Annotated in this window: 51 protein-coding genes (1 of these 51 running past the window's edge); 31 read left to right on the plus strand and 20 right to left on the minus strand. The window is 70.2% G+C overall.

From position 1 onward, the window contains the following. Positions 1-107: 107 nt before the first annotated feature. Positions 108-920 carry a 2-cyclohexenylcarbonyl CoA isomerase gene (gene chcB / locus ABT115_RS16505; protein WP_351789601.1) on the minus strand — a complete coding sequence of 271 codons (813 nt, stop codon included), beginning with the start codon at positions 918-920 and terminating at the stop codon, positions 108-110. Positions 921-1,232: 312 nt separating this feature from the next. Between chcB and ABT115_RS16510 the strand changes: the two genes are divergently transcribed. Continuing rightward, positions 1,233-1,400 carry a DUF3117 domain-containing protein gene (locus ABT115_RS16510; protein ID WP_351789604.1) on the plus strand — a complete coding sequence of 56 codons (168 nt, stop codon included), beginning with the start codon at positions 1,233-1,235 and terminating at the stop codon, positions 1,398-1,400. Positions 1,401-1,554: 154 nt separating this feature from the next. Here ABT115_RS16510 and ABT115_RS16515 read toward each other — a convergent pair whose 3' ends face one another. Continuing rightward, on the minus strand, positions 1,555-2,220 hold the full coding sequence (locus ABT115_RS16515) for an O-methyltransferase (RefSeq protein ID WP_351789606.1): 666 nt from the start codon (positions 2,218-2,220) through the stop codon (positions 1,555-1,557). Between the two features lie 182 nt (positions 2,221-2,402). On the opposite strand from ABT115_RS16515, the gene sigE reads away from it, so the two are divergent. The 5 genes from sigE to ABT115_RS16540 all read left to right on the plus strand — a co-directional run bounded on the left by sigE (position 2,403) and on the right by ABT115_RS16540 (position 7,286). Continuing rightward, on the plus strand, positions 2,403-3,164 hold the full coding sequence (gene sigE / locus ABT115_RS16520; RefSeq protein WP_351789609.1) for an RNA polymerase sigma factor SigE: 762 nt from the start codon (positions 2,403-2,405) through the stop codon (positions 3,162-3,164). Then, a complete protein-coding gene (locus tag ABT115_RS16525; RefSeq protein WP_351789612.1) occupies positions 3,161-4,162 on the plus strand; it encodes an anti-sigma factor family protein in 1,002 nt (333 codons plus the stop codon). Before sigE ends, ABT115_RS16525 begins: the two co-directional genes overlap by 4 nt. A 101-nt stretch (positions 4,163-4,263) precedes the next feature. Beyond that, on the plus strand, positions 4,264-5,925 hold the full coding sequence (locus ABT115_RS16530) for a S1C family serine protease (RefSeq protein WP_351789615.1): 1,662 nt from the start codon (positions 4,264-4,266) through the stop codon (positions 5,923-5,925). A gap of 98 nt (positions 5,926-6,023) precedes the next feature. Then, the gene (locus tag ABT115_RS16535) at positions 6,024-6,509 is read left to right on the plus strand and encodes a sec-independent translocase (RefSeq protein ID WP_351789618.1); all 486 of its coding nucleotides are present in this window, start codon (positions 6,024-6,026) and stop codon (positions 6,507-6,509) included. A gap of 117 nt (positions 6,510-6,626) precedes the next feature. Continuing rightward, positions 6,627-7,286, plus strand: coding sequence for a hypothetical protein (locus tag ABT115_RS16540; protein WP_351789620.1), 660 nt, complete (start codon positions 6,627-6,629; stop codon positions 7,284-7,286). Positions 7,287-7,424: 138 nt separating this feature from the next. Here the strand turns inward: ABT115_RS16540 and ABT115_RS16545 are convergent, their stop codons facing one another. From ABT115_RS16545 to ABT115_RS16555, 3 genes are all read right to left on the minus strand, one after another. Continuing rightward, a complete protein-coding gene (locus ABT115_RS16545; RefSeq protein ID WP_351789623.1) occupies positions 7,425-8,558 on the minus strand; it encodes an Mrp/NBP35 family ATP-binding protein in 1,134 nt (377 codons plus the stop codon). A gap of 75 nt (positions 8,559-8,633) precedes the next feature. Continuing rightward, on the minus strand, positions 8,634-9,188 hold the full coding sequence (locus ABT115_RS16550) for a DUF1003 domain-containing protein (RefSeq protein WP_351789626.1): 555 nt from the start codon (positions 9,186-9,188) through the stop codon (positions 8,634-8,636). Continuing rightward, positions 9,178-10,500: a magnesium transporter MgtE N-terminal domain-containing protein gene (locus tag ABT115_RS16555; protein WP_351789628.1), complete on the minus strand. Its 1,323-nt coding sequence runs from the start codon at positions 10,498-10,500 to the stop codon at positions 9,178-9,180. Before ABT115_RS16555 ends, ABT115_RS16550 begins: the two co-directional genes overlap by 11 nt. A gap of 202 nt (positions 10,501-10,702) precedes the next feature. On the opposite strand from ABT115_RS16555, the gene ABT115_RS16560 reads away from it, so the two are divergent. Continuing rightward, the gene (locus tag ABT115_RS16560) at positions 10,703-11,470 is read left to right on the plus strand and encodes a hypothetical protein (RefSeq protein ID WP_351789631.1); all 768 of its coding nucleotides are present in this window, start codon (positions 10,703-10,705) and stop codon (positions 11,468-11,470) included. A 142-nt stretch (positions 11,471-11,612) separates the two neighbouring features. On the opposite strand, the gene ABT115_RS16565 is transcribed toward ABT115_RS16560, so the two are convergent. Further along, positions 11,613-12,134 carry a hypothetical protein gene (locus ABT115_RS16565; protein ID WP_351789633.1) on the minus strand — a complete coding sequence of 174 codons (522 nt, stop codon included), beginning with the start codon at positions 12,132-12,134 and terminating at the stop codon, positions 11,613-11,615. 38 nt (positions 12,135-12,172) lie between these two features. Beyond that, positions 12,173-13,288: a magnesium and cobalt transport protein CorA gene (locus tag ABT115_RS16570; protein ID WP_351789635.1), complete on the minus strand. Its 1,116-nt coding sequence runs from the start codon at positions 13,286-13,288 to the stop codon at positions 12,173-12,175. Positions 13,289-13,697: 409 nt separating this feature from the next. Between ABT115_RS16570 and ABT115_RS16575 the strand changes: the two genes are divergently transcribed. Beyond that, positions 13,698-14,333 carry a suppressor of fused domain protein gene (locus ABT115_RS16575; protein ID WP_351789638.1) on the plus strand — a complete coding sequence of 212 codons (636 nt, stop codon included), beginning with the start codon at positions 13,698-13,700 and terminating at the stop codon, positions 14,331-14,333. A 92-nt stretch (positions 14,334-14,425) separates the two neighbouring features. On the opposite strand, the gene ABT115_RS16580 is transcribed toward ABT115_RS16575, so the two are convergent. Next, positions 14,426-15,661 (minus strand): MFS transporter, encoded by a 1,236-nt coding sequence (locus ABT115_RS16580; protein WP_351789640.1) that lies wholly within the window; start codon positions 15,659-15,661, stop codon positions 14,426-14,428. Positions 15,662-15,813: 152 nt separating this feature from the next. Here ABT115_RS16580 and ABT115_RS16585 point away from each other — a divergent pair, with 152 nt between their 5' ends. The 3 genes from ABT115_RS16585 to ABT115_RS16595 all read left to right on the plus strand — a co-directional run bounded on the left by ABT115_RS16585 (position 15,814) and on the right by ABT115_RS16595 (position 18,264). After that, entirely contained in the window at positions 15,814-16,452 is a 639-nt protein-coding gene (locus ABT115_RS16585; RefSeq protein ID WP_351789643.1) for a DUF6758 family protein, read from the plus strand. A gap of 157 nt (positions 16,453-16,609) precedes the next feature. Next, a complete protein-coding gene (locus tag ABT115_RS16590) occupies positions 16,610-17,476 on the plus strand; it encodes a PHP domain-containing protein (protein WP_351789646.1) in 867 nt (288 codons plus the stop codon). Between the two features lie 182 nt (positions 17,477-17,658). After that, positions 17,659-18,264: a MarC family protein gene (locus ABT115_RS16595; protein WP_351789649.1), complete on the plus strand. Its 606-nt coding sequence runs from the start codon at positions 17,659-17,661 to the stop codon at positions 18,262-18,264. Positions 18,265-18,335: 71 nt separating this feature from the next. On the opposite strand, the gene ABT115_RS16600 is transcribed toward ABT115_RS16595, so the two are convergent. Continuing rightward, the gene (locus ABT115_RS16600) at positions 18,336-18,488 is read right to left on the minus strand and encodes a DUF8834 family protein (protein WP_198676864.1); all 153 of its coding nucleotides are present in this window, start codon (positions 18,486-18,488) and stop codon (positions 18,336-18,338) included. Between the two features lie 219 nt (positions 18,489-18,707). Here ABT115_RS16600 and ABT115_RS16605 point away from each other — a divergent pair, with 219 nt between their 5' ends. Further along, positions 18,708-19,595: an NYN domain-containing protein gene (locus tag ABT115_RS16605; protein WP_351789652.1), complete on the plus strand. Its 888-nt coding sequence runs from the start codon at positions 18,708-18,710 to the stop codon at positions 19,593-19,595. A 15-nt stretch (positions 19,596-19,610) separates the two neighbouring features. Here ABT115_RS16605 and ABT115_RS16610 read toward each other — a convergent pair whose 3' ends face one another. Next, complete coding sequence (locus tag ABT115_RS16610; RefSeq protein WP_351789655.1) at positions 19,611-20,459, minus strand: alpha/beta fold hydrolase; 849 nt, start codon at positions 20,457-20,459, stop codon at positions 19,611-19,613. Between the two features lie 148 nt (positions 20,460-20,607). Then, entirely contained in the window at positions 20,608-22,452 is a 1,845-nt protein-coding gene (locus ABT115_RS16615; protein WP_351789656.1) for a DEAD/DEAH box helicase, read from the minus strand. Between the two features lie 584 nt (positions 22,453-23,036). On the opposite strand from ABT115_RS16615, the gene ABT115_RS16620 reads away from it, so the two are divergent. Continuing rightward, on the plus strand, positions 23,037-23,774 hold the full coding sequence (locus ABT115_RS16620) for a ferritin-like fold-containing protein (RefSeq protein WP_502969109.1): 738 nt from the start codon (positions 23,037-23,039) through the stop codon (positions 23,772-23,774). A 48-nt stretch (positions 23,775-23,822) separates the two neighbouring features. On the opposite strand, the gene ABT115_RS16625 is transcribed toward ABT115_RS16620, so the two are convergent. The 4 genes from ABT115_RS16625 to ABT115_RS16640 all read right to left on the minus strand — a co-directional run bounded on the left by ABT115_RS16625 (position 23,823) and on the right by ABT115_RS16640 (position 25,687). Further along, a complete protein-coding gene (locus ABT115_RS16625) occupies positions 23,823-24,092 on the minus strand; it encodes a hypothetical protein (RefSeq protein WP_351789662.1) in 270 nt (89 codons plus the stop codon). Positions 24,093-24,291: 199 nt separating this feature from the next. Beyond that, the gene (locus tag ABT115_RS16630) at positions 24,292-24,519 is read right to left on the minus strand and encodes a DUF3107 domain-containing protein (RefSeq protein ID WP_351201915.1); all 228 of its coding nucleotides are present in this window, start codon (positions 24,517-24,519) and stop codon (positions 24,292-24,294) included. A gap of 142 nt (positions 24,520-24,661) precedes the next feature. Continuing rightward, the gene (locus ABT115_RS16635; RefSeq protein WP_351789665.1) at positions 24,662-25,303 is read right to left on the minus strand and encodes a TetR/AcrR family transcriptional regulator; all 642 of its coding nucleotides are present in this window, start codon (positions 25,301-25,303) and stop codon (positions 24,662-24,664) included. Between the two features lie 168 nt (positions 25,304-25,471). Continuing rightward, entirely contained in the window at positions 25,472-25,687 is a 216-nt protein-coding gene (locus tag ABT115_RS16640; protein WP_351789667.1) for an Rv3202a family protein, read from the minus strand. 114 nt (positions 25,688-25,801) lie between these two features. Between ABT115_RS16640 and ABT115_RS16645 the strand changes: the two genes are divergently transcribed. The 7 genes from ABT115_RS16645 (at position 25,802) to moeZ (ending at position 34,737) form a co-directional block, all read left to right on the plus strand. After that, complete coding sequence (locus tag ABT115_RS16645) at positions 25,802-26,764, plus strand: alpha/beta fold hydrolase (protein ID WP_351789670.1); 963 nt, start codon at positions 25,802-25,804, stop codon at positions 26,762-26,764. Between the two features lie 8 nt (positions 26,765-26,772). Beyond that, positions 26,773-28,023: a DUF3152 domain-containing protein gene (locus ABT115_RS16650; protein ID WP_502969106.1), complete on the plus strand. Its 1,251-nt coding sequence runs from the start codon at positions 26,773-26,775 to the stop codon at positions 28,021-28,023. A 242-nt stretch (positions 28,024-28,265) separates the two neighbouring features. Next, positions 28,266-30,116 carry a DUF3492 domain-containing protein gene (locus ABT115_RS16655; protein ID WP_351789676.1) on the plus strand — a complete coding sequence of 617 codons (1,851 nt, stop codon included), beginning with the start codon at positions 28,266-28,268 and terminating at the stop codon, positions 30,114-30,116. Beyond that, entirely contained in the window at positions 30,109-31,509 is a 1,401-nt protein-coding gene (locus ABT115_RS16660; protein WP_351789679.1) for a hypothetical protein, read from the plus strand. The genes ABT115_RS16655 and ABT115_RS16660 overlap by 8 nt, the downstream gene beginning before the upstream one ends. Positions 31,510-31,677: 168 nt before the next feature. Further along, on the plus strand, positions 31,678-32,643 hold the full coding sequence (locus tag ABT115_RS16665) for an NAD-dependent epimerase/dehydratase family protein (RefSeq protein WP_351789682.1): 966 nt from the start codon (positions 31,678-31,680) through the stop codon (positions 32,641-32,643). Next, complete coding sequence (locus tag ABT115_RS16670) at positions 32,631-33,473, plus strand: spherulation-specific family 4 protein (RefSeq protein ID WP_351789684.1); 843 nt, start codon at positions 32,631-32,633, stop codon at positions 33,471-33,473. The genes ABT115_RS16665 and ABT115_RS16670 overlap by 13 nt, the downstream gene beginning before the upstream one ends. Positions 33,474-33,558: 85 nt before the next feature. Continuing rightward, the gene (gene moeZ, locus ABT115_RS16675; protein WP_351789687.1) at positions 33,559-34,737 is read left to right on the plus strand and encodes an adenylyltransferase/sulfurtransferase MoeZ; all 1,179 of its coding nucleotides are present in this window, start codon (positions 33,559-33,561) and stop codon (positions 34,735-34,737) included. A gap of 132 nt (positions 34,738-34,869) precedes the next feature. Here moeZ and ABT115_RS16680 read toward each other — a convergent pair whose 3' ends face one another. Both ABT115_RS16680 and ABT115_RS16685 read right to left on the minus strand, forming a co-directional pair. Next, a complete protein-coding gene (locus ABT115_RS16680; RefSeq protein ID WP_351789690.1) occupies positions 34,870-36,474 on the minus strand; it encodes an alpha/beta hydrolase in 1,605 nt (534 codons plus the stop codon). Between the two features lie 121 nt (positions 36,475-36,595). Beyond that, the gene (locus ABT115_RS16685) at positions 36,596-39,445 is read right to left on the minus strand and encodes a lysylphosphatidylglycerol synthase domain-containing protein (RefSeq protein ID WP_502969107.1); all 2,850 of its coding nucleotides are present in this window, start codon (positions 39,443-39,445) and stop codon (positions 36,596-36,598) included. Between the two features lie 176 nt (positions 39,446-39,621). Between ABT115_RS16685 and ABT115_RS16690 the strand changes: the two genes are divergently transcribed. From ABT115_RS16690 to nudC, 5 genes are all read left to right on the plus strand, one after another. Then, positions 39,622-40,041 (plus strand): MGMT family protein, encoded by a 420-nt coding sequence (locus ABT115_RS16690; RefSeq protein WP_351789695.1) that lies wholly within the window; start codon positions 39,622-39,624, stop codon positions 40,039-40,041. A 212-nt stretch (positions 40,042-40,253) separates the two neighbouring features. Continuing rightward, a complete protein-coding gene (locus ABT115_RS16695) occupies positions 40,254-43,676 on the plus strand; it encodes an ATP-dependent helicase (protein ID WP_351789698.1) in 3,423 nt (1,140 codons plus the stop codon). 96 nt (positions 43,677-43,772) lie between these two features. Then, on the plus strand, positions 43,773-47,300 hold the full coding sequence (locus ABT115_RS16700) for an ATP-dependent helicase (RefSeq protein ID WP_351789701.1): 3,528 nt from the start codon (positions 43,773-43,775) through the stop codon (positions 47,298-47,300). Between the two features lie 10 nt (positions 47,301-47,310). Further along, positions 47,311-48,705 carry a dipeptidase gene (locus ABT115_RS16705; protein ID WP_351789704.1) on the plus strand — a complete coding sequence of 465 codons (1,395 nt, stop codon included), beginning with the start codon at positions 47,311-47,313 and terminating at the stop codon, positions 48,703-48,705. A gap of 44 nt (positions 48,706-48,749) precedes the next feature. Then, a complete protein-coding gene (gene nudC / locus ABT115_RS16710; RefSeq protein ID WP_351789707.1) occupies positions 48,750-49,697 on the plus strand; it encodes an NAD(+) diphosphatase in 948 nt (315 codons plus the stop codon). Between the two features lie 103 nt (positions 49,698-49,800). Here nudC and ABT115_RS16715 read toward each other — a convergent pair whose 3' ends face one another. After that, complete coding sequence (locus tag ABT115_RS16715) at positions 49,801-50,055, minus strand: mycoredoxin (RefSeq protein ID WP_351789709.1); 255 nt, start codon at positions 50,053-50,055, stop codon at positions 49,801-49,803. A 357-nt stretch (positions 50,056-50,412) separates the two neighbouring features. Here ABT115_RS16715 and ABT115_RS16720 point away from each other — a divergent pair, with 357 nt between their 5' ends. The 5 genes from ABT115_RS16720 to ABT115_RS16740 all read left to right on the plus strand — a co-directional run bounded on the left by ABT115_RS16720 (position 50,413) and on the right by ABT115_RS16740 (position 54,551). Beyond that, the gene (locus ABT115_RS16720) at positions 50,413-52,671 is read left to right on the plus strand and encodes an ATP-dependent DNA helicase UvrD2 (protein WP_351789852.1); all 2,259 of its coding nucleotides are present in this window, start codon (positions 50,413-50,415) and stop codon (positions 52,669-52,671) included. 164 nt (positions 52,672-52,835) lie between these two features. Further along, positions 52,836-53,168, plus strand: coding sequence for a hypothetical protein (locus tag ABT115_RS16725; RefSeq protein WP_351789712.1), 333 nt, complete (start codon positions 52,836-52,838; stop codon positions 53,166-53,168). A 172-nt stretch (positions 53,169-53,340) separates the two neighbouring features. Then, entirely contained in the window at positions 53,341-53,709 is a 369-nt protein-coding gene (locus tag ABT115_RS16730) for a WhiB family transcriptional regulator (RefSeq protein WP_030915514.1), read from the plus strand. Between the two features lie 32 nt (positions 53,710-53,741). Further along, entirely contained in the window at positions 53,742-54,065 is a 324-nt protein-coding gene (locus tag ABT115_RS16735; protein ID WP_351789855.1) for a putative WhiB-interacting protein, read from the plus strand. Between the two features lie 270 nt (positions 54,066-54,335). Next, a complete protein-coding gene (locus tag ABT115_RS16740; RefSeq protein ID WP_351789714.1) occupies positions 54,336-54,551 on the plus strand; it encodes a hypothetical protein in 216 nt (71 codons plus the stop codon). 82 nt (positions 54,552-54,633) lie between these two features. On the opposite strand, the gene ABT115_RS16745 is transcribed toward ABT115_RS16740, so the two are convergent. Together ABT115_RS16745 and ABT115_RS16750 are read right to left on the minus strand one after the other, a co-directional pair. Beyond that, entirely contained in the window at positions 54,634-56,028 is a 1,395-nt protein-coding gene (locus ABT115_RS16745) for an ABC1 kinase family protein (protein WP_351789716.1), read from the minus strand. A 41-nt stretch (positions 56,029-56,069) separates the two neighbouring features. After that, complete coding sequence (locus ABT115_RS16750) at positions 56,070-57,215, minus strand: ThiF family adenylyltransferase (RefSeq protein WP_351789719.1); 1,146 nt, start codon at positions 57,213-57,215, stop codon at positions 56,070-56,072. Between the two features lie 220 nt (positions 57,216-57,435). Between ABT115_RS16750 and ABT115_RS16755 the strand changes: the two genes are divergently transcribed. After that, on the plus strand, positions 57,436-57,671 hold the beginning of the coding sequence (locus tag ABT115_RS16755; protein WP_351789722.1) for a M48 metallopeptidase family protein. The gene runs 388 nt beyond the window's last position; 236 of the gene's 624 nt are visible here — the first part of the coding sequence; the start codon lies at positions 57,436-57,438; its stop codon lies beyond the right edge, outside the window.

The following is a 57,671-nucleotide window of genomic DNA, read 5'->3' on the forward strand; positions in this document are numbered from 1 at the left end:
TACGAGGACGACCCTCCGCCTTGCGATCGCACGCACCAGACGCCGCGGGGCCCGCCCTTCGGGCGGACGACGGGACTTTCGAAACACGCCCTAGACCCGGCTGGCGGCTACCGGCCGAGGTACGTCGGCTTCTCCTTGTTCAGGAACGCCTGCACCGCGATCGTGTGGTCCTCGGACGCGCCCGCCTTCGTCTGGAGTTCGTTCTCCTTCTCCAATGTCTCGCTCAGCGTGTGACCGGCGCCGTGGGCCAGGGAATCCTTGAGCGCGGCGTACGCCATCGTGGGGCCGGACGCCAGGGTGCGGGCCACGGCGGCGGCCTCTGCGGCCAGGTCGGCGGCGGGCACCAGTTTGTTCACGATGCCCAGCTCATGGGCGTCCTGCGCGGAGATCGAGCGTGGGAAGAGCAGCAGGTCGGCGGCGCGGCTCTGCCCGATAAGGCGGGGCAGCGTCCAGGAGATGCCTGAGTCGGCAGTGAGGGCGATTGCGGCGAAGGAGGTGTTGAACGAGGCGGTGTCGGCGACCACCCGGTAGTCGCAGGCGAGCGCGAACCCGAAACCGGCACCGGCGGCGACACCGTTCACCCCGGCGACGACCGGCTTGGGCATCTCGGTGATGGCCCGCACGATCGGGTTGTAGTGCTCCTGCACGGTGCTCAGCGCGTTACCGCTGCCTGACTCACGGGCCTCGTCGAGCTTGCCGACGTGCTCCTTCAGATCCTGGCCGACGCAGAACGCGCGCCCGGTCGCGGTGAGCAGAACGGCCCGTACGGCGGTGTCGGCGGCCGCGGACTCCAGCGCGTCACGGAGCGCCACCTTGGCCGCGGTGTTCATGGCGTTCATCGCGTCGGGACGGTTGATCGTGATCACCGCGAGTCCGTCGCTCACTTCGTAGAGCACGCTGTCCGCCATCTGGTCGGCCATTTCGCTGTCCCCTCTGCACCTTGGGCAATGCCTGTCCAGGCAAGCATGGCCGACGCGGCGGGAGCGAACATGTGACCTGCGTCTAACAATTGCGGTCCGATGGAGGGGTGAAGGGGACGGAGTATCGCAGCTGGATCGCCGAATTGGGTGGTTTTGAGAGAGCGCGTTGCGCAAGAGATGCCGACCGATGTTGGTCATTGGGGTCTGTGATGCGGGATAATGGCCTGGAAGCAATGTGTTCGATGCCGGTGACACAGCGCCTGTCATGGGGCCGCCGGTTGCGATGAGCTGGTTTCAGGAAGGGGAACGAGCATGGCGGCCATGAAGCCGCGGACGGGCGACGGCCCGCTCGAGGTGACAAAGGAGGGGCGGGGCATCGTCATGCGCGTTCCGCTCGAAGGCGGCGGTCGGCTTGTCGTGGAGCTGACTGCGGACGAGGCCGATGCACTCGGCGATGCCCTCAAGAAGGTCGTCGGCTGAGCAGAGGCGCCCACACTTCATCACTGCCCCGGCACGGTGTCCTGTGCCGGGGCAGTGATGCGTTCGGACTCAACGGAACCAAGCCGTCCGGCGATTGAGGACACACCCGGCTGCCCCGGGTGCGGGGCAAGGGCCCCTGCCACCCGGCACCCTCTCAGCCCCGCCGCACCGCGCACAGCAATCCGTCGCCCACCGGCAGTACCGTCGCCATCAGCTCCTGGCTCTCCCACACCGCACGCAGCAGCTCCCGCAGCCGCAGCACCTCCGCGGGCTGCGCCGCCGAGTCGACCGTACGACCGTCCGCGAAGACGCCCTCGAAGCAGACCAGGCCACCAGGTCGCAGCAGGCGCAACGATTCAGCGAGGCAGTCCAGGCTCTCCAGCCGGTCGCCGTCGCAGAACACCAGGTCGTATCCGCCGTCCGCGAGCCGGGGCAGTACGTCCAGGGCGCGGCCGGGAATGAAGCGGGCCCGATTGGCGGCGAACCCCGCGGCCCGGAACGCCTCACGGGCGAACTGCTGGCGCTCCGGCTCCGGGTCGACCGTGGTCAGCACCCCGTCGGGCCGCATGCCGTGCAGCAGATGGAGTCCGGACACGCCGGTCCCGGTGCCGATCTCGGCCACCGCTTTGGCGTCCGTCGTGGCAGCGAGCAAGCGCAGCGCGGCGCCGGTACCTGGCGACACCGAGCGGAGCCCTGCCTCCCGAGCCCGGTCCCTGGCCCAGAGCAATGCTTCGTCCTCGGCGACAAAGGCGTCGGCGAACGCCAAGCTCGTCTGCCGGTTGGCGGTAATGACCCTCTCCTGTCCCCGTAGTTGGCGCAACGGTGACTGTATCCGCTGCACCCGGGAACCCGCAGATGGGACCGGGCGTTAGGCAGAGGCAGGGGAAAGCCCGTGGGAACGGCCGACAGATCGGGTCCGGGAGCCACGGGCCGGCGGTTCCGGGGATGATCCCCGGCCCGAGCAGGAAAAAGGCTTATCCGGAGCTAACGGGCGAGGTCGCTATGGTAGGGGCTCCACTGGACACCACCAGAGCCGATAGGGGAGGTGCGGCTGCGCCTGTGGATCGGAGAGGAGTGCTGCGGCGCTTCCTCAGGTCGGCGGGTGAGCCGAAATCCGTGACCAACATTGCTGACCGTTCTTCCAACCACTCCGCACCGACCGCGACCTTCGTCGCAGATGCGCACTCCCAGGCGTGGATGCCGCCCTCTTGGGAAGAGATCGTCAGCACGCACAGTGGCCGTGTCTATCGACTTGCCTACCGACTGACGGGCAACCAGCACGATGCGGAAGACCTCACGCAGGAGGTCTTCGTGCGCGTGTTCCGGTCACTGTCGACCTATACGCCGGGCACCTTCGAAGGCTGGCTGCACCGCATCACGACCAACCTGTTCCTGGACATGGTCCGTCGCAAGCAGCGGATCCGCTTCGACTCCCTCGGCGACGACGCCGCCGAGCGGCTGCCGAGCCGTGAGCCGTCCCCGCAGCAGGTCTTCAACGACACTCATTTCGACGCGGACGTACAGCAGGCGCTGGACACCCTCGCGCCCGAATTCCGTGCCGCCGTCGTGCTCTGTGACATCGAGGGCCTCTCGTACGAGGAGATCGCCGCGACGCTGGGCGTGAAGCTCGGCACCGTGCGCAGCCGTATCCACCGCGGTCGCTCGCATCTGCGCAAGGCGCTGCGGCACCGTTCGCCCGAGGCCCGTGCCGAGCAGCGCTCCCTGGCGGGCGCGATCCTGGCAGGGGAGGGCGGAACGGCGTGAGTGGCACAGTTCCGACCCCCGCGGAACAACACCTGGGGGACCGGCTTGCCGCACTTGTCGACGGCGAGCTGAAACACGACACCCGCGAGCGGGTGCTCGCCCACCTCGCGACCTGCGCCAAGTGCAAGGCCGAGGCTTCCGCCCAGCGGCGCCTGAAGAGCGTCTTCGCGCAGTCGGTCCCGCCTTCGCCGTCCGAGGCGTTCCTCGCCCGGCTGCAGGGTCTTCCCGGGGGACCGGGGGGTGACGACGACAACCGGGGGAAACCATTTGGCGGCTCCGGGCGCTTCGCCGACGGGCTCTTCCCCGTGATCCAGGCGCCCGGCAGTCGCGCGGACTCGCCGGAGAATTCGCCACTTGGGAGTTTTGGCTTCCTGCCGGCCCCGCACGGCTCGACCGCCGTACTGCCGGGTGGCTCCTCCCGCTCGGCCTTCCGGATCCATGAGGTCGGCCGTGAGGGAGACCGGTCGCCGTGGCGCGGCCGGAGGTTCGCCTTCGCAGCCGCCAGCGCCGTATCGCTGGCGGCCATCGCCTTGGGCGGTGCCCTGCCGACGGGCGCGGGTGCCAGTTCCCCGGCCCGGGCCGCAGGCGCCGGAAACGCGGTGAACCCACCCGATACCTCGTCCCGTAGCGAGAGTGGCAGCTCGGCGAGCCGCCGCGGTGGCGGCAGCCAGGGCACCCTTGCCGCGACGGAGGCGGGCGACCGCTCGACCGCGGCCGCTGCCCCACCGGCCCCCATGCCGGAAGTCACACCGGCGGTGTCCTCCACCGCTCCCGCGCTGCTCTCCACGGGAAGTCTCGCGGGGAGCACCGTCGCCGTTCCGGTTCTGACCAATGTGTCCGCGCCACCGCTGATACCACCAACCGGCACCACCCCGCTCTTCGCCCAGGTGTTCGGACGACTCGCCTCGCAGCCCTCCGCGCCGTCCTGGGCGCCCCCCTCGGCCCCGGCCCTCCCCACCCCCGCCGGGCCCGGTCTGCCACTTTCCTCCCAGCGGTGACCGGAGTCTGCGCAGACATTCGCAAACCTGGTTGAATTCCGGGAGGAATTCCGGGAGGGACGCCCCTGTCGGGGCGTGCAGAGGCCAGTTGCGGGGAGAGCATGGAAGACGCGAAGTCCACCGGGCCGAAGGCGAAGTGGTGGAGCCGGCCCACGCCGCAAGGCACCACGCGCACAGCGCCGGACGAGCCGTCCTCCGTCGAGGACGCGGTGCCCACGGCCGATGTGACTGACGTGGCGGACGTGACGGAAGCGCACGCAGCCGACGCGCTGCCCCAGCCGTCGGCCCCCGAGCGGGTGACATCCCCGCCCGTACCCGAGCCCGTGGCCTCCGCACCGGCCACGCATCCCGTGGCGCCACTGCACGAGCCCGATCAGTACAGCACCCCGCCGTACGGTGGGCCCGGCCCCTGGGCGCCCGCACCACCCGTACAGCGACCGGCCCCGACTCCGGCACACAGCACTGCCGTACCCCCGCAGTACGCGGGGACGAACGGCGCCGGCATCTCCATCGCGCCCGCCCCCGGTTTCACGCCCCCGCCTCATGCGCCTCAGCAGCCCCAGTCGACGCAGTGGCTCCAGTACGACCCCTGGGGTGCGCCCCGGCAGCCGCTGACCAGCTCGGGCCCGCCGCTCGGGGCCGTCGGCCGCAAAAAGAACCGCAGCGGCTCCCTCCTCGTCGGTGGGGTGTTGCTCGCGCTGGTGGCGGGCGGCATCGGCGGCGGCATCGGCGCCTACGTCGAGCGCAACGGCGGCCTCACCCAGGTCGAGCTTCCGCAGACCGGCCCAAGCAGCGTCGGCCGCGCCCCCGACAGTGTTGCGGGCATCGCCGCCAGCGCCCTGCCCAGCGTGGTCACTCTCCATGTCAGCGGCAGCACTGAATCCGGCACCGGTACCGGATTCGTTCTCGACGACTCCGGCCACATCCTCACCAACAACCATGTCGTCGCCCCGGCCGGGTCCGCCGGCGAGATCACTGTGACGTTCAGCGGCGGCGAAACCGCGCGCGCCAAGGTCGTCGGCAAGGACAGCGGCTACGACCTGGCCGTGGTCAAGGTCACCGGAGTCTCCGGCCTCAAGCCGCTGCCACTGGGCAACTCCGACAATGTGCAGGTCGGCGACCCCGTGGTGGCCATCGGTGCCCCCTTCGACCTGTCCAACACCGTGACCTCCGGCATCATCAGCGCCAAGGGCCGGCCGATCACCGCGGGCGGCGAGAAGGGCGACGGCAGCGACATCAGCTACGTCGACGCGCTGCAGACAGACGCACCGATCAACCCGGGCAACTCCGGCGGTCCGCTCGTCGACTCCGATGCCCATGTCATAGGCATCAACAGCGCCATCCGTGCCGCCGACAACGGTTCGACGACCGAGGGCGGCCAGGCCGGTTCCATCGGCCTGGGATTCGCCATTCCGATCAATCAGGGCAAGCGGGTTGCCGAGGAGCTGATCAACACCGGGAAGGCCACCCACCCGGTGATCGGCGTCACTTTGGACATGAAGTACACGGGGGACGGCGCCAAGGTCGGCGCGAAGGGTGAGGCCGGCAAGCCTGCGGTGATACCCGACGGGCCCGGGGCCAGGGCCGGGATCAAGCCGGGCGACGTCATCACCGAGGTGGACGGCGAGCGGGTGCACAGCGGCGAGGAGCTGATCGTGAAGATCCGCGCCCACCGGCCCGGCGACCGACTTGACCTCGGCCTGACCCGCGGTGGTAAAGACCTGTCCATCTCTTTGACTCTTGGTTCGGCAACCGGCACGTGACAGCCACGGCACGCTACCGCGCGGACACTTCCGACCGGTACCGTGGGCGGGTCCGGACCACAACCGACCTGGTCTCGGAGAACACGAGGAGCAACAGGGTGTTCAATGACATAGGCGCACTCGAGCTGGTGACGCTCGCGATCCTGGGCGTGCTGATCTTCGGCCCGGACAAGCTGCCCAAGGTTATCCAGGACGCCTCGCGCTTCTTCCGTAAGATCCGTGAATTCTCGGATAATGCCAAGGAGGACATCCGTACGGAGCTCGGCCCGGGGTTCAAGGATTTCGAGTTCGAGGACCTCAACCCCAAGACGTTTGTCCGCAAGCAGCTCATGGACGGCAATGACGATCTGGGGCTGAAGGAGATCCGCGAGAGCTTCGACCTGCGTAAGGATCTGGCCGATGTCACCGACGCGGTGAACGGCCGGGAGAGCGTGGCCGTCGAGTCCGCGGACTCCCTGAGCGGCGTGTCGAGCGGTTCGGCGATCACCGCGGCCAACGGCTCCGCCGGTGCTCCGGACCTGCTCAAGAAGCGTGAACAGCCCGCGAAGGACGACCGCCCGCCGTTCGACGCAGACGCCACCTGACAGCAGTCAATCCCGGCTCGTCCGGACGGTATGGCTATTCTCCATCTGTCCGGTTGTGAGGACGCCCGTGGGGGCTGGCCGCTCCGGACGCAAGGGATCGAGGAGGCGGCCGGGCAGATGGAGACGACGAGTCGGGTGGGCGCGGAAGGTGCGCCGAGCAATGTCACCGTGGAGGGGGTAGCGGCGGCCCGGCGTACTGTCGACGGTTATCTGGCAGCTCCGTTTCCCTGGTACGGACTGGACGAGGCCTTCACCGGGCCGCGTTGGCTGATGCAAGTGGGCACCGCGGCGGACGGCACGGTGCAGCACGGTTCCATCGGGCACGGTGACGAGCCGTCGGTACGGGCCGACTCGAGTGCCGAGAAGCAACGATTCGCCGTCGTCGTGACGGTGGCCAGCAGCCCGGTGCGGGGCAGCGGCGACGGCACGGGGGTTCTGGACGCGACCACGGTCTCCTCCGCGGCCTGGCTGGCCGGGTCCGGTCTGCTCGCCTGTACGTGGCCCCCGCAGATGGATCACACACGCCGTGACCACTGGCTGGACCAGCAGACGGAGACGGCGTTCGAACTCGCCGACGATCTGGACGGTCCCTCGTGGTCGGTGCTGTCGCTGCCGGTGGACGGTGTCCCGATGCCGTTCCACTACCGCGAGTCCGAGTTCGGCTGGGTGCTGGCGGGGTCGGCGCAGGGCAGGGTGCACATCGGGGCGTACGGGCGGGGTATGAGCGCGTACGGGCTGGGCTTCTCGGTGGTCGGCGACATCGCGGCGTACGCGTAGCGCGGGCGGTTGCGGTGACCGGTCGTGGCCGGTTGTCGCTTCGTCCTCAGTTGCCGGACGGCCTTACGGCCTGGTGCACGATAGAGAGTGGATCAGGCCGTTAAAATCAGGCCCGTCCGGCGACGCCTTCGTCCCCGCTCAGAACTTGTTGCGCGGGGTGATTCCCAGTGACATGCCCGACAGGCCGCGCTGACGGCCTCCCAGCTTGTCCGCGATGGTGCGAAGTGCCTTGCCGGCCAGGGAGTCGGGGTCGGACAGGACGACCGGCTTGCCCTCGTCGCCGCCCTCGCGCAGCCGTACGTCGATCGGGATGGAGCCGAGCACCGGCACCTCCGCGCCGACCGTCCTCGTCAGACCCTCGGCGACCTTCTGGCCACCACCGGTACCGAACACATCGACCATCTCGTCGCAGTGCGGGCACGGCAGGCCCGACATGTTCTCGACGACACCGACGATCTTCTGGTGGGTCTGCACGGCGATCGCACCGGCCCGCTCGGCGACCTCGGCCGCCGCCTGCTGCGGGGTCGTGACGACCAGGATCTCGGCGTTCGGCACGAGCTGTGCCACCGAGATCGCGATGTCACCGGTGCCCGGCGGCAGGTCGAGCAGCAGGACGTCCAGGTCGCCCCAGTACACATCGGCGAGGAACTGCTGGAGTGCTCGGTGCAGCATCGGCCCGCGCCACACCACAGGGGCGTTGCCCGGGGTGAACATGCCGATGGAGATGACCTTCACGCCGTGCGCCGACGGCGGCATGATCATGTTCTCGACCTGGGTCGGCTTGCCGTCCGCGCCGAGCATCCGCGGCACGCTGTGCCCATAGATGTCCGCGTCCACGACACCGACCTTGAGACCGTCGGCCGCCATCGCTGCTGCCAGGTTCACCGTGACCGACGACTTGCCGACGCCGCCCTTGCCGGAGGCCACCGCGTAGACGCGGGTCAGCGAGCCGGGCTTGGCGAACGGCACCTCGCGCTCCGCCGTGCCGCCGCGAAGCGAGGACGCGAGTTCCTTGCGCTGTTCGTCGCTCATCACTTCGAGCGTGACGTCGACCCGCGAGACGCCCTCGACGCGGGCGACCGCGTCGGTCACGTTCTTGGTGATCGTCTCGCGCATCGGGCAGCCGGAGACCGTGAGATAGACCGTGACAGCGACTGCACCGTCAGCATCGATCTCGACCGACTTCACCATGCCGAGTTCGGTGATCGGACGGTGGATCTCCGGGTCGTTCACTGTCGCCAGTGCCTCAAGCACCGCGTCTTCCGTAGCCATACTGTCGATAGTACGGGTGCGCGCGGCGCTTGTTGCAGGGGTGGTGGCGCCCGCTGCTACGTGTGAGCAGCCCGGTCAGCGTTCTTCTTCGCTCTCGGCCGGGAACGGGGTCTGCCGGTCGTCCAGGTCCCTCACGAGGTCTTCCAGTTCGGAGCGGATCCAGTCGCGGGTGGCGACCTCGCCGAGCCCCATCCGCAGTGACGCGATCTCCCGGGTGAGGTACTCGGTGTCCGCGATGGAGCGCTCGTTCTGCTTGCGGTCCTGCTCGTAGGTGACCCGGTCGCGGTCGGCCTGCCGGTTCTGCGCGAGCAGGATCAGCGGGGCCGCGTACGAGGCCTGGAGCGACAGCATCAGCGTCAGGAAGATGAACGGGTACCCGTCGAACCGCAACGCCACGGGCCCGAAAGCGTTCCAGACCACCCAGGCGAAGATGAACAGTGTCATCCAGGCGATGAATCGCCAGGTGCCCAGGAACCGGGCGATCCGCTCGGAGAGCCGGCCGAACGACTCGGGGTCGTATTCGGGCAGCAGCCGCCGCCGCGGAGCCTTCGGCTGGTCCAGCCGGTAACGGGGCGGGCGCGCGATATCCGAGGCACCCGCCGCTCCTTTTGCGCGGTCCTCAGCGGCCACCGCCGACCTCCTCCTCACCGTGGAGGTCGGTCTCCCGCCAGTCCTCGGGCAGCAGGTGGTCGAGCACGTCGTCGACGGTCACCGCGCCGAGCAACGATCCGCCCTCGTCCACGATCGGTGCCGAGACCAGGTTGTACGCGGCCAGATAGCTCGTCACGGCCGGCAGCGGCGTGTCCGGCGTGAGAGGGACGAGATCGCTGTCGACGATCGAGCTGACCAGGGCGTACGGCGGATCCCGCAGCAGCCGCTGGAAGTGCACGGTGCCCAGGTACTTGCCGGTCGGTGTCTCGTCCGGTGAGCGGCACACGTACACCTGGGCGGCGAGCGCGGGGGACAGATCCGCCTGCCGGACCCGCGCGAGCGCGTCGGCGACGGTCGCGTCCGGCCGCAGAATGATCGGCTCGGTGGTCATCAGACCGCCGGCGGTCCGTTCCTCGTACGACATGAGGCGCCGCACATCCGCCGCGTCGTCCGGACGCATCAGGGTCAGCAGCCGCTCCTTGTCCTCGTCGGGGAGTTCGGACAGCAGGTCGGCCGCGTCGTCCGGGTCCATGGCCTCCAGGACGTCGGCGGCGCGCTCCTCCTGGAGCTTGCCGATGATCTCCACCTGGTCGTCCTCGGGAAGCTCCTCCAGGACATCGGCGAGCCGGTCGTCGTCGAGCGCGTCGGCGACCTCGGCCCGCCGCTTCGGCGACAGATGGTGCAGCGCGTTGGCCACGTCGGTCGGGCGCAGCTGCTCGAACGTGGCGACCAGGGACTCGGCGCCCTGTCCTTCCTCCTCCAGCGAGAATCCGCTGACCGCCGACCAGCCGACCGTCAGGGTCTCGCCCCCCCGCCTCCCGCCACCGCCCCTCCAACTAAGCGCGATGCGCCCTTTTGAATTCCGCAGCACCCCGCCCTTTCCCTTGCGTACGAAGTACTTGTCGATCTCCCAGTCGCGGCGGGCCGGGAGCTGCTGAATGGAGACATCGAGGACGGTGACCTCCTCGCCGGTCTCCACGAGGTGGACCCGTCGGTCCAGGAACTCGCCGAGCACAAGTCGTTCGGTGGGCCGCTGTTCGAAGCGCCGCATGTTGACCACACCGGTGGTGATGACCTGACCGGACTCGATTCCCGTCACCCGGGTCATCGGGAGGAAGATCCGGCGACGGCTGAGTACCTCGACGACCAGGCCGAGCAGCCGAGGCGGCCGACCGCCGATCCGCAGCATCGCGACCAAGTCGCGGACGCGGCCCACCTGATCGCCGGTGGGGTCGAAGACCGGGACGCCGGCGAGGTGTGAGACGAAGATCCGGGGGGCGCCTGCCGCCATGGTGCGCCTCCTTCTTCCGTGTCGACTTCTCTGCCCGGTCCGTTTGTCAGCTAATTAACCGTTATGACGGGATCAGGCTAGCCCGTACCGCTCCGGGCCGCCCCGGTGAATCCGTCCGTACGGCTCTCTGCCGGAAGGTGTGAACGGCACAGGTACGCTGCCGTCTGCCACCCCCGCGATGCAGATGAGAGGCAGTGCGCCCGTGACCTCTTCCGTTCCGCCCGTCCGGGCCCGACGCCGCCGGACCGCCCTCGCCGTGGGGCTCTGTGTGGGGCTGACCGCTGCCCTCGCGGCGTGCGGGGGCGAGGATCCGGACAAGGGGACCAACGGCGTCGGCAAGCTCACCGCCACGGAGATCGAGAAGAAGGCGCAGACCGCGGCGGACTCCGCCGATGCGGTGCGCCTCGCCGGGAAACTGGTCAGCAAGGGCGGCACGTACACGCTCAATATGCAGCTCAAGGAGAACGGCGGCATCGGCTCCGTCGCCTCGAAGGACAGCACCTTCGAGCTGCTGCGGATCGGTGACGAGCTCTATCTGAAGGCGGACTCGGGCTTCTGGAGCCACGACGAGGAGTCCGGCGCCGAGAGCGAAGCGGGCGGGGCTGCGGCGGACAAGCTGCAGAACAAGTACGTGAAGGTGCCCGAGGACGACCCCACCTACAAACAGCTGCGCGGATTCACGGACAAGGATTTGCTGCTCGACGGGTTGCTCACCCTGCACGGCACTCTCAACAAGGGCGACCGGAAGAAGGTCGGTCCGACCCGGACCGTTCAGATCGCGGGCGGCAAGGGCGCGGGCGGCACGCTCGATGTCTCGTTGGAGGGCACCCCGTATCCGTTGCGATTCGCGCGCGGCGGTGGCGGGGGGACCGTGACGTTGTCGGACTGGGGCAAGGACTTCGAGCTGGAGGTCCCGGCGAAGACCGACACGGTTGACTACGGGCAGCAGCTGCCCAAGACGTCCTCCTGAGAGGCTGTCGGGTGGCCTCCGATCGGACGCGTGCGTGCCGGTGCGTGGCGGACCGCACGGTACGCGTCTTCGGAGGGGGCCTGATCGGCGCCCGCAGAGGGCTCTGCCCGGCGGATCAGGGGCGGACGAGGCCCTGCCCAGGTCAGCTCTTGCGTCCCCGCTTCAGCAGTCGCGGAAGTCCGGCCGGCACCGGCCGCCGTGTGGTCGCGGAAGTCGGCAGGGGCGCGGCGGCCAGCGAGCCGTCCGGCAGCTCCGTACGGAATTCGCCGGGTGTCAGCCGCAGCACCCGGCACTCGCGCGCCCACCGCTCCGTCATCTGTTCGGCGTCCGGTGCGTTCAGCCGCTTGCCCTTGAGCTCGGCGACGGTCGCCTCCCACTCCTCGGAGTGCGGGGCGAGCTCCGTCACGGCGGCCGTCCAGGCGATCAGCCGGCCGCCCTTGTCCTTGCTGCGCACGGTCACCTCGGCGGCGGACCCGTCGCCGAGGCCGGCCGGGAGCGGCTGCTCGCCGGGGCCGTCGCCGACCAGACACACCGCACCCTCGTGCCATACGTGCCACAGCGCCCGCGCGTGCCCGGTGCCCCGCACCCAGATGAGCCCCGACTTCTTGGTGGCCTCCTCGACGAGAGCCCGGCCCAGCGGCACGTCAGCGGCAGCAGCAGTCATACCCGAACTCTATTAGACCGACCATTTACCGGTCGGTCTCAGAGCCAGCCGTTGCGCTTGAGTGTGCGGTGGATGGAGAAGCAGACCACTCCGATGACACCCAGCACCATCGGGTAGCCGTACCGCCAGCCCAGCTCGGGCATGTGCTTGAAGTTCATGCCGTAGACGCCGCAGATCATCGTCGGTACGGCGACGATGGCCGCCCAGGATGTGATCTTGCGCATGTCCTCGTTCTGCGCGACGGTCGCCTGCGCCAGGCTGGCCTGGAGGATCGAGTTCAGCAGTTCGTCGAAGCCGGTGACCTCTTCGTGCACCCGCGCCAGGTGGTCGGCGACGTCACGGAAGTACTTCTGGATGTCCGGGTCGATCAGCCGCATCGGCCGCTCGCTGAGCAGCTGCATCGGCCGCAGCAGCGGCGACACGGCCCGCTTGAACTCCAGGACCTCACGCTTGAGCTGATAGATCCGGCCCGCGTCCGAGCCCCGCGGGCTGCCCTTCGCGGGGGTGGAGAAGACCTCGATCTCCACCTCGTCGATGTCGTCCTGGACGGCGCCCGCCACCGCGATGTACCCGTCGACGACATGGTCGGCGATGGAGTGCAGGACGGCGGAGGGCCCTTTGGCGAGCAGCTCGGGGTCGTCCTGCAGCCGGTGCCGCAGCGCGCGCAGCGAGCCGTGGCCGCCGTGCCGGACGGTGATGACGAAGTCCCTGCCGGTGAAGCACATCACCTCGCCGGTCTCGACGACCTCGCTGGTCGCGGTGAGCTCGGCGTGCTCGACGTAGTGGATGGTCTTGAAGACGGTGAAGAGCGTGTCGTCGTACCGCTCCAGCTTGGGCCGCTGGTGGGCGTGGACGGCGTCCTCGACGGCGAGCGGATGGAGGCCGAACTCCCGGGCGATACCTGCGAATTCTTCCTCGGTCGGCTCGTGCAGGCCGATCCAGGCGAAGCCGCCCTCTTCGCGCACCTGGAGCATCGCCTCGTGCGGCGTGCGGCAGGTGCCGCTCTCCACGCGCCGTCCGTCGCGGTAGACCGCGCAGTCGACGACCGCGCTGGAGGCGGACGGGTCACGGGTGGTGTCGTAACTGTTGTGCAGGGCGTTGCTCTTGCGCAGGGACGGGCGCACAGCGGCGCGCAGGTCGCGGATCATCGACATGGCTGGCTCCTTCACGGAGGGCCGTCGTCGGGCACGTGGAACAGCCCGGAATGGGGACGTGTGCTCACGTCCGCAAAGCGGGCGGCACCGCAGCGGCGCGATGACGGCGTTCGCTACAGACAGGCAAAAAAGGGGGGCTCTTCCGTCGTGCGCAATGCCATGGGCCTTGACCGAGAAGCCTTCAGATCACCGAAGAGAGGTGAGGAGCGGAAGAGCGGTTGGTACTGCACGATCGACTTCGATCCATTGCAGCCCCACCTCCTCCAGCCGGTCCCCCGTGGGGGATGACGTGTCGTCGGGACCGAGAGCGACGCTTCTGCGTGCTGCCCCGACCAGCGGCCAAGACTATCAGCCGACTGAGGGCCAATCCTTTACTTTGCCCATTCCATACGCGTCCTATGCTCGCAGGATGGGAGAAATTCTTGCTCTGGTCGAGGCCCGGCTGCTGACGGCCCTCGGTGAACCGGATGCGCGCGCTGCGGTGACGTTCCTCGGAACGGACCGCATCGAGGTGCTCCGCTTCGTCGACGGCGACGTGGTGCGCTACGCCACGCTCGGCATGTCCGCACAGCCGATGGCCGACCCGACCGCGGCTCTCGCGGACCCGGTGAAGGGCCCGCGCGCCGAGCTGGTCCTCTCCGTGCGTGCCGGACTCGCCGACACCGACAAGGTGCTGCGCCCGCTGGCCGTGATGGCCGCCACACCGCAGGTCGAGGGTTTGATCGTGGCGCCCGGCGCCTCGCTGGACGTCGGTGAGCCGCTGTGGCCCGGGGCGCCGTTCCGTTCCGTACTGGTCGCCGAGCCGGGCGGGCTCGTGGAGGACCTGGAGCTGAATGAGCCTGCGCCGCACAGCGGCTCCGTGCGGGGCGGTGGCCGGGAGCCCGGCGGGACGATGGAGCCGGTGCGGTTCCTGCCCCTGCTGCCGATGACACACAACGAGGCCGCGTGGAAGCGGGTCCGCGGCGCGCAGGCGCTCCAGGAACGCTGGCTGACGCACGGTACGGATCTACGTGATCCGCTGCGTGGGTCCGTGACGCTGGACTGAGAGGTACGCCGTACCAGGCACACGGGAAGCCCCGCCGCGCAGCCAGGAGGAGGAGCCGCGGGCGGGGCGGAACCGGGTTTGCGTCGTGGATGTCAGTCGTCGACGAAGACCGCGACGCCGTCCTCGGTGGCGTGCTTGGGCTCCAGCTCCTGAGCCTCATGGGTCAGCGCCGTACGCCGGATCCAGATGACGAGCGCACCGACGACGGCCGCGACCGCGGCGACCACGAACGGGATGTGGATGTTGCTCCACTCCTCGATCTTCGGTGCGAGGTACGGGGCGGCGGCTGCGGCGAACCAGCGGACGAAGTTGTAACCCGCGCTCGCCACCGGGCGCGGCGCGTCCGACACACCGAGCGCCAGCTCCGTGTAGACGGTGTTGTTCATGCCGATGAAGGCGCCGGAGACGATCGTGCAGACGATGGCGGTGGTGTGGTTGCCGTATCCCAGGATCAGGAGGTCGACGGCGAGCAGCACCAGCGAGGCGCCGAGTACGTTCAGCGATCCGAAGCGCTTCTGCAGCCGCGGGGCGACGAGCACCGAGAAGACCGCGAGCAGCAGACCCCAGGCGAAGAAGACCGCGCCCGACTTGTACGGCGTCATGTTCAGCACGAACGGCGTGAACGCCAGGATCGTGAAGAACGCGTAGTTGTAGAAGAACGCCGAGGCGGCGACGGAGGCCAGGCCGCCGTGGCCGAGCGCCTTGACCGGGTCGAGCAGCGAGGTCTTTTTGGCGGGCTTGGGCTGTTCCTTCAGGAACGCCGTGATGCAGATGAAGCCGATCGCCATCAGCGCGGCCGTGCCGAAGAACGGGTAACGCCAGCTGGCGTTACCGAGCAGGGCGCCGAGCAATGGTCCGCAGGCCATGCCGAGGCCGAGCGCCGACTCGTAGAGAAGGATTGCCGCCGCGCTGCCGCCGGCCGCCGCACCGACGATCACGGCGAGCGAGGTCGATACGAAGAGTGCGTTGCCCAGCCCCCAGCCGGCCCGGAAGCCGACGAGTTCGGCCACGGACGACGAGGTGCCGGAGAGTGCGGCGAAGACAACGACGAGCGCGAGGCCGGTCAGCAGCGTCTTGCGGCCACCGATCCGGCTGGACACGAAGCCGGTGATCAGCATCGCCACGGCGGTGATCAGGAAGTACGAGGTGAAGAGCAGCGACACCTGGCTCGGCGTCGCCTCCAGGCCCTTGGCTATGGACGGGAGAATCGGGTCCACCAGGCCGATTCCCATGAATGCGACAACAGAGGCGCCCGCCGTGGCCCAGACGGCCTTCGGCTGGCGCAGGATGCTACCCGCTCCCTGATCGAACGGATCCGCTCCCGGCATAGGTGTTCTCACTCTCCACTAGGTCGTTGCATCATGCAGAGAATAAGTTAGAGAGGTTAATGAGTGCAAGTTACATCTAATTCTCCTGGTGGGGAGCGCTGCGGACGTGATCACCTTGACGCGGCGACGGTCCTGGAGGACCGTTGGTCGCTATGAGGGGCGAACCCAGTTGCCCGAAGTGCGGAGGCCGGGTCAGGGCGCCCGGTCTCTTCACTGATACCTGGCAGTGCGCGGTGCATGGCAGCGTGCAGCCGCTGCAGCCGGTCGTCCCGCCCAGTGTCGAGGCGCTGAGTGTGGTGGTACAGCGCGCTCAGGTCCCGGTGTGGATGCCCTGGCCGCTGCCGGTGGGCTGGCTGTTCACCGGTGTGGCGAGCGCTGGTGACGACCGCAGCGGCGGTCGTGCCACCGTTGTCGCCTGTTCCGGCCCCGGCCCCGTCGGAGGCATCGGTGAGCTGCTGCTCGTCACCGAGGAGCTCGGTGTCGGACTCGGAGCGCGCTTCGCCGGGATCGACGGCCTCGACCCCGGCCCCTATCTGGACGTCGACGGTCCGCCGGACGTCAAGATGCTCGCCGCCGGACGCCCCACCCCGCTGTGGCACGTCAAGGGCGCTCCCGAGGACCGGGCGGTCTTCGCGGGTGAGGCGCGCGGGCTCTGGCTCTGGGCGATCGTCTGGCCCGAGCAGTCGGGGCTCCTGATGTACGACGAGCTGGTGCTCGCCGATCTGCGCGAGGCGGGGGGTGAGATGGACCTCGTACCGTGCGGGGCGCTCACACCGCGCCTGCTCAACTAGCCAGTGCCGCGACCTGCAAGGGCGTGTTTCGAAAGCAGCGTCGTCCGCCCGCAGGACCTTCGGGCCCGGCAGGGCACCGCTCGAATGTCGGTTATCCCTCGAATGCCGGTTATCCTTGGACGTCCCCTTGTCCGCCCCGAGCACTGGAGTACGAGTCGTGCGCATCGACCTGCACACCCACTCCACCGCGTCGGACGGTACGGACACCCCCGCCGAGCTGGTGCGCAACGCGGCCGCCGCGGGCCTCGATGTCGTCGCCCTCACCGACCACGACACCGTGCGCGGTCACGCCGAGGCGGTTGCCGCCCTTCCCCAGGGGCTCACCCTCGTCACCGGCGCCGAGCTCTCCTGCCGGATCGACGGTGTGAGCCTGCACATGCTGGCGTACCTCTTCGACCCGGACGAGCCCCAGCTGGCACGGGAACGCGAGCTGGTGCGGGACGACCGGGTGCCGCGCGCCCGGACCATGGTGGGCAAGCTCCAGGCGCTCGGCGTGCCGATCGAGTGGGAGCAGGTCACGAGGATCGCCGGGGACGGATCGGTCGGCAGGCCGCACATAGCCACCGCGCTCGTCGAGCTCGGCGTCGTCGAAACCGTCTCCGACGCCTTCACGCCCCACTGGCTCGCCAACGGCGGACGCGCATACGTCGAGAAGCACGAACTCGACCCCTTCGACGCGATCCGGCTGGTCAAGGCCGCCGGTGGCGTCACCGTCTTCGCCCACCCGCTCGCCGTCAAGCGAGGCGCGGTGGTGCCCGAGTCGTCGATTGCGCGGCTCGCCGCCGCAGGCCTCGACGGCATCGAGGTCGCCCACCCGGAGCACGACGAGCCGACCAGGGCCAGGCTGCGCGGGCTCGCCCGGGAGCTGGGGCTGCTGACGACCGGGTCCAGCGACTACCACGGGAGCCGCAAGACCGTCGGACTCGGCGAGTACACCACCGACCCCGAGATCTACGGTGAGATCATCCGGCGCGCCACGGGAGCCTTCCCGGTGCCGGGCACCGGCGGACCCCGCCCCACGTAGCGACGACGCGTCGTCGCCGGGGTGTGAAGCCCCTCGCCGCGCTGTCAGGCAGCCGGACGCGTACCGCCCGCTCGTCCCCCCTTCTGCTTTCCACCTTTGCGCACCCGGCCACCAGGCCGCCGTCATGGCTTCGTGATGCGCTTTTTCAGGCCGTTTCTCGCTCTCTTCTCGCAAGGCTCACTGTGTTCGACGTCGCTGTCTTCGGATCCCTTTTTCTTACGCTTTTTGTGATTATGGATCCCCCCGGGATCACCCCGATCTTTCTCGCCCTCACCGCGGGCCGCCCCGCCAAGGTGCAGCGCAGGATGGCGCTGCAGGCGGTGGCCGTCGCCTTCGGTGTGATTGCCCTCTTCGGTGTGCTCGGCCAGCAGATCCTCGACTATCTGCATGTCTCCGTACCGGCCCTGATGATCGCGGGCGGACTTCTGCTGCTGCTGATCGCGCTCGATCTGCTGACCGGCAAGACCGACGAGCCGACGCAGACCAAGGACGTCAACGTGGCGCTCGTGCCACTGGGCATGCCGCTGCTCGCCGGACCCGGTGCGATCGTGTCGGTGATCCTCGCGGTGCAGGACGCCGACAGTGTGGGAAGCCAGATCGCGGTCTGGTCGGCGATCATAGCCATGCACATCGTGCTCTGGCTGACCATGCGCTACTCGTTGCTGATCATCCGCGTCATCAAGGACGGGGGTGTCGTGCTGGTGACCAGGCTCGCCGGAATGATGCTCTCCGCCATCGCCGTACAGCAGATCATCAACGGGGTCACCGAGGTCATCCAGAGCTCCTGACGGCCTCGTGGACACCACGGCGCCCCCGTACGGGCCTTCCGTACGGGGGCGCTTCGTCTGGACCTCGTGCGTTACGAAGCCGAGCTTTCGGCTGGGCGGATATAGATGCGCTGGCCTATGGCTGCGGCCTGCTGCACGATCCGGTTGACGGAGGCGGCGTCCACGACGGTGCTGTCCACGGCGGTACCGTCGACATCGTCGAGTCGCATGATCTCGAAGCGCACAAGGCTTCCCTTCGTCTGATCCTCCTACTGGAGAACTACTGGGAGGACGGGTGACCCGTCCGCAAGGATGAGAGCGCCCGACACCGCTGTCCCGCGCTCCACGAGGTATAACGACTTGCCTACTGCAAACATTCCCTACGCTAAGGAAATTTTTTGGATGTCTAAGTACCAGCAGGTCACGGAGCAGGATCCGGCGACGAGGTCCACGACGAGGCCCGAATGAAAGAGGCAGAGATCCGCGAGCGTCTGGACCGCACCAACGAGCTGCTCCAGCGCGTGCTTGCCGAGGTGTCGAAGACCCCCTCGACCCACGCGATCTTCGTGGACGCGGGCTATGTGTACGCCGCGGCCGGACTGCTCGTCACCGGCACCGAGGACCGCCGCTCCTTCGACCTCGACGCGGAAGGGCTGATCGAGGCCTTCATCGACAAGGCCCGCACGATCTTCGCGGACAGCAGACTGTTGCGCGTGTACTGGTACGACGGAGCCAGGCGACGTATCCACACCGTCGAGCAGCAGTCCATCGCCGAACTCCCCGACGTCAAGGTCAGACTCGGCAACCTCAACGCCAACAACCAGCAGAAGGGCGTCGACTCACTCATCCGCAGCGACCTCGAATCGCTCGCCCGGCACCGCGCCATCAGCGACGCGGCACTGGTCGGCGGCGACGAGGACCTGGTGTCCGCGGTCGAGGCTGCGCAGGGGTACGGGGCCCGGGTCCACCTGTGGGGCATCGAGGCGGGGGAGGGGCGCAACCAGGCCGAACCGCTGCTCTGGGAGGTCGACAGCCAGCGCACCTTCGACCTGGACTTCTGCCGCCCGTACGTCACCAGACGCCCCGTCACCACGTACGAGGACGACACCCCCGCGCCCCCGCGCGAAGACGTCCGCTTCGTCGGTGCGCAGATCGCCGCGGCCTGGCTGGCCGCGCGGGGCCGCGAGTCCCTCGCCGATCTGCTGCCCGGACACCCGTACCTGCCCGGCTCCGTCGACCAGGACCTGCTGGTCGAGGCCGAACGCCTGCTGCAGCACTCGCTGCGCGGCCACGCACATCTACGGCGGGCGCTGCGTGACGGTTTCTGGCAGCACCTGCAGGCGCAGTACTGAGTTCGACTGCCGTCGCTACAGGCTGTCCCAGAAGGAGACGAGCGCGGCCGCCGTCTGCTCCGGGCGGTCCGTGTTGGGGGAGTGCTCGGCGCCCGCGATCCGGGTGCGGCGCGCGCCCAGCCGCTGCGCCATCTCGTCGAGCAGCGGCACCGGCCAGGTGTCGTCGCGCTCGCCGGAGAGCACATGGAGGGGCAGAGGTACGGCGGCGAGTTCGGCCACCCGGTCCGGCTCGGTCGCCAGCTGCCGGCCGGTGGCGATCAGCTGGGCGGGCCGGTGGCGCAGCCAGCGCCGGCGCAGAGCCTCGCCGTCCGTCGCCGCCTCCTCGGGCGGGTCGAAGGCGCGCATCGCCTCCCACACCTCGGCCATGCTCAGCGTCGCGAGCGCGTCGCTGAGCATCTTCACCTTGAGCTGCTGGGCCTCGGCGACCTGGGCGGGTCCGGAGGACATGAGGGTCAGTGAACGGAACGGCGAGGCGTCGAGCAGCACGGCGGCGCGGGCGATCTGCCCGCCGAGCGAGTGCCCGACCAGATGCACGGCGTGCTCGCCGCCGACGCCGCAAGTGGCGGCCTGCGCAAGCACATCACAGGCCAACTCGCCCTGTGCGTACGTCTCCTGGCGGTCCGTTCCCTCGGTCTCGTACTGCCCGCGACCGTCCACGGCGACGGTCCGGTACCCGGCGGCACAGAGTGGTTCGAGGAGCGCGATGAAGTCTTCTTTGCTGCCCGTGTAACCGGGCAGCAGGAGGGCGGTGCCGCGCGGCGGGGTGCGTGGCGAGGCGTCCAGTACGGCGAAGTCTCCACGCGCGGTGCGGAGCTGGCGGGCGCGGGCGCAGGCGGGCGGGGTGAAGGTGGGTGGCCGACTCATGGGACGAGGTTACGACCTCGGGGGAAATAGTGAGCGGCGTCGCGGTGTCCTGGAACGCCGGACGGGCTTGAGGGCGCCCTCAAGCCCGTCCGGCAAAATCAAGCCCCTCAGGGGCTGTCGAGCGGTGTCCGGGGCGGAACCGGACCAATCAGCCCTCGGTCTTGGCGGCGGCCGAACGCGGTGCCCGCCGCCTCCGCGGCTTCGCCTCGCCCACGGCGAGGGGAGCCTGGGCCGCAGTCTCCGTCTTCGGCTTGGCGGCCGCACGGGTGCGGCGACGCGGCCTGGTCTCCGGGCTGGGCTCGGAGATCGGCGCGATCTGGAAGTCGACCTCGTCCTCGGCGGGCTTGATGACGCGGGCGCGGCGACGCGGCTTGGTCACCGTCTTCGCCTCGGGCACCGGCTCGGAGATCGGCGCGATCTGGAAGTCGACCTCGTCCGCGACCGGCTTCACGACGGCGGCCCGGGTGCGGCGGCGGCGCGGCTTGGTCTCGGTCGCGGGCCCGGCCTCGGCCTCGGTCTTCGTCGCGACGGCGACGGCCGGAGCCTCCACCGTGGTCACAGCGGTCTCGGCTGCGACGTCCGGGGCACCGGCGCGGGTACGGCGACGGCGGCGCGGCGTACGCGCCTGCGACGGGGCGTCGGCCGCCTCGGTGCAAGGGGCCGGCACCGTGGCTGTGGTGGCGGCGGTCTCCTCGACCAAGGCGCCGCCCCGCGTACGACGTCGCTGACGCGGCGTACGCGGCGCACGCTCCTCACGGACGGCGGGCGCCGACGCGGCGGAGGACTTGCGGCCGCGGCCGCCCGTCTCGCCGAGGTCCTCGATCTCCTCGGCCCGCAGACCCGCACGGGTCCGCTCGGTACGCGGCAGAACACCCTTGGTGCCGGCCGGGATGTCGAGCTCCTCGAAGAGGTGCGGCGAGGTGGAGTACGTCTCGACCGGGTCGTTGAACTCCAGGTCGAGCGCCTTGTTGATCAGCTGCCAGCGCGGGATGTCGTCCCAGTCGACCAGCGTGATCGCGATGCCCTTGGCACCGGCCCGGCCGGTCCGGCCGATGCGGTGGAGGTAAGTCTTCTCGTCCTCCGGCGACTGATAGTTGATGACGTGGGTCACACCCTCGACATCGATGCCGCGGGCCGCCACGTCGGTGCAGACGAGTACGTCCACCTTGCCGTTGCGGAACGCGCGCAGCGCCTGCTCACGCGCGCCCTGGCCGAGGTCGCCGTGGACCGCGCCGGACGCGAAACCGCGCTTCTCCAACTGCTCGGCGATGTCGGCGGCCGTGCGCTTCGTACGGCAGAAGATCATCGCGAGTCCGCGGCCGTTGGCCTGCAGGATGCGGGAGACCATCTCCGGCTTGTCCATCGAGTGGGCCCGGAAGACATGCTGCGAGATGTTCGCGACGGTCGCGCCCTCACCGTCGGGCGAGGTGGCGCGGATGTGCGTCGGCTGCGACATGTAGCGCCGCGCGAGACCGATGACGGCGCCCGGCATGGTTGCCGAGAACAGCATCGTCTGCCGCTTCGGCGGAAGCATGGTGATGATCTTCTCGACGTCGGGCAGGAAGCCCAGGTCGAGCATCTCGTCGGCCTCGTCGAGCACGAGCGCGCGGACGTGCGAGAGGTCGAGCTTGCGCTGTCCGGCGAGGTCGAGCAGCCGGCCCGGGGTGCCGACGATCACATCGACGCCCTGCTTCAGGGCCTCGACCTGCGGCTCGTACGCACGGCCGCCGTAGATCGCGAGAACGCGGACGTTACGCACCTTGCCGGCGGTCAGCAGGTCGTTGGTGACCTGCTGACAGAGCTCGCGGGTGGGGACGACGACCAGCGCCTGCGGCGCATCGGTCAGCTGCTCGGGCTTGGCCCGGCCGGCCTCCACGTCCGCGGGGACGGTGACACGCTCCAGCAGGGGCAGACCGAAACCGAGGGTCTTGCCGGTGCCGGTCTTGGCCTGGCCGATGACATCGGAGCCGGAGAGCGCGACAGGGAGCGTCATCTCCTGGATGGGGAACGGGGACTCAATGCCGACAGCCTCAAGGGCCTCGGCCGTCTCGGGAAGAATCCCGAGTTCTCGGAACGTAGTCAGGGTGCTGCCTCTTCTGTGAGACGCGGTCCGAGGCGAACGCTGGGGGTCGTACCGTGCCGGGGCTGGTCATCCGGCCATGGATGCCGGGGTGGCGCGGGACCACTGCCGTCGCTCGAGCGCTCGTGCCGCTGAGGGGCCCCTCATCTGCGGTCGTACGTGGTGTACGTCCCGCGTGGAGGGCTGTCGGGTCGGAGCCGATCGGGCCACCGACCGGGCATCCTGTTCAATTTCGCGCCCCTGATACATCCAAAATACTCAGTAGGCGCAATACCACTGTACCCCGGATTCGCGCATCCGTGCTGGGTGCATCGCAAACGACCCCGCCCGGCAGCGCTGGACGGGGGACATTCCTGATGCCGAGCGCGGGCTATTCTGCGCTTCGTGACTCCTCCCCGAGGGGCTTCTCACTCAACTGCGAAGCAGTCTCATGACGGCAAGCCCTGCCCGACGCATCACGCGTGGGCAGGAAAGTATCAGCCGCATGCGATGCTCCGCTGACATATCGGAAAGGTTGCGCCGTGACAGAGAGCGAGCACACGGGTATCGCCGCCCAGGACTGGGTCACCGCATCCGTGGAGCCGCAGTACCGAGCAGCGGTGGTGGACCTGCTGGGAGCACTCGCGTACGGGGAGCTGGCGGCCTTCGAGCGGCTCGCCGAGGACGCCAAACTCGCGCCGACGCTGGCCGACAAGGCCGAGCTGGCCAAGATGGCCTCCGCCGAATTCCATCACTTCGAGCGGCTGACGGACCGGCTGACCGCGATCGAAGTGGAGCCGACGGGCGCGATGGAGCCGTTCGCCAAGGCGCTCGACGACTTCCACCGTCAGACCGCGCCGTCGGACTGGCTGGAGGGCCTGGTCAAGGCCTACGTCGGCGATTCGATCGCCAGTGACTTCTACCGTGAGGTCGCCGTCCGGCTCGACTCGGACACCCGCTCCCTCGTCCTCGCCGTGCTCGACGACACGGGGCACGGCAATTTCGCCGTCGAGAAGGTGCGCGCCGCGATCGAGGCCGACCCGCGTGTCGGCGGGCGGCTCGCGCTGTGGGCGCGCCGGCTGATGGGCGAGGCGCTCTCGCAGGCCCAGCGGGTGGTGGCCGACCGCGACGCACTGTCGACGATGCTCGTCGGGGGTGTGGCTGACGGGTTCGACCTGGCGGAGGTCGGGCGGATGTTCTCGCGGATCACCGAGGCGCACACCAAGCGGATGGCTGCGCTCGGACTGGCCGCGTAGTCGGTTCCACGGCCGTCCGGCGCCCGTTCCCACGGGTGCCGGACGGCTTCAGGCCGCCGCTGATCGGCTCAGGCGGTGGTTACTGGGGCGGACCAGCAGCGAGATCGTCACAGCCCCGACCGGCACCGCGCCGATCAGCGTGGCCACTGCGTGGCCCGGGCCCAGCACCGAGTGCATGAGAAACGCCCCGAACAGGGCTCCCAGAGTGCCGGTGGCGAAGACGGTGCGGCGGGACGGGAGCCGCTGCGGCAGCGAGCGGAGCGCCAACCAGGCGAGGGCCAGTCCGAGCACGGCGGAGCCGAGGAATTCCAAGATCACAGAAGATCACCTCGCGAGTTGCGGGGCGGTAAATGGGTCGTTAGCGCTCCTACCCGAGGGCCGCGCAACGCAACCCTCCCCGGCAGGCCGTTCCCCGCACCGGACCTGAATCTCCGTGCCGGCGCGGTCCGGAACGGAAAGCGGCCCGGTGGGGAATTCCCCGCCGGGCCGCTTTCCGTCGCTGCGTCGAGCGTGTTGCCTACAGCGCGCCGAACCCCACGCGGCGCGTGCTGGGCTCGCCGATCTCCACGTACGCGATCCGGTCGGCCGGCACCAGGACCTTGCGGCCCTTCTCGTCCGTGAGGCTGAGCAGCTGCGCCTTACCGGTGAGAGCCTCGGCGACCGTGCTCTCGACCTCTTCGGCGGAAAGCCCGCTCTCCAGAACGATCTCCCGGGGCGCGTGCTGCACCCCGATCTTGACCTCCACGGCTATGTCCCTCCGACGGTCAGTCCCTGCGCGGTGAACCGCGCCGTACGCAGCACACATTAGCCCGCTGGGGCGAGCCGCCAGCGGTCGGTGGGCAACGCCCACAGCGAACACGGGCGCCGACCGCACCCGGCGGCTTGCGTCAGTGCTGATCGATGCTGTGCAGCGGGAAGCCCGCGATGCCCCGCCAGGCCAGCGAAGTGAGCAGCTGCACCGCCGTGTCCCGCGGAATGGCGGACTGGCTGGAGAGCCAGTAGCGGGCGACCACCTGGGAGACACCGCCCAGACCGACCGCGAGCAGCATGGACTCGTCCTTGGACAGCCCCGTGTCACCGGCGATGACGTCGGAGATGGCCTCCGCGCACTGCAGCGAGACCCGGTCGACGCGCTCGCGCACCGCGGGCTCATTGGTCAGGTCCGACTCGAAGACCAGCCGGAAGGCGCCGCCCTCGTCCTCGACGTACGCGAAGTACGCGTCCATCGTCGCGGCGACGCGCAGCTTGTTGTCGGTCGTCGACGCCAGCGCCCCGCGGACCGCCTGGAGCAGCGATTCGCAGTGCTGGTCGAGCAGGGCCAGATAGAGCTCCAGCTTGCCCGGGAAGTGCTGATAGAGCACCGGCTTGCTGACTCCGGCCCGCTCCGCGATGTCGTCCATCGCGGCGGAGTGGTAACCCTGCGCCACGAATACTTCCTGCGCGGCGCCCAGCAACTGATTGCGTCGGGCGCGGCGAGGCAGTCGAGTGCCCCGCGGGCGCGCCGCCTCGGTCTGCTCGATGGCTGTCACGCCGCCTCCCAAATTTGTGATCGGACACAGCCTTTCTGTGCACGCTGCGCCGTACCGCCATCGTACTTTTGGGTAACCCGGGTGCGCGCGGCGCGGACGCAGAATTTCACGGACCGGACAGCTGCGGTAGCCACAGATTCATCGACCGGTGGGGCAAAGCGGGGCGTACTAGCGGTAATCGTCCTCGTCCTGTGTGACAACACGAGCCTGCTCCACCGCATCCGCCTCATTGGCGCTGTTCCGGTCGATGTCCATGAGCGGTTCGTCGCGGCTCTGCTGGAGATCGGTCCGCTGCTCGGCGGCGTCCGCCCGAGGCGTCTCCTGGTCCGGCTCGTCCGGCTGGATGTCCTCGAAGGTCTCGGGGTCGCTGGGGTCGACCGTCATGGTGACTCCCTTCCTCTCCTCGCTACGAGCCTAGGAGCTGCCCCTTGAAGCCGCTATGCGGTTTGTGACCGCGAACACATGAACCGCGGTGTGATCGTCTCGTAACATTGCCGCATGTCTTCGACCGAGCTGCCGGGATTCCGTGCCGCCACCGCGGTGGCCCCCACGGTGAGCACCGTCAGGGTCGCGGAGGGGGAGGAGGTACGCTCCGTCGCGCTGCCCGGACTGACGCTGACCATCCGGTCCCGGCCGCCGGAGCGGGCCGGGCTGCCGCCCGCGCTCTATGTGCATGGGCTCGGCGGCTCCTCGCAGAACTGGTCGGCACTGATGCCGCTGCTCCAGGACGTGGTGGACGGTGATGCGGTCGATCTGCCCGGTTTCGGCGACTCGCCGCCGCCGGACGACGGCAACTACTCGGTCACCGGGCATGCCCGCGCCGTGATCCGGCTCCTCGACGCGGAGGAGCGCGGGCCCGTCCATCTGTTCGGCAATTCGCTGGGCGGCGCCGTGGCCACCCGGGTTGCCGCGGTCCGTCCCGACCTGGTGCGCACCCTCACTCTCATCTCGCCCGCGCTCCCCGAGATCCGGGTGCAGTGGCCCGCCGTACCGACCGGACTGCTCGCCGTTCCTGGTGTCGCAACCCTGTTCGCCCGGATGACCAGGGACTTGACCGCGGAAGAGCGCACGCGCGGCGTCATGACGCTCTGTTACGGCGATCCGGCGCGCGTCTCCGAATCGGGCTTCCAGGCAGCGGTGGCCGAAATGGAGCACCGGCTGGAGCTGCCGTACTTCTGGGACGCGATGGCGCGCTCGGCACGTGGCATCGTCGATGCGTACACGCTGGGCGGGCAGCACGGGTTGTGGCGCCAGGCCGAGCGGGTGCTCGCACCGACCCAGCTCGTGTATGGCGGACGGGACCAGCTGGTCTCGTACCGGATGGCACGCAGGGCGTCCGTGGCTTTCCGCGATTCGCGGCTGCTGACACTGCCCGACGCGGGGCACGTGGCGATGATGGAGTACCCGGAGGCGGTCGCCCAGGCGTTCCGGGAACTGCTCGACGAATGCGGTGGGAGCTGATCCGGGGCGTGGGACGACATAGTCGAAAGGGCCCCGAATCCGCGGGCCCCGATGTCGCGAGCGCGGGCGGCGATCGCGAGGTCGCACGTCCGGGGCCCGGCAGCGGGCGGCGCCGGAGGCCGGCCGACACGTCGGCCGGTGCGGACGGGCACACCCCGTTCCGGCAGACCGGCCACGTTCGCGGCGGCCACCCCGAGCAGCGTGAACCGGGCGGCGGCTGGGGGACCGGGGCGCAGCAGACAGCGCCTCGGTACCAGCAGCAGGCCGGTACTCAGCCGCTGGTACCGGGACCGCGGCGCGATTTCGTCGAGGCGTTCGACACGCCACCCGCTCTGCCCGCACCCCGGGGGCCTTCCGCCCCACCGGCCCGGCCCGCCGATCCGTACAGCTCGGTCGGCGAGGGGGAGAAGCAGCCGCCCGGGGACGCCGACGCGCCGACGCCTGCCAAGGACGGCAAGGGCACCAGGGGCCGCACCTTCACCGGTATCGCGGCTGCCGCGGTGACCACCGTGCTCGCGGTGGTCGTGTCCGGGCAGGTCGCCCACGACGCCGGCGGCGGGAACAGCGCCGCGCAGCCCGCGGGCGTCGACCGGAACGACACCGACGGCGCCTCTCGCTCCGACGGCCGGCCGGCGAAGGGGGAGCAGGCCAAGCCCCTTTCGTACACGGAGAAGATGGCCAAGGCATATCCGATCTCCCCGGAACTCCAGGGTTCCGGGAAGTTCGAGGCGGTTCCGGGGACGGCGAAGGCCCCTGGCACGGGTCACAAGTACCGCTACCGGGTCGATGTCGAGAAGGGCCTCGGGCTCGACGCCTCGCTCTTTGCCCGGGCCGTCCAGGAGACGCTCAACGACGACCGCAGCTGGGCACACGGCGGCGACATGACGTTCGAGCGGATCTCCTCCGGCGAACCCGATTTCGTGGTCACCCTGGCCAGTCCCGGGACCACCGCGGACTGGTGCCGGAAGTCGGGCCTGGACACGACCGTGGACAACGTCTCGTGCGACTCCGCGGCGACCGAACGCGTGATGATCAACGCCTACCGCTGGGCGCAGGGGTCGTCGACGTTCGGCCCGGACGAACTCTTCGCCTACCGCCAGATGCTGATCAACCATGAGGTCGGTCACCGGCTGGGGCACGGCCACGAGAGTTGTCGCACGCCGGGAGCCCCCGCTCCGGTGATGCAGCAGCAGACCAAGTCCCTGGAGAGCGACGGGATCAAGTGCCGGCCCAATCCCTGGGTTTATCCGGTCAGTTGAATCGAAAAGGCTCGTCCGCAGCCTCAGAGGCCACCCGACAGCCTCTCAGGCCCCCTGTGTGACCGTTCGCCTCCATAGCGCGACAGAACGCCGACGGGGCGGGAAAGTTACGACCGTTCACCCCTTTCGGTGGTGCGACGGACAACCGTCCGTCGCGCCACCGGCGTATCCGCTTACGGTCGTCCCGCTGTGAGCCGCCGTTCCAACGGCGGCCGCCCACAAGGGAGATCGGGGGTGTACTCGTGCGGATCGGACTCCTCACCGACGGTGGTTATCCGTATGCGACTGGTGAGTCCAGACTCTGGTGCGACCGTCTGGTGCGCGGACTCACGCAGCACGAGTTCGATCTCTTCGCGCTCAGTCGCTCCGCCGACCAGGAAGCGCGGGGCCGGGTTCAGCTCCCGACGCAGGTCAACCGGGTGCGGACGGCATTGCTGTGGACGGCCGACGAGGGCGTCCTGGGCACCCACGCGGCCAAGGGGCTGCTCGCCCGGATGGCGACGGGCGGGGGCCGGCGCTTGTACGGACGGCGCGAACGACAGCGCTTCACGGCATATTTCACGGCTCTCGCGACGTCCGTCTGTACGGCGGGTGCGACGAGAGCCGAGGACGACGCCGCGGGCGCGAGCGGGGAAGACGCGGGTTCCGGCGAACGCAGCGGAGACGGGCGTACGGGCCGTACGGCAGCCAGCATCGCGGACGCGCAGTTCACGGACGGCCTCTACGGACTGGCCGAACTGGCCCGCGAACACGGGGGGCTTCCCGCGGCGCTCCGCTCCGAAACCGCCGTACGCGTACTCGAAGCCGCCTGCCGTGCCCCGGGCGGCGTCCGCACCGTCCAGACCGCCACCATCCCCGACTTCCTCGCCCTCGCCCGGGAGCTCGACCGGGTGCTGCGTCCGCTCTCCCTCGCCTGGTACGACGAGGAGAGCCTCGGCGCGGTCGACCTCTGCCACGCCACATCCGGTGGTGCCGTGGCACTGCCGGGACTGCTGGCCAAACGCTTTTTCGGGGTTCCGTTGCTGGTCACCGAGCACGGTGTGCAGTTGCGGGCGCACTACCTCGCCGCGACCCACACCTCCCTCAGTGCACCGGTACGCGCCCTGCTCGCCAACTTCCACGGACGGCTCGCCACCGAGGTGTACCGGCAGGCCGAGATCGTTACCTCTGGCAACACCCACGCCCGCCGCTGGCAGGAACGGTGCGGCGCCGTACGCGAGAAGCTGCGCACGGTCCACCCCGGCATGGAGTCCGGCCGGTTCATGGCCCTGGGGGAGAGCGGCGACAGCGGTCCCGGCGACACGCTGGTCTGGGTCGGCCGGATCGAGCCCGCCAAGGACCTGATCGCGCTGCTGCACGCCTTCGCGGAGGTGCGGAAGGCCGAACCGGGCGCCCGGCTGCGGATCATAGGCGCTCCGGCCCAGGGCCCGGAAAGCGCCACCTATCTCGCGCACTGCCAGGCGCTTGCCGCCCAGCTGTTCCCCGACGAGGCCACGGACGCACACTCCGTCGGCGACAGCCCGGTCTCCTTCGAGGACATCGGAGGAGCCGAAGTGCCGGATCTGTCGGAGGCCTATGCGGCGGGTGGGGTTGTCGTCCTCTCCAGCGTTGTCGAAGGCTTCCCCGTCAGCCTCGTCGAGGCGATGTTCTGCGGACGGGCCACGGTGTCGACGGACGTCGGCGCGGTGGTCGAAGTCATCGGCGGTACCGGGCTCGTGGTGCCCCCGCGTAATCCCAGGGCGCTCGCCGACGCCTGCCTCGCGCTGCTGCGCGACCCCGAACGTCGCGCACGGCTCGGAGCGGCGGCGCGCGCCCGCGCACTCGAACTCTTCACGGTTGAACAGAATCTCGCGGCATTTCGCGGCATCTACCTGGAGCTGATCTCGCACTCCCCGGTCCGCAGGGAGGCTGACGCGGTGAACGCCGACGGCGAACCGCGACCGTTCGCCACTCCGCCGGAGGCGCACGTCCAGGGCTCGTGGACGGCCTCGGGCCCTGCCCCGGCGGGCGCGGCCGACCGCACACCCAACTGGGTCGCCGACCCTCTGACCGTCTGTGCGGTAGCGCGGGGAGAAGGTGGCGGCGATGTGTGAACAGCAGCAGGGGACGGCCGGGCCGGGTCGCAGCGGCGGCCCGGGACGGTCCGACGAAGTCGGCGACGAGCATGGAGGAATCATCATGGGCGGCCCGACCGAGGTGTCCGACGCACCCGCCACACCGACCGCCGGCGAAAGCCTTACGGCTCCGGACACCGAGCCCGCCCCCGCTCCGAGAGCCATCGAGAAGGCTGTAGCAGAGCAGGCCGTGACGGAGAAGGCAGCCAGGGAGGGGGGCGCGGCTCCCCGCGCCCCCGAGATCGCGCGCGCCGCTCCGGCGCGCAAGCTCAACGCCTCGCGCCGAGGTCCCGCCGACCCCGTGAAGCCGCTGATGCACCGCCACCGCGAGCTGTGCCAGCGGGCCGTCGATCCGCTGGAGATCGCCGCAGGACTCGAAGCCCATGGCATCAGCGACCGTGCCGCAGCCCGCTACCGGCACCGCGATGTCTTCTCGCTCGCCGAGGAACTCTTCGCCCGGGTTCCCGCCGCGGAGGGGGAACCCGCACCAGGACTCCGCGCGCCCGAGCGCGACACCGAGACACGCGCCGCATGGTCGCTCCGCGCACTGGTGCCGGGCGCCGCCTGTATCGCGACCGCCGGCGCACTGAGGCTCACCGAGGGGGTGCTCGGAGATCAGGGACGGCTTGTGACCGCCCTCACCGGAGCGCTCGTCGCCGTCGTCGGACTCGCCCTCAGCCTGCGCAGCGGCCCCCTGCACGCCGAAGGCCGGTCCTCGGGCATCGCCCATGTGTACGGCTGCTGGCTCCTCGGCTATGTCCTGTACGGCGACGCGCTGCTCGACCAGGTACTCAGCGGCGGCCCCGAAGGCCCCTGGACACTCACCCCCGCACCGCTGCTGGGGCTGGCCCTCTCCGTCGCCCCGGCCGCCTGGTGCGCGCACCTCTTTTCCGTACACGCGCACCGCAAACTCATCGGCAGCCGCGCACTGGAGGAGTTCGTCGCAGGCGTACGCCCCCTGCTGCTCGGAGCCGTCGCACTCCATCTGTGCGTCCTCGCCGGGCTGCTCTACGTCGCACATCTGGGATACGGGGGCGGCGGCGCCTTCGTCGGGGCGGCCGCGCTCGGTGTGCTGCTCCTGCTGGCCCGGCTGCTGACCGTGCACGGCTTCCCCGAACCCGCCGCCGCCGGACTCGCCACTGCCTGCGCCCTCGAAGCGCTGGCACCCGCCCTGGTCCTGGCCGGGCGGTTGCCCGGTCTGCACTTCCTCGCCCGCCCCGTCGACGTCCTTGTCGTGACGGCCGGCATCGGAGCCGTACCCGCCGTCGCCTGTGGCGCAGCCGCGCTCGGGCTGCTGATCACCGCCACCGTCACTCTCTCCCGGGCATCCGCCCACACCACGCCCGGCGACCAAACCGGCACCACCGCGTAACCCGCTCCAGCCCCGCATACGAACCACCCGCACACCGCCCGCGGAGCCGGCGCCCCGGGTCGTTCCCCCGTACCGCACCACACTTCCTCACTTCCTCAAGGAGATACCGGACATGACCCCTCAATCCCCAGCACCGGCAGCCCGCCGTCGGCACCAAGGGGGCGCGCGATGAGGGTGCTGCTGCTGGGAGCCAACGGATTCCTCGGCCGGTTCGTGGCGGACCGCCTGCTCGCCGACCCCGCCGTGCACCTCACGGCGCTCGGCCGCGGAGACGACGCCGACGTACGATTCGACCTCGCCGCCGGCAGCCCCGGCGCGCTGACCCGCTTCCTGGACGCCGTCCACCCCGGCGTCGTCGTCAACTGCGCGGGCGCCACCCGCGGCGGGGCCCGCGAGCTGACCCGCCACAACACCGTCGCCGTCGCCACCGTGTGCGAAGCAATGCGGCGCAGCGGCTGTATGGCCCGGCTCGTCCAGGTCGGCTGCTCGTCGGAGTACGGGCCCTCGCAGCCCGGCTCATCCACCGCGGAGGACGCAATTCCGCGCCCCGGCGGTCCGTACGGCGTCAGCAAGCTCGCAGCCACCGAACTCGTCCTCGCCTCCGGCCTCGACGCGGTCGTGCTGCGGGTCTTCTCCCCAGTCGGCCCCGGCACCCCGGCCGGTTCCCCGCTCGGCAGACTCGCCGAGGCGATGCGCCGGGCCATGCAGTCCGGTGATGGCGAGCTGAAGCTGAGCGGCCTCGGCGTGCAGCGCGACTTCGTAGACGTACGCGATGTCGCGCGCGCCGTGCACGCCGCCTCGCTCTCCGCCGCGCAGGGCGTCGTCAACATCGGCACCGGTCGCGCCGTGCGGCTCCGGGAGGCGGCTGCCCTCCTCGCCAGGGTCGCCGGATACGCGGGCGCACTCCATGAACTCGACGCGCCCCCGCCCCGGCTGCCCATCGGCGCCCCGCGCACCTCCACCGAGTCGGTCGTCGAGCACCTCTCGGCGACCCCGTCCCCCTACCCGGACGGCTGCGGAGCCTGGCAGCAGGCCGACGTCCGCACCGCCAGGGACCGGCTCGGCTGGCGCCCCCGGACCAATCTGGAGGAGTCCCTCGCCGACATCTGGATGGAGGCGGCGTGCCGTATCTGACCCCCACCAGTACCGCTCGCCGGACCAGCGGCGCCGAACAGCTCGGCTTCGGCGTCCCCGGCTACGCGCATCCGCTGCTCGCCCCCACCGAGTGGGCCGAGCTCACCCGCCCCGGCACCCCGCTGCACTGGGCGGTCCTCGACATCGACAACGGCCCCGGCGACCGCCCCGACCCGCACTGTCTGGAGGCCGCAGGCCGGCTCCGCAACGCACGGGAGCGGGCCGTGCACGGCGATACCCCGCAGGACTCCGTCCGGGCGGCGGGCGGCCGGGTGCTCGGTCACCTCGATCTGGCTTTCGGCAGCCGCCCCTTCGGCGAGCTGATCGCCGACGCGCAGTCATTTCTCGACTGGTACCGCGTCGATGGCTTCTATCTCGGCCGGTGCCCGGCCGAGCGTGCCGACCTCGCGGCGGTCCGCCGTCTCACCAACACACTCGCCACGCTCCTCGACCACAGCGGCAGCGACCACGCGGAGGAGAGCGGGGAGGAGGGCGGGCTGCTGGTGCTGGGGCTGGGCACCCATCCGTATCCGGGCTATGCCGAGGCCGCCGACCAGCTGGTCACCTTCTCCGGACCATGGGCGGACTACCGCTGGTCGCAGGTGGCGGAGTGGACCGCCGCCTACCCCCCGGACCGATTCGCGCACTTCGTCCACGGCGTTCCGCGAACCCACCTCGAAGAGGCCATGCGCATCGCCCGCTGGCAGGGCGCGGGCACGATCTTCTTCACGGACCGGGACGGCCGGCACGGACAAATGGACCCATTCGCGGCGCTGCCCAGTTACTGGAACGAAATTGTCTCGCGGATCGGACGTGGTATCTCGGAATGAGAAGGGGCGTGGCAGTGTTACGGCAAGAGCAACCGTACGTAGATGAAGTACGTAGAAACCGACCACCTGCATTGTTGAGGTTCCTGTGTCGCTGCCACCCCTGGTCGAGCCAGCTGCTGAGCTCACCGTCGACGAGGTCCGCAGGTACTCCCGCCACCTGATCATCCCGGATGTCGGGATGGGCGGACAGAAGCGGCTGAAGAACGCGAAGGTGCTCTGTGTGGGCGCCGGCGGTCTCGGTTCGCCGGCCCTGATGTATCTGGCCGCCGCCGGTGTCGGCACGCTCGGCGTCGTGGAGTTCGACGAGGTCGACGAATCGAACCTGCAGCGCCAGATCATCCACAGCCAGGCCGACATCGGCCGCTCCAAGGCCGAGTCCGCCAAGGACTCGGTGCTGGGCATCAATCCGTACGTGAATGTGGTCCTTCACGAGGAGCGGCTCGAAGCCGGCAACGTGATGGACATCTTCGCCCAGTACGACCTGATCGTGGACGGAACGGACAACTTCGCCACCCGCTATCTGGTCAACGACGCAGCCGTACTGCTGAACAAGCCGTACATCTGGGGCTCGATCTACCGGTTCGACGGCCAGGCGTCCGTCTTCTGGTCCGAGCATGGCCCCTGCTACCGCTGCCTCTACCCGGAGCCGCCCCCGCCGGGCATGGTCCCCTCCTGCGCCGAGGGCGGCGTGCTCGGGGTGCTCTGCGCCTCGGTCGGCTCCATCCAGGTCACAGAGGCCATCAAGCTGCTCACCGGTATCGGCGACCCGCTGGTCGGCCGGCTGATGATCTACGACGCCCTGGAGATGCAGTACCGCCAGGTCAAGGTCCGCAAGGACCCCGACTGCGCGGTCTGCGGCGAGAACCCGACCGTCACCGAGCTCATCGACTACGAGGCCTTCTGCGGCGTCGTGTCCGAGGAGGCCCAGGAGGCGGCGCTCGGCTCCACGATCACTCCCAAGCAGCTCAAGGAGTGGATCGACGACGACGAGAAGATCGAGATCATCGACGTCCGTGAGCCGAACGAGTTCGAGATCGTCTCGATCCCCGGTGCCCGGCTGATCCCGAAGAACGAGTTCCTGATGGGCAACGCCCTCCAGGACCTCCCGCAGGACAAGCGCATCGTCCTGCACTGCAAGACCGGTGTCCGCAGCGCCGAGGTCCTCGCGGTCCTCAAGTCGGCGGGCTTCGCCGACGCGGTGCACGTGGGCGGCGGCGTGATCGGTTGGGTCAACCAGATCGAGCCCGAGAAGCCGGTGTACTAGGGCCGCGACCGGCAGGGTTTGCCCGGTTGCAGCGAGCAATGAGGTCTCCCCCGCTCGAACGAAGCTGAGAGCTTGGGGAAGTGCCGGGCGTCGCGACGGGGCAAACCTTGCCGGCCGTCCGTGGATGGTGAACTACTTGCAGACTGTCCCGGCCGCCGGAACCTTGCCGTCCAGCAGATAGCCGCCCACGGCGTTCTGCACACAGGCATTGCCGCTGTTGTATGCGCCGTGCCCCTGGCCCTCGTACGTCATCTGCACACCGACGCCCTTGCCCAGCGCGTCGGCCATCGCCTTCGCTCCCGCGTACGGGGTCGCCGGGTCGCCGGTGTTGCCGATGACGAGGATGGGGGCCGCGCCCGGCGCGCTGACGTCCGGCGTCGTCCAGGCGCCCGCCACCGGCCAGCCGGTGCAGGCCATCAGGCCCCAGCCCAAATAGTCACCGAAGACCTGCGAGACGGACTGGAACTCCGGGAGCTTCGCCAAGGTCTGGTCCGCGGTGAACCGCTCCTTGGAGTCGGCGCAGCTGATGGCGGTGTTGGCGGCCATCGAGTTGTTGTAGCGACCGTCGTCGGCACGGCCGTTCAGCGAGTCCGCGAGGGCGAGGAGCAGCGCGCCGCTCCCACCGTCGGCCTCGTCCACTCCCTCCTCCAGCAGCGGCCAGGTCTCCCGGGAGTAGAGGGCCGCTGCGATGCCGGTGGTGGCCAGGGTCTGCGTCAGCTGCCGGGTCCCGAGCCCCGGGATCGGCTTCTTCTCCAACTGGGTGAGAAGGCCGGAGATCCCCTGCTCGACCTCCTTCCCGGTGGTACCGGGGAGCTTGCAGGCTTCGCCGCGGTCCGCGCAGTCCTTGGTGAAGTTGTCCAGCGCGAGCTGGAACCCCTTGGCCTGGCCGAGCGAGACCTGCTCGTAGTCCTGGGTCGGGTTGACCACCGCGTCCAGCGCCGACCTGCCGACGTTCTTCGGGAACAAGTGAGCGTAGACGCCGCCCAGTTGGGTGCCGTACGAGAAGCCGAAGTAGTGCAGTTTCTTGTCTCCGAGCACCTGACGCATCAGATCCATGTCGCGGGCGGCGTTGGTGGTACCGACGTAGGGGAGCACCCTGCCGGAGTTCTTCTTGCAGGCCAACGCGAACGTCTTGGTTTCCTTGACCAAGGCATTCACCTCGGCGCTGGTGTCCGGGGTGCCGTCGCTCTCGTAGCGGGCGTCGATCTGCTGGTCGGTCTCGCACTCCACGCCCGCGCTGCGGCCGACCCCGCGCGGGTCGAAGCTGACCAGGTCGTAGCGGGTGCGGAGCTTGTCGTACGTGGTACCGAAGGCGGGCAGGCCGGCGACACCGGAGGCGCCCGGACCGCCGAAGTTGAAGATGAGGGAGCCGATCCGCTTGTCCGGGTTGCTGGCCCTGGCCCGGATGAGTTCCAGCTCGATCGTCTCGCCGCCCGGCTTTGCGTAGTCGAGCGGGGCCTTCATGAAGGAACACTCCCAAGGGGTGCCGTCCGGCAGGGGCGACGGGGCCTTTCCGCTGCCCTGTGCCTGGGACGGGGCCGGGCAGGGCTTCCACGTCAGCTGCTGGGAGGCGAGGTTGCCGGGGCTGCTCGGTTCGGCGGCATTCGCCGCAACCGGAGAGTTCTGCGGCCCCTCCGGGCCCTCCTTGTTGCCGCTCTTTGAGCAGGCGGTGATGGGAAGGAGCACGGTGACGGCGGCGGCGAGAGCGGCGGCACGCAAGGCGGGGAAGGTCCTCATGGCCCCATCGTGCGGCGGGAACCGGACCGGTGCACAAGGCACCGGTCCAAGCGGGTGGCAGCGGGTCTCTCCGGTCGCCCGATCGGCCTTGCCGACAGGCCGTACTGCGGCTGAGGAACCGTCAGAGCTCGCCCTTGCGGGTCAGATGGTTGAAGCAGAGCCAGCCGGGAAGCACCGGCAGCCACAGCGTCAGCAGGCGGTACAGCAGAACGGCCGGTGCCGCGACCTCCTTCGGCAGGCCGACCGCGATCAGCCCCAGCGTCAGCGCACCTTCGACTGCGCCCATTCCGCCCGGTGTGGGCGCCGCCGACCCCAGCGCGTTACCGGCCAGGAAGACCACCGCGACGCTGGCGTAGCTGAGATGCGGCACATCCGGACCGCTGAACGCCCGGACCGACGCGTCCAGGCACAGCACGAACAGGCCGGTCAGCAGCAACATTCCGCCGATGCCCGTCACCAGCTTCTGCGGCCGCTGCACCACATCGAGCATGCGCGGTACGACTCCGGCGAACAGCGACCGCACCCGCGTCACCACGAACTTCCGCAGGAACGGAACCGCCGTCACCACCAGCACCAGCACCGCGACCGTCAGCAGCCCGGCGATCACGGTCCTGGAAGGGGTGAGCGAGGACGGGGTCCTCTCCGTGCCGGTCAGATAGCCGAACGCCGCCAGCAGCAGAATGTGACAGCCGAGACCGAACAGCTGCGAGGCGCCGACACTCGCCACGGCGAGCCCCGGACGTACCCCGGCCCGCTGCAGGAAGCGGGTGTTCAGCGCCACGCCGCCGACCGCGGCCGGGGCGACGATCTTCACGAAGGACCCGGCGACCTGCGCCAGCACGGTCTTGCCGAACGGCACCCGCTCCGGCACGAAGCCCAGCAGGCTCATCGCCGCTGCGACATAGCTGAGGGCCGAGAAGGCGACCGCGGCCGCCACCCAGCCCCACTCCGCCTGCTCGACGACCACTCCGAAGTCGGCCTGGGTGACCTGCGAAAGGAGGAAGTACGCGGCGATGGCGCCGGCGATGCAGCTGACCAGGGTGCGCGCCTTGATGCGCTCCAGCCGTACCGGTACGACCGGTGCCTGCGGCCGGATCAGCAGTACCTGCTGACGCATCTGGGAGAGCAGATCCTCCTCGCGCGCCTCTTCCAGCGCGTCGCCCATGGCCCGCTTCTCGGCCTGCTTCTCGTTGCGCAGCGACTTGCGGGCGACCTTGCGGTCGGGGCCCGGACCGGCGGCGGAGGTCTCCTGAGCCGCCTCGTGTTCGAGCGCCCTGGCCCGCTTGGCCGCGTCCGACGCTTCGAGCACCGCCTCGCGCTCCCGCTGCGAGCGTTCCCGGGCGAGCCGGCGCAGGGTCGCCCGGGTGGAGCGGCTCAGCGCGAGCGGCTGGAGCAGCGGCAGACAGTCCGCGACGGCATCGGGGCCCAGTACCTCCAGCGCACCGGCGACGGCCCGCTCGGCGCCCACCCGCAGACCGGTGGTGGTCAGCAACTGCGCGACATCCATGCGCAGCACCAGATCACCGGCCGCGATCTCGCCGCCGCGCAGATCGGTGACGAACACTTTGCCGGCACGGTCCACCAGGATGGCGTCACCAGTGAGCCTGCGGTGCGCGATCCGCCGCGACTGGAGCGCCTTCACCTGGCGCCAGGCGCCGCGCACCAGTTCGTCGGTGATCTCCGAGTCCTCCAGGGTGTCCAGGGAACAGCCGCCGATGTGCTCGTACACCAGCATTACCGCGTCGGGACCGAGCTCGGAGGTGGCGATCAGCTTGGGTGCGTTGGCCCCGGCGGCGATCGCCGCGTACGCGAGCAGCGCCTCCTGCTCCAGCGCCTGGCGCAGCGACTGGAAGGAGCGGTTCTGGGTGATGCCGCGCAGGGTGAGCCTGCGCCACACCCGGTAGAAGAAGCCCTGGGCCTGTTGCTCGCGGTCGACGACCGTCACATCGAGCGGTGGCCCGTCCTCCAGGGTGACCCGATAGCGACGCCCCCGGTCGCTCTGGTCGCCGGAGTCGGGAGCCTCCTCGGCGCGCATCGCGGTGACCGGGTGGAAGCCGACACGGCGCAGACCGGCCATCAGGTGCTGACCGGTGGGGCGTACGTTCGGCGAGCCGACCGTGTACAGCGTGCCGTATGCCACGCTCCAGCCGATCAGCACGGTCAGGATGATCGAGAACGGGGTCGTGTAGCCGCTGACCAGCATGGCGAACGCGTCGAGCAGCAGGACCACCCACAGCACGACCCGCCAGCGCGGCCGTCTTGCCATCCCGACAGCCGTCATATAGGCGATCACGGGGGCGAGATAGCCGTGCACGGGATCGGTGAGCGCGTCACCGGGCTGCGGCTGGGTCAGGGCGTCCTGAATGGTGCTGGGGGCGGACTTGGCCACCCAGAGGTCGGTGGCGAGCGAGACGCCGTGCGCCAGTACGGCGGCGAGCACGCCGTCCGCGATCCGTAGTCCGTCGCGTTTGATCAGCCGCTCGATGGCGAAGGCGACCGGAACGAGCAGCACGGCGATGCTGGAGAGCAGACCAGCACTCTTGATCAAAATGTCGGGCGCCTGGCCTGTGCCCTTGTTGATGTCCTGTTCGAGCCCGGTGGTCGTGCCGTGGGCGAACGCGGCGATCGACAACAGGACGCCGATCGCCAGGACGCCGATGAGGAGCCGCAGGAGATCGGATGGGCGGTGCACCCGGGCGGGGAGCAGCGGTTCGTCTCCCGAGACGCGCTCGGCCTGCTCCGCCGCGACGGTGGAGAGCGTCGAGCCGGCCAGGCGCTCGGGGATCTTCCCCTGCTCCGGAGCGGGCTTCTTCTGCTCCGCACCGGGCTCCTCCTGCTCCGGACCGGGGTTCTCGGCGGGTTCGTCCGACGCGTCCGGGTACGACTCGGCGTCAGGGGCGTCCGCCGCCTTCGGTGGCTGCACGCCCTGCTCCTTCGTCGCCTCTGATCGGTCTTCGTGTTCTCGTATCACCGGTCACCACCGCCCGCACGATGGTGGCACGGTCCGGCGACAGAGGAAGGTGTCAAGGTGCACTGCGCGGACACGCGAAGCGCAACATACGCTCCTTTGCTCCCGCGCGCACGCCTTGTGGAAGTGCGCACACGGATCGGGCCAGGCTGTCCGTGGCGTACGGCAGGATGGGCCGGATGAGCCAATACCGGACGAGCGGCGACGGGACGAGCGGCGACCCGACGACCGACGAGTTGCCGGAGTACGCGGAGCGGGTGCTCGATGTCGCCGAGCTGATTCCGCCCGGCCGTGTCATGACGTACGGAGATGTCGCCGAGTGGCTGGGCGATGGCGGCCCGCGCCAGGTCGGCAGGGTCATGGCGATGTACGGGGCCGCGGTGCCGTGGTGGCGCGTGGTGCGTGCCGACGGGGTGCTGCTGCCCGGCCACGAACTGCGGGCGCTGGACCACTACCGCGAGGAGAGCACCCCGCTGCGCGAGGCGTCGCGCAGCGCGGAGGGCCATGTGCCGCGCCTCGACATGAAACGGGCGCGGTGGGACGGCGTCAGCGGCGGTACGGGCGCGGACAGGGACAAGGGAGGAGGTGCTCACATCTGACAGCTTGGGCCATTCGGGGGCGCAACGGGCGGCGACGGGCCCGGCGCGTGATGTGGAACACGAAGCGATACGCGACGGCACCCCTGGCGCGGAACGTGACGAGGCACCCAGCGGACTCGCCCCGGACCGTGCCCCCGCTGGCGTAGCGTCGGCAGTTCGCGGTACGCACCGCACCCTCATCACCAGTACACCCACCAGGACCGGCGAACCACGTGAGCACCTCCTCCTTCACCCGGCACAGTCCGCACCGTCAGGCACGGCAGCGGAGTGCGGGCACGTACCGACTGGTGCGCACCCCGCCGGGCTCCGTGGATACCCCTCTCCTGGACGCGGCGCAACGTGCGGTGGTCGATCACCCCGGCGGCCCGCTCCTGGTGCTCGCCGGACCGGGCACCGGCAAGACGACCACGCTCGTCGAGGCGGTCGCCGCACGTGTCGCACGGGGCGGCGACCCGGCCCGCATCCTGGTCCTCACGTTCAGCCGCAAGGCTGCCGTGGAACTGCGCGACCGGATGGCCGCCCGGCTCGGTGCCGCCCGCGGTCCGCAGGCCACCACGTTCCACTCCTTCTGTTACGCACTGGTCCGCGCCCATCAGGACGCCGATCTCTTCGCCGAACCGATGCGGCTGCTCTCCGGACCGGAACAGGACGTCACCGTCCGCGAGCTGCTCGCCGGTCAGCTCGAACTGGAACAGGACGGCTTCGCGCACATCCGCTGGCCCGACGAGCTGCGGGCCTGTCTGACCACGCGCGGTTTCGCCGACGAGGTACGGGCGGTGCTCGCCCGCAGCCGTGAGCTGGGTCTGGGCCCGGACGCGCTGGCCGACTTCGCCCGCCGCACCGGCCGGCCGGACTGGGGAGCCGCCGCCGAGTTCCTCGCCGAGTACCTGGACGTGCTGGACGCGCAGGGGGTGCTGGACTATGCGGAGCTGGTGCACCGGGCCGTGCTGCTCGCGGAGCGCCCCGAGGTGTCGGCGCTGCTGGCCGGGCAGTACGACGCGGTGTTCGTGGACGAGTACCAGGACACTGACCCGGCACAGGTGCGGCTGCTGCATGCGCTGGCCGGCAACCAGGGGAGTGCCCCGGGCGGCGGGGGCGGCCGGGACCTGATCGCCTTCGGCGACCCGGACCAGTCGATTTATGCGTTCCGGGGTGCCGATGTGAACGGCATCCTCGACTTTCCGGAGATGTTCCGGCGTGCGGACGGCGCCCCGGCCCCCGTCGGGGTCCTGACGACCTCGCGCCGCTCCGGCGGACAGCTGCTGGCCGCCACCCGGCTGCTCACCCGCCGGATGCCGCTGACCCGGCTGCCCTCGGCGAAGGTCCGCGCCCATCGGGAGCTCGACGCGGTCCGCGAGGGCGGCAGCGTGGAGGCGTACACCTACCCGACCGCCTCCGCCGAGCTCGACAACATCGCCGATCTGCTGCGCCGGGCGCATCTGGAGGACGGCGTCCCGTGGAACGAGATGGTGGTGCTCGTACGGGCCGGAGGCCGCACGATTCCCTCGGTGCGCCGGGCCCTGACGTCGGCGGGCGTCCCCCTGGAGGTCGACGGCGACGACCTCCCGCTGCGGCATGAACCGGCGGTGGCCCCGCTGCTTACGGCCCTCCGCGCGGTCGCCACGGCGGCCCTGCGCAGGGGTGCGCCGGGCACAAAGACACAGGCCCCGGCCTCGGAGGGCACGCAGGCCCCGGCCTCGGAGGGCACGGCGGCGGAGGCTCCTGCTCATCCTGGCCAGGAACCCGCCCCCGAAGCACCCTCCTGGCTGGACACCGAGACCGCCCTGACCCTTCTCACCTCGCCCCTCGGCTCCATGGACGCGGCCGACCTGCGCCGGCTCGGCCGGGCCCTGCGCGACGAGGAGCGGGCCGCCGGGAATCGCGTACCGGCGTCCTCCGGCGACCTGCTGGCCCGGGCGCTCGCCGAGCCCGAACGGCTTGTCGCGCACGATCCGGCGTACGCCCGCGGCGCCCAGCGGCTCGCCGCGCTCCTGCGCAAGGCGCGCGAGCTCCTCGAAGGAGGCAGTACCGCGGAAGAGGCCCTGTGGGAGCTGTGGGCCGGTACTCCGTGGCCGGGGCGGCTGGAGCGCGCCGCGCTGCGCGGAGGGGCGAGCGGCCGCAACGCCGACCGCGACCTCGACGCCGTCTGCGCGCTCTTCGAAACCGCGGCCCGCGCCGAGGGACGCACCGGCGGGGCGGGCGCGCTCAACTTCCTGGAGGAGGTCGACGCCCAGGACATCGCCGCCGACACCCTCTCCAGGCGCGCGGTGCGACCCGACGCCGTACGGCTGATGACCGCGCACAGGTCGAAGGGACTTCAGTGGCGCCTCGTCGTCGTCGCAGGTGTGCAGGAGGGGCTCTGGCCGGACCTTCGCCGCCGCGGTTCGCTCCTCGAAGCGGACCGGATCGGCCGTGACGGCCTGGCCGAACCGCTCACCCCCGGCGCCCTCCTCGCCGAGGAACGCCGCCTCTTCTACGTCGCTGCGACCCGCGCCCGCGAGCGTCTTGTCGTCACCGCGGTCAAGGCGCCCGCCGACGACGGTGACCAGCCGTCCCGCTTCCTCGCCGAGCTCGGCGTCGAACCGTGCGACGTCACCGGCCGGCCACGCCGCCCGCTCGCCGTCGCCGCGCTCGTCGCCGAACTCCGCGCCACCACCGTCGACCCCGACGCCTCGGACACTCTGCGGGAGGAAGCCGCCCACCGCCTTGCCCGCCTCGCCGCGCTCACCGACGACGAGGGCCAGCCGCTCGTACCCGCAGCCCACCCCTACCGCTGGTGGGGCCTTTACGAGCCGACCCGCTCCGCCGTCCCGCTCCGTGACCGGGACCAGCCCGTGGCCCTCTCCGGCAGCGCGCTCGACCAGCTCGCCAACACCTGCGCGCTTCAGTGGTTCCTCGGCCGCGAGGTGAAGGCGGACGCCCCGGCGACGGCCGCGCAGGGCTTCGGCAACGTCGTACACGTACTCGCCGACGAGGTGGCTTCCGGACGTACCCCCGCCGATCTGGCCGTCCTGATGGAGCGGCTGGACTCGGTCTGGGACGGCCTCGTCTTCGACGCCCCCTGGAAATCCCAGCAGGAGAAGGAACAGGCCCGCGCTGCCCTCGAACGCTTCCTGCGCTGGCACGTCATGGACCGCGCCGGCCGCACCCCCGCCGCCGCCGAACACGACTTCGACGTGACGCTGGAGGCGGGGGAGTACGAGGTACGCATCCGTGGCTCCATGGACCGCGTCGAACAGGACGCCGAGGGCCGGGCGTACGTCGTCGACTTCAAGACCGGCAAGCAGTCCCCGACCAAGGACGAGGTCGCCCGCCACCCCCAGCTCGCCGTGTACCAGCTGGCCGTCCGGGAAGGGGCGGTCGACGAGCTCTTCGACGGCAGCCGTCCCGTGCCCGGCGGCGCCGAACTCGTACAGCTGCGCCAGCCCGCCCCCAAGAAGGAGGGCGGCGACACCCTTCCCAAGGTGCAGGCCCAACAACCGCTCTCCGGTCAGTGGGTCTCCGACCTGCTGGCCACGGCCGCCGGCCGGGTCCTGGACGAACGATTCACCCCCACGACCGGCCAGCACTGCACGCACTGCACCTTCCGGGCCTCGTGCAGCGCACAGCCGGAGGGCCGTCACATCCTGGAGTGAGAGCCTTCCGGCCGCTCGGGCTTGCGGGCCACCGGCCCGCCCGGACCGTCCGCCGGCCCCGGCACGTTGTCGGTGCGCCCGGTTAGCCTCTGTCAGGTGTCCTCACGCATCACCGATCCCGAGCAGCTGAAGGAGCTCCTCGGGATCCCGTTCACCCCGGAGCAGACGGCCTGCATCACAGCGCCGCCTGCCCCGCAGGTGATCGTGGCCGGAGCAGGGTCGGGAAAGACCACGGTGATGGCGGCGCGCGTGGTGTGGCTGGTGGGGACCGGCCAGGTCGCCCCGGAGCAGGTCCTCGGACTCACCTTCACCAACAAGGCGGCGGGCGAGCTCGCCGAGCGCGTCCGCAAGGCCCTGGTCGCGGCCGGGGTCACCGATCCGGACACCATCGATCCGGACAACCCCCCGGGCGAGCCCAGCATCTCCACATACCACGCGTTCGCCGGCCGGCTCCTCACCGAGCACGGGCTGCGCATCGGCCTCGAACCCACCACCCGCCTCCTCGCCGACGCCACCCGCTACCAGCTGGCCGCCCGGGTACTGCGCGAGGCGCCCGGCCCCTACCCGGCCCTGACGAGGTCGTTCCCCACGCTGGTCAGCGATCTGCTGGCCCTCGATGCCGAGCTGGCCGAGCATCTCGTACGCCCCGAACAGCTCGCGGAGCACGACACCGACCTGCTCCGTACGCTGGAAACGGCCCGGCTCACCAACGCCGAGCTGCGCAAGATCCCCGAGGCGGCCCAGGCCCGTCGCGAGCTGCTGCAGCTGACCCGCCGCTATCGCGAGGCCAAGAAGAGCCGCGACCTCCTCGACTTCGGGGACCAGATCGCCCTCTCCGCCGAGCTGGCCCTCACCCGCCCGGAGGTCGGCGCGATCCTGCGCGACGAATTCCGCGTCGTGCTGCTCGACGAGTACCAGGACACCTCCGTCGCCCAGCGCCTGCTGCTCTCCGCCCTCTTCGGCAGGGGCCCCGAGGCAACGGTTGCGGAGGCGGAGTCCGGCACGACCACCGGGGCAGTGGCCACCGGGCACGCGGTCACCGCCGTCGGCGACCCCTGCCAGGCGATCTACGGCTGGCGCGGTGCCTCCGTGGCCAACCTCGACGACTTCCCACTCCACTTCCCGCACGCCGACGGCACCCCCGCCACCCGCTACTCCCTCAGTGAGAACCGCCGCAGCGGCGGCCGCCTCCTTCACCTCGCCAACGGCCTCGCCGCTCCCCTGCGCGCCATGCACGAAGGCGTCGAGGCACTGCGCCCGGCCCCGGGCGCCGAGCGCGACGGCATCGTCCGCTGCGCCCTGCTCCGTACCCACACCGAAGAGACCGACTGGCTCGCCGACTCGATCGCCCACCTCGTGAGAACCGGAAAGGCGCCCGGCGAGATCGCCGTCCTGTGCCGCACCGCGGGCGACTTCCCGGAGATCCAGGCCGCGCTGGTGGCCCGCGACATCCCGGTCGAGGTCGTCGGCCTGTCCGGGCTGCTGCACCTGCCCGAGGTCGCCGACCTCGTCGCGGTCTGTGAGGTCCTCCAGGACCCCGGCGCCAACGCCTCCCTGGTCCGGCTGCTCACCGGCCCCCGCTGGCGGATCGGCCCACGCGACCTGGCGCTCCTCGGCCGCCGCGCCCGCCTCCTCGTCCACCGCGCCGCCCACGGCGACGAGGACGACTTCGACCCCGACCGCCGCCTCGCCGAGGCCGTCGAAGGCATCGACCCGGCCGAAGTGATCTCGCTCGCCGACGCGCTGGACACCTTCCTCGAATCGGGCGGAGGAGAGGACGACGGACTTCCGTTCTCCACCGAGGCCCGCATCCGCTTCGCCCGCCTGGCCGCCGAACTGCGCGACCTGCGCCGCTCGCTGGCCGACCCCCTGATGGACGTGCTCCACCGCGTCCTCGCCACCACCGGCCTGGAGGTCGAGCTCTCCGCATCGCCGCACGCCCTGGCCGCCCGCCGCCGCGAGACCCTCGGCAACTTCCTCGACGTCGCGGCCCGCTTCGCCGCCGTCGAAGGCGAGGCCACCCTCCTCGCCTTCCTGGGCTTCCTGCGCACGGCTGTCCAGTACGAGAAGGGCCTGGACAACGCCCTGCCCGGCGGTGAGAACACCGTCAAGGTCCTCACCGCCCACAAGTCCAAGGGTCTGGAGTGGGACGTCGTCGCGGTGCCCGGCCTGGTCACCGGACAGTTCCCCAGCAGCCAGTCCCGCGACGCCTGGACCTCCCAGCCCAAGGTCCTCCCGCACGCCCTGCGCGGCGACACGGCCACCCTCCCCGTCATCCACTCCTGGGATGCCAAGGGGCTCAAGGGCTTCAAGGAGGAGATGAAGGAGCACCAGCACACCGAGGAGCTCCGCCTGGGATACGTCACCTTCACCAGGCCCCGCACCCTGCTGCTGGGCTCCGGCCACTGGTGGGGGCCGACCCAGAAGAAGCCACGTGGCCCGTCCGGCTTCCTGCATGCGCTGTACGACCACTGCGCGGCCGGACACGGCGAGATCGAGGCGTGGGCGGACGAACCGGCCGAGGACGAGGAGAACCCGGCGCTCGCCGAGAAGGAGGCCGACCGGGCGTGGCCGCTTCCCCTGGACGACACCGCCCTGACCCGCCGCCGGGCCGCCGCGGACACGGTGATGGCACATCTGGAGGCCCTGGCCGCGGCGGGGGGCGTGCCGGATGCGTACGAGGCGGCGTCCGGCACCTCGGATCCGTACGACGCCCCTTGCGACAACGACCTGTTCCCCGACGAGGACCCCTTCCCCGACGTCGAGGCATACCCCGACAGCGAGGCGTACCCCTACGAGACCGACGACTGGGAGGCCCTGTCGACAAAGCCCCCGTCGGCCCCGGCACCCACGCCGCACATCCCCGCCCCCACGCCACACGTCCCGGCGGCCCGCACGCCCGAGCCCGCCGGGGAACACCGCCTCACCCCCGAGGAATCCCGCACGCTCGCCTCCTGGGACCGCGATCTCGACGCCCTCACCGGCGAACTGCGCCGCGCCCGCGCCACCGTGCGCGACGTGCTCGTGCCCGCCTCGCTCTCCGCCACCGAGCTCTTGCGCCTCGCCGCCGACCCCGACGGCTTCGCCCAGGAGCTGGCCCGCCCCATGCCGCGGCCCCCGCAGCCCGCGGCGCGCCGGGGCACCCGTTTCCACGCCTGGGTGGAGTCCCGCTTCGAGGAGCTGCCGCTGCCCATGCTCGGGCCGGATGAGCTGCCCGGCGGCGACGGGAGCGACGCCGAGATCGCCGACGAGCGCGACCTCGCCGCACTCAAGGAGGCCTTCGAGCGCACCCCGTACGCACGCCGTACTCCGTACCGCGTGGAGACGCCGTTCCAGATAGCCCTGGCCGGCCGGGTGATCCGGGGCCGTATCGACGCGGTGTACCGCACCGGGGACACCTACGAGATCGTCGACTGGAAGACCACCCGCACCAACACCGCCGACCCCCTCCAGCTCGCGGTCTACCGTCTGGCCTGGGCCGAGCTGCACGATCTGCCGCTCACCGATGTCACCGCCACGTTCCTGTACGTACGCAGCGGAGAGACCGTCCACCCCACCCGCCTCCCGGGCCGGGCGGAGCTGGAGCGGCTCCTGCTGGACGAGCCACCTTCCACGGGCCGATAGGCTCAAGGACATGAGCGACACCCCGGACAGCGCCGTCCGTACGTACACCGAACAGCACCGCACAGCCTTCCTCGACGACCTCGCCGCCTGGCTGCGCATCCCGTCCGTATCCGCCCAGCCGGTCCACGACGGGGACGTACGACGCAGCGCCGAGTGGCTGTCCGCCAAGCTTGAGGAGACCGGTTTCCCGGTCACCGAGATCTGGGAGACGCCCGGCGCTCCCGCGGTCTTCGCCCAGTGGTCGTCCGACGACCCGGACGCCCCGACCGTCCTCGTCTACGGGCACCACGACGTGCAGCCCGCCGCCCGCGAGGACGGATGGGACACCGACCCGTTCGAGCCGGTGATCCGCGACGGCCGCATGTACGGGCGGGGCGCCGCCGACGACAAGGGGCAGGTCTTCTTCCACACCCTCGGCGTCCGGGCCCACCTCGCCGCCACCGGCCGGACCGCCCCCGCCGTCAACCTCAAGCTGCTGATCGAGGGTGAGGAGGAGTCCGGTTCACCGAACTTCCGCGCCCTGGTCGAAGAGCAGGCCGCCCGGCTCACCGCCGACGCCGTGATCGTCTCCGACACCGGCATGTGGGACGAGACGACCCCCACGGTCTGCACGGGTATGCGCGGCCTCGCCGAGTGCGAGATCGAGCTGTACGGCCCCGAGCAGGACATCCACTCCGGCTCGTTCGGCGGTGCGGTCCCCAACCCGGCGACCGCCGTGGCCCGGCTCGTCGCCGCGCTGCACGACGCGGACGGACGGGTCGCGATCCCCGGTTTCTACGACGGCGTGACGGAACTCACCGACACCGAGCGCGCACTCTTCGCCGAGCTGCCCTTCGACGAGGCCGCCTGGCTGCGTACCGCCAAGTCACGAGCGGCGTCGGGCGAGGCCGGCCACTCCACTCTGGAACGGATCTGGGCCCGGCCCACCGCCGAGGTCAACGGCATCGGCGGTGGCTACCAGGGCGCCGGAAGCAAGACGATCATCCCGTCCTCCGCCCTGGTGAAGATCAGCTTCCGGCTGGTCGCGGGTCAGGACCCCGACCACATCCAGCAGGCCGTCCGGGCCTGGGCCGAGGTGCAGGTCCCGGCCGGTGTCCGTCACCGGATCACCTTCGCCCCCGCCACCCGCCCCTGTCTGACCCCGCTGGACCACCCCGCCCTGCAGGCCGTGGCCCGTGCCATGGGACGGGCCTTCGGCCAGAAGATTCTTTTCACCCGCGAGGGAGGCTCGGGCCCCGCCGCCGACCTGCAGGACGTGCTCGGCGCACCCGTCCTCTTCCTGGGCATCTCCGTACCGTCCGACGGCTGGCACGCCCCCAACGAGAAGGTCGAGCTCGACCTCCTGCTCAAGGGCGTGGAGACAGCCGCCCACCTCTGGGGCGAGCTGGCCGTCGCACTCCGCTGAATCCTCTGAACACCCGATCCATCCCGGGGGAGTAGGAAGCACCTGTGAGCACCTTCGACAACGCCACCGTAGGCCGGCCCATCGGTCTCACGGCGCCCAGCGGCATCGACCGCGCGGCGCACCACCGCCTTGACGAGGCCTGGCTGTCCGCCGCGTGGAGCCACCCGACCACCCGTGTGTTCGTCGTCTCCGGCGGGCAGGTGCTGATCGACGACACGGCCGACGGCGGTACGGAGATCGTCATGACCCCGGCCTTCGACGCCCCGGTCACCGAGACCCACCGCTACTTCCTCGGCACCGACGAGGACGGCGTCAGCTACTTCGCGCTCCAGAAGGACTCCCTGCCCGGTCGCATGGACCAGCCGGCCCGCCCGGCCGGACTGCGCGAGGCCGGACTGCTGCTCGGCCCCCGCGACGCGAGCCTGATGGCGCACGCGGTGGCCCTGGAGAACTGGCAGCGCCTGCACCGCTTCTGCTCGCGTTGCGGCGAGCGCACGGTCATCGCGGCGGCCGGCCACATCCGCCGCTGCCCGGCCTGCGGCGCCGAGCACTACCCCCGTACCGACCCCGCGGTCATCATGCTGGTGACGGACGACCAGGACCGCGCCCTGCTGGGCCGCCAGGTGCACTGGCCCGAGGGCCGCTTCTCGACGCTCGCGGGCTTCGTCGAGCCGGGGGAGTCGATCGAGCAGTCCGTGGCCCGCGAGGTGTTCGAGGAGGCGGGCGTGACAGTCGGCGAGGTCGAATACATCGCAAGCCAGCCCTGGCCGTTCCCGTCCAGCCTGATGCTGGGATTCATGGCACGGGCGACCTCGTCGGAGATCGACGTGGACGGCGAGGAGATCGGGGAGGCCCGCTGGTTCTCCCGCGAGGAGCTGACGGCGGCCTTCGAGTCGGGCGAGATGATGCCCCCGTTTGGCATCTCGATCGCGGCCCATCTGATCGAACTCTGGTACGGCAAGCCGCTTCCGAAGCCGGGCACCGTCGGCTGACGCACGGCGTACGGGCGTGCAGCGCCCCCGGACGCGCGTACCGGAACGCCCCCTCCGGTGCTCGACCCGGAGGGGGCGCGACTGTGCTGTGCGAGCGGCGGGATCAGGCGGCGAGCGCCTGCTTCACCTGGGCCAGGGACGGGTTCGTCATGACGGCCTCGACACCAGTGGAGCCGACCACCAGGACGGTGGGAACGGTCTGGTTGCCCCCGTTGGCCTGCTCGACGAAGGCCGCGGAGTCCGGGTCCTGCTCGATGTTGATCTCGTTGTACGCGATGCCTTCGCGGTCCATCTGGCTCTTGAGCCGACGGCAGTAGCCGCACCACGTGGTGCTGTACATCGTCACAGTGCCCGACATGTCTTCGCGCTCCTTTTCCTCGTCAGTCTTGTCAGACTCGTCTGTCTCATCCGTCTCATCCGGCGCGCGGAGAAGCTGGAAAGTGCGTCGCCGCACGGAGGAAACGTACGTGAGCCGACCACCATTCCCGCCACCACCCCCGCATTAGAGGTCGCGCACATAGGTGGGGCGGCGTCGCGTGCCGATGGGCGGCGCCTGGCTGCGTTGTCGTCGGTCGACGACGCTCCTTCCCCAAGCTCTCAGCTGCGCTCGAGCAGGGGAGACCCCATCCGCCTCCCTCCTCCGCCTTGCCCGGCTTGCCCCTCGCCCCGCTCCTTCCTCCACCCCACCTATGTGCGCGACCTCTTAGTACGACAGATGCGGGCCCCCTGTGGACAACCTCCGCACCCGCCTCTTTCGACCTGGCAGCATGGCGGAGTGACAGCAGCAACGCATTCCTCCCTTTTCCCACAGGTTCCCGAGTCGGCCGACGCCGTGCTCGACGGCCTGGACCCCGAGCAGCGCGAGGTCGCCATGGCCCTGCACGGCCCGGTGTGTGTGCTGGCGGGAGCCGGTACGGGCAAGACGCGTGCGATCACGCATCGCATCGCCTACGGGGTGCGCGCCGGGATACTCCAGCCTGCAAGTGTGCTGGCCGTCACGTTCACCAACCGGGCCGCGGGCGAGATGCGGGGACGGCTGCGCCAGCTCGGCGCGGGCGGGGTGCAGGCGCGGACGTTCCACTCCGCCGCCCTGCGCCAGCTCCAGTACTTCTGGCCGAAAGCGGTCGGCGGCGACTTGCCCCGGCTGCTGGAGCGCAAGGTCCAGCTGGTCGCGGAGGCCGCGGCCCGCTGCCGCATCCGGCTCGACCGCAACGAGCTGCGCGATGTCACCAGCGAGATCGAGTGGTCCAAGGTCACCCAGACCGTGCCCGCCGACTATCCGGCCGTGGTCGCCAAGACCCAGCGGGACGCCCCGCGCGATCCGGCCGAGATCTCCCAGATCTATGCGATGTACGAGCAGTTGAAGCGCGACCGTTGTGTGATCGACTTCGAGGATGTGCTGCTTCTCACCGTCGCCATCCTTCAAGACCGCCACGACATCGCCGACCACGTCCGCCGCCAGTACCAGCACTTCGTCGTCGACGAGTACCAGGACGTCAGCCCGCTCCAGCAGCGGCTGCTCGACCTCTGGCTCGGCGACAGGGACACCCTGTGTGTCGTCGGTGACGCCGGCCAGACGATCTACTCCTTCACCGGAGCCACGCCCGACCACCTGCTGAACTTCCGCACCCGCCACCCCAACGCGACGGTGGTAAAGCTGGTCCGGGACTACCGCTCCACCCCCCAGGTCGTCCATCTGGCCAACGGGCTGCTCGGCCAGGCCCACGGCCGCGCCGCCGAGCACCGGCTGGAACTGGTCTCGCAGCGCGAGCCCGGCCCCGAGCCCGTCCATGCGGAGTACGCGGACGAGCCGGCGGAGGCCGAGGGCACCGCCCGCCGCATCCGCGACCTGATCGCCGCGGGCGTCCCGGCCGGCGAGGTCGCCGTGCTCTACCGGGTCAACTCCCAGTCCGAGGTCTATGAGCAGGCCCTGGCCGACGCGGGCGTGCCGTACCAGCTGCGGGGCGCGGAGCGCTTCTTCGAACGCGCGGAGGTACGGGAGGCCGGCGTCGCCCTGCGCGGCGCGGCCCGCGCGGGGGGCAACGACTCCCTGCTCGACGACGCGGACGGTCTACCGGCGCAGGTGCGCGCGGTGCTCTCCACCAAGGGATGGACCACCCAGCCGCCCGCGGGCTCCGGCGCGGCGCGCGACCGCTGGGAGTCCCTGGCCGCACTGGTCCGGCTCGCCGAGGATTTCGGACAGGCCAGACCGACGGCGACGCTCTCCGATCTGGTGGCGGAGCTCGACGAGCGCGCAGCCGCCCAGCACGCCCCAACGGTCCAGGGGGTCACCCTCGCCTCGCTGCACTCGGCGAAGGGCCTGGAGTGGGACGCCGTGTTCCTGGTCGGGCTGAACGAGGGCATGATGCCGATCGCCTACGCCAAGACCGACGAGCAGATCGAGGAGGAGCGTCGGCTGCTGTACGTCGGCGTCACCCGGGCGCGCTTCCATCTCTCGTTGTCATGGTCGCTGTCCCGCTCGCCCGGCGGCCGCGCCGGACGACGCCCGAGCCGGTTCCTGAACGGACTACGCCCCGGCTCGGCGGCTCTCGGTATGCGTGTGCGCGGCGCGACCGGAGGTGGCGGGATCGAATGGGGCCCCGGACCGGTCGCCAAGCGCGGTCGTCGCGGCCCTGCCCGGTGCCGGGTCTGCGGCAAGACCCTCACCGACGCGGGTGAGATGAAGCTGATGCGCTGTGACGACTGCCCCTCCGACATGGACGAGGCACTGTACGAGCGGCTGCGCGACTGGCGGGCGGTCCGGGCGAAGCAGATCGGTCAGCCCGCGTACTGCGTGTTCACGGACAAGACGCTGATGGCGATTGCCGAGGCGGTGCCGGGCAGCGCGGGCGAACTGGCCGGGATCTCCGGGGTCGGCGCGCGGAAGCTGGACCGGTTCGGGACTGCGGTCCTTGCCATTTGTGCAGGTGAGACGGTGGAAGAAGGGCTCGAGAACGCTGTTGACGAGGTGTGAGAACAACTCGTCGGAAAAATAGTTTGCGCCTGCCCCAGTCATCACCATAGGTTCTTAACCACGGGAACAGCGACTTCTCTGAAGCCCTGGTCCTGTGCTGTACTTATCCGAATACGCAAGACCGGTCCGCCGGTCTTCCTGGACGCCGAGAGGAGGCGATTGAAGTGATCAGCATCATCGAGACCAAGAAAATGACCGATCTCTCGGTCGTCTCCGCCTGCTCGCTCGTCCTTGCCCGCTCTTCGGAGTCCTCGCTGCGTGGCACCGGTCTGTCCGGCATTTCCGCCGTCAGCCCGCTGTCCCTGTCGACCCTCCCCGTGCGGGAGCGCAATGAGCGACCGGCCCAGGCACCGGCAGCAGCAGTAGCGAAGGGACAGGCCCAGGCCTATGCCTTTGCGGCCGTCGGTGCAGGAGCGGAATCCGGCGCCAAGAAGCAGACGATGCACCACACGATGTGGGCCTTCCGTGGGCCTGAACCCTGGAGTGATCCAGCCTGATTCAGAATCAGGCCGGCGCCTTCAGGGCCGCGGAACCCCACTCGGGATCCGCGGCCCTTTTGTTTTGTCCAAACGGACGAGACAGCGCGAAGGAGCCTCGGGACAAGCAGTACCCGGTACCAGCCGCCCCCGGCCGACAGGCCGGAACGACCAGACGAGGACACCACCCACCGTGCAACTCGAAGCGCACGCCCCGTCCGTACCGCCTTCCGAAACGATCCCGCCGCCTGGCCTCACGGAGGACTCCACCTTGATCCCCCTCACTGCGCTCACCGCGCTCGACGACGCCATCGAGAACCTCGGCGTGCCCGTCCCCTGCCGCTCCTACGACCCGGAGGTCTTCTTCGCCGAGTCGCCGGCCGACGTCGAGTACGCCAAGTCCCTCTGCCGCACCTGCCCGCTCGTCGAGGCCTGCCTCGCAGGCGCCAAGGAGCGTCGCGAGCCGTGGGGTGTCTGGGGTGGTGAGCTCTTCATCCAGGGCGTTGTCGTTGCTCGCAAGCGGCCGCGTGGCCGTCCGCGCAAGAACCCGGTCGCGGCGTGACCGCCGGACTGGGGGTCACGGCCCCCAAACCCATGAAGCGCATTGGAACCATCGACCGCCCCCACACCCACGATCCCCGAAATCAGGCACCAATGTCCGTCCCCACGAATGAGCCCGTCGGCTCCGCAACACCGAACGTCACAATCATCGGCGCGAACGACTCGCGTCAGAACAGGACCCGCGAGATGCAACTCATCCCAGAAGCCCTGGCCCGTGCTCATATGCACGACCGCCTGAGGGAAGTCGACACGCAACGCCAGGCCGTGCGCCTGGTCACCGCGCGCCGGATGCAGCGCCGGGCCGAGCGCGCTTCGATGCGCGCCCGCCGTGCGCTGGCCATGGCAGTCATGCACTAGCCAGGCGAACACTGGCAGCACCCGCTGCCGGGCGCCGGCACCGCACCCGGCGTCCAGATCGCACGATGACGTTGACTCCCGCCCAGCCAGGTCGCCGCAAGCCTGTGGGCCGACCATCACACGATCGAGCTAAACCGACCTCATACGTGCTCCCCAGCGAGTCAACCCCTTCCGCGGGGCCGGTCCGAACGGGCCGGCCCCGCGGTCGTGCTGTCCGGTCGTGCTGTGTGGTGCCGCGCGGCACAGCAGCGACGGAGTTATCGTCACGAGGTGGACGAGGAGACTCATCACCGGATTCAGCAACCCGCGCAGAGGGACGCCGCCGTGGTTGTCTGTACCCTGTGCGGTACCTCCGCCGACAGCGAGGGCGCACCGCCGACCTGGATCTGTTCCGTGGAGAAGGGCAGACGTCAGCACTTCTGCGAAGCGTGCGCCCGCACCCATATCAGGGCGATCGAGAGCCGTCTCGACTCCGCCTGGTGGTGATGCGCGGGGCATGATGGTTCGGGCGTGACGCCCGGGCCGTGAGTGGCAACCCGGGTCCGGTGCCGGGGGCTCAAAGGGTGCCCTATGCGCTGGCGGCCGCGTCGCCCGCCAACTCCTGCACTGCGGGCTCCTGCTTATCCTCCATCAGGAACCCTGGCAACCAGGATTCGAGTTCGTCGCGCAGCCGTACCGTCGCACCCAGCTGGCACAGCACCCCGATCGTGCTCAGCGTCACCCGGTGTATCAGCAGATAGGCGGGCGGCAGATTCAGCTGCTTGCCGAGCTGATGAGCAGGGGAGCGGGGATCCGCAATCCGGGCCGCCTGGTTGCGCATCCAGCTCCGGGTGAAGGTGAACTCCTCCACCTGCGCCGGTTCGATGATCGGGAGGAGATAGTCGAGCACTGCATCCGGGTCGAGGTCGATCGAGTTCTTGACGAACCCCTCCTCGCGCAGCATCTCGTACACCGCATCCGCATCACCCGACAGCGTCAGCCGCAAGGAGTCCCCGATGGGCTGAGGCAGACCACCCGGCAGCCGGTCCACCGTGCCGAAGTCCAGCACTCCGAGCTGCCACTGTCCGGCCTCGCCGGCCTCATCATCCGGGGGCAGCATCCGGAAGTTGCCCGGATGCGGGTCCGCGTGCAGCAGCCCGGTGCGCGCGGGGCCCGAGAAGAGAAAACGCGCCAGCAACTGACCGGCTCGGTCCCGCTGCTCCGGCGTGCCCTCCGCGATCACGTCGGCCAGCGGAACACCGTCCAACCACTCCGTCACCAGCACCTGGTCGGACTGGTGCACCACACCGGGGATCACGATATCCGGGTCAGCCGCGAACTCCTCGGCATGGTCCCGCTGCGACCGTGCCTCCTGCTCGTAGTCCAGCTCCTCCGAGACCCGGTCGCGCAGCTCCGTGATGAGCGGCTTGATGTCCATTCCGGGGATCAACGGACCGAGCAGCCGGGCGAACCTGCTGAGTTGAGTCAGATCCGAGAGCAGCGCCTCTCCGGCACCCGGATACTGCACCTTCACCGCGACGTTCCGCCCGTCGTGCCACACCGCCCGGTGCACCTGACCGATCGACGCGGCGGCCGACGGCTTGTCATCGAATTCGAGGAACAGTTCCCGCCAACGCTCGCCGAGCCGCTCCTCCAGCACTGTGCGCACGGTGTCGCTGGGCATGGGAGGTGCGGCTTCCTGCAGTTTGGTGAGCGCCGCTCGGTACGGTCCGGCGACCTCCTCGGGCAGCGCCGACTCGAAGACGGACAGGGCCTGCCCCAGCTTCATCGCCCCGCCCTTCAACTCACCCAGGACCTTGAAGAGCTGGTCCGCAGTGCGCTGCTGCACCTCCCGGGCGACCAACTCCGCCGACTTCCCGCCGATCCGCTTGCCCAGACCCCACGTAGCGCGGCCTGCCAAGCCCAATGGCAGGGCGGCCAACTTGGCGGTACGGGTGACCGCTTTCCGGGGAAGATCAGACATGAGCCCCTCCAAATCCCAGACTGCCGTACCGCGTGCGGCGGTTACCCAGCCATTGTGTCGTGCGCCGCTTCGGCCCCGGAGACGCGCTCCTCCTCAGTGTGCCCAGCCGCTCCGCAAGAACAGCCGAGGTGCGCCCCGATCCGCTCGGACCGCCAGTGCAACAGCGGCAGCGCGGCCTCCCACCGCGTCCCTGTACTGGCGGGCAGCTCCCCGTCCAGAAAGGACAGTGCATGGGCGGCCGCCAGACCGGCCACCGCCGTCGCCAGCCCCAGGTCACAGGCCTGCACGGCGGTGCGCCGCCCGGACTGCCACTGAGACAGCATTCTGGTCCACTCGTGATCCCGGTCCGCACGCTCCAGCGCCAGACACCCCGCGCACGCCGTACCCCCGGGCAGGACCAGGGGCCCGACCACTCCCGTCGCCTCCATCACTCCGGCATAGAGATGAGGGGTTCCCGAAGCGATCCATGGTTCGGCCGGGCGTGGGTCGGGGACGTACGCCGCGAAGCCGTCGCGAGGGGCGACCACGATCAGAGACAGCCCCGGCTCACCACCTGCCGGGGAACCCGCCGTCTCCGACGCCCGGGGGGCCGAACCTGCGGCGGACCTGCGCACCAACTGCCGGGCGGCGGTGTCCCTGCGCTCCCCGACGGCTGCCGGTGGAAGCCCGCCGGGTGAGACGTCCCACGGCTCGGTGCACCCGCCGTCCAGAACCTCCACCCGGCCCACCCCGGATCCGGAGAGCACCGCCGCGATCGCGGCACCGACCCGGCCGGCACCCCGCACCTGGACCCGCATCGCCCGGCGGGCCGCCAGCCGCCGCATCCCGCCGCCCGGCTCGGGATGGACGACGGAGAGTGATGCCAGATCGGGGCGGTGCCGCTCCAGGACGCCGGGCCGGTTCCGTAACGCATCGGTCTCCGGTCCGGTGGCCCGCACATCGTCGATCAGGCCCGCATTCGTCAATCGGTCCACCAGTGTGTCGACTTGATGTTCCGACAGATCCAAGGCCCGGGCTTCCTCGCGCAGTAGTGGCAGTCCGCGCGTACCGTCGAGCAGTTCCAGGAAGCAGCCCGTGGCGTAATCCATCGGGCCGAGCGTCACCGCATGAGAGGGGGTCACCCCGAATTGCACGGTGCCCCGGCCGCGCCATGCACGGCGCAGTGCGGGCTTCAACATCGGATGCACGGCGTCCCTCCGGTCTGTGTTCCGTGATTTCTGTACGTGGGCTGTGGCTCGGATCTCCGCGAGATCCGTTGTCAGAATGCAGGCCGGCGTCGAAGTGTGCAGAAAGTTATCCACAGGCATGGGGTGTTAGTCGTTCAAATGGTGCACGTCGTGGAGCGGATCACGCGCCAACCGTCCCGGAGGCGGGACTTCCCCCACTGACACCGGGTAACGTCATGGCGTGCCCGCCGACCCCTCACCCGGATTCGCACGGGAGACTCCCGCGCGCAGCGCCGGAACCCAGCAGCGCAGCGCGGCAGACCGTCCGCCCCGTGCCTCGGCAACGAGCGCGGTCGAGGTCCGCAGGAGCACCCGCCGCAGCAGAACGGTCTCCGCGTACCGGGAGGGTGACCGCACCATCGTGCTCATCCCCGACCGGATGTCGGAGGCCGAGGAGCAGCGCTGGGTGAACGTGAT

This window comes from Streptomyces sp. NPDC001832 (genome assembly GCF_040297265.1).
GTDB lineage: Bacteria > Actinomycetota > Actinomycetes > Streptomycetales > Streptomycetaceae > Streptomyces.

Coding starts and splice junctions, on each gene's coding strand:
- chcB (WP_351789601.1), bottom strand. CDS start 920: ATGGCCGACCAGATGGCGGACAGCGTGCTCTACGAAGTGAGCGACGGA.
- ABT115_RS16510 (WP_351789604.1), top strand. CDS start 1,233: ATGGCGGCCATGAAGCCGCGGACGGGCGACGGCCCGCTCGAGGTGACA.
- sigE (WP_351789609.1), top strand. CDS start 2,403: ATGGTAGGGGCTCCACTGGACACCACCAGAGCCGATAGGGGAGGTGCG.
- ABT115_RS16530 (WP_351789615.1), top strand. CDS start 4,264: ATGGAAGACGCGAAGTCCACCGGGCCGAAGGCGAAGTGGTGGAGCCGG.
- ABT115_RS16540 (WP_351789620.1), top strand. CDS start 6,627: ATGGAGACGACGAGTCGGGTGGGCGCGGAAGGTGCGCCGAGCAATGTC.
- ABT115_RS16545 (WP_351789623.1), bottom strand. CDS start 8,558: ATGGCTACGGAAGACGCGGTGCTTGAGGCACTGGCGACAGTGAACGAC.
- ABT115_RS16555 (WP_351789628.1), bottom strand. CDS start 10,500: ATGGCGGCAGGCGCCCCCCGGATCTTCGTCTCACACCTCGCCGGCGTC.
- ABT115_RS16565 (WP_351789633.1), bottom strand. CDS start 12,134: ATGACTGCTGCTGCCGCTGACGTGCCGCTGGGCCGGGCTCTCGTCGAG.
- ABT115_RS16570 (WP_351789635.1), bottom strand. CDS start 13,288: ATGTCGATGATCCGCGACCTGCGCGCCGCTGTGCGCCCGTCCCTGCGC.
- ABT115_RS16575 (WP_351789638.1), top strand. CDS start 13,698: ATGGGAGAAATTCTTGCTCTGGTCGAGGCCCGGCTGCTGACGGCCCTC.
- ABT115_RS16580 (WP_351789640.1), bottom strand. CDS start 15,661: ATGCCGGGAGCGGATCCGTTCGATCAGGGAGCGGGTAGCATCCTGCGC.
- ABT115_RS16585 (WP_351789643.1), top strand. CDS start 15,814: ATGAGGGGCGAACCCAGTTGCCCGAAGTGCGGAGGCCGGGTCAGGGCG.
- ABT115_RS16605 (WP_351789652.1), top strand. CDS start 18,708: ATGAAAGAGGCAGAGATCCGCGAGCGTCTGGACCGCACCAACGAGCTG.
- ABT115_RS16610 (WP_351789655.1), bottom strand. CDS start 20,459: ATGAGTCGGCCACCCACCTTCACCCCGCCCGCCTGCGCCCGCGCCCGC.
- ABT115_RS16615 (WP_351789656.1), bottom strand. CDS start 22,452: ATGACGCTCCCTGTCGCGCTCTCCGGCTCCGATGTCATCGGCCAGGCC.
- ABT115_RS16640 (WP_351789667.1), bottom strand. CDS start 25,687: ATGACGGTCGACCCCAGCGACCCCGAGACCTTCGAGGACATCCAGCCG.
- ABT115_RS16645 (WP_351789670.1), top strand. CDS start 25,802: ATGTCTTCGACCGAGCTGCCGGGATTCCGTGCCGCCACCGCGGTGGCC.
- ABT115_RS16660 (WP_351789679.1), top strand. CDS start 30,109: ATGTGTGAACAGCAGCAGGGGACGGCCGGGCCGGGTCGCAGCGGCGGC.
- ABT115_RS16665 (WP_351789682.1), top strand. CDS start 31,678: ATGAGGGTGCTGCTGCTGGGAGCCAACGGATTCCTCGGCCGGTTCGTG.
- ABT115_RS16680 (WP_351789690.1), bottom strand. CDS start 36,474: ATGAGGACCTTCCCCGCCTTGCGTGCCGCCGCTCTCGCCGCCGCCGTC.
- ABT115_RS16690 (WP_351789695.1), top strand. CDS start 39,622: ATGAGCCAATACCGGACGAGCGGCGACGGGACGAGCGGCGACCCGACG.
- ABT115_RS16705 (WP_351789704.1), top strand. CDS start 47,311: ATGAGCGACACCCCGGACAGCGCCGTCCGTACGTACACCGAACAGCAC.
- ABT115_RS16715 (WP_351789709.1), bottom strand. CDS start 50,055: ATGTCGGGCACTGTGACGATGTACAGCACCACGTGGTGCGGCTACTGC.
- ABT115_RS16720 (WP_351789852.1), top strand. CDS start 50,413: ATGCGGGCCCCCTGTGGACAACCTCCGCACCCGCCTCTTTCGACCTGG.
- ABT115_RS16735 (WP_351789855.1), top strand. CDS start 53,742: ATGAAGCGCATTGGAACCATCGACCGCCCCCACACCCACGATCCCCGA.
- ABT115_RS16745 (WP_351789716.1), bottom strand. CDS start 56,028: ATGTCTGATCTTCCCCGGAAAGCGGTCACCCGTACCGCCAAGTTGGCC.